The organism is Amycolatopsis sp. NPDC114478, from assembly GCF_055633805.1.
This window is the reverse complement of the sequence record NZ_JBVKDO010000007.1, coordinates 280401-335927: the sequence shown is the minus strand read 5'-3', so window position 1 is coordinate 335927 and position 55527 is coordinate 280401. Positions and strand designations below refer to the sequence as shown.

The window sequence follows — 55527 nt, the reverse complement described above, 5'->3', positions numbered from 1 at the left end:
GAGCAGCGCTACAACTGAGCCACCTTCGGCTCATCGCCTGCTTCACGTGATGCCTGATAGCGAATACCAGGCAGTCACCGTGCCCCCGGGGTTCCCGAGCACCAGTCCGGCTCGGGCTCGGACGTTTGACGGCGTCCGAGAGGCCCCCCGGGGGTTCCTTCATGCGCTCATTTGTGCAGGTCAGGCCGCCGATCGCGGCCGAACGACCGTCCGGCGATCCGACCGCCGGGTTTGCCGATCGCGGTACACCGTTCTGTCCCCCGGACGGCTGAAGGTCGCTAGCCTGGAAGCATGCTCAGGCCCGACTACCCGATCACCACGGATCGGCTGCTCCTGCGCCCGTTCACGCCCGACGACCTCGACGCGCTGAACTCCTTCCAGTCCCGCGCCGACGTCGCCCGCTACCTGTACTGGGGTCCGCGCAGCCGCGCCGAATCGGCCGCGGCGCTCGCGAAACGGGTGCACAGCTCGACGTTGACGAAGGAGGGGCAGTTCCTCGCCGTGGCGGTGGAGCTGGCCTCGACCGGGCAGCTGATCGGCGACCTGAACCTGGAGTGGCTCAGCAGCGAGCACCGGCAGGGCGAGATCGGGTTCGTCTTCCACCCGGACCACCACGGCAAGGGCCTGGCGGCCGAGGCGACGACCGAGCTGCTGCGGCTCGGCTTCGAGGATCTGGGGCTGCACCGCATCATCGGCCGCTGCGACGGCCGCAACGAGGCGTCGGCCGCGCTGATGGAACGCCTCGGGATGCGCCGCGAGGCGCACCTGAAGGAGAACGAGATCGTCAAGGGCGAGTGGACCGACGAGTTCATCTACGCGATGCTCGAGGACGAGTGGAAGGACCGCGACTGAGTGGCCGCCTTCACGCCGAGGTGACGCTCGGGTAGCGGCCCGCGGGCGGTTTGGCAGCATGGGGGCGTGCTCTTCGACAAGATCGTCCGCCCGGCGCTGTACCGGCTGTCCTACCACGACCCCGAGCTGGTGCACGAGCGCACGGTCCGCGTCCTGGCCCGGCTCGGGAAGGTCGCACCCGCTCTCGGCGGCGCCTTCCGCGTCGACGACCCCGTGACTGTGCTGGGCCTGCGGTTCCCCAACCGCGTCGGCCTCGCCGCCGGGATGGACAAGAACGGCCGCGCGCTGCCCGCGTGGGCCGCGCTCGGCTTCGGGTTCGTCGAAGTCGGCACCGTGACGCGGCTGGCGCAGCCGGGCAACCCGAAACCGCGGCTGTTCAGCCTCCCCGCCAGTGACGCCGTCATCAACCGCATGGGCTTCAACAACGACGGCGCCGAAGCCCTCGCCGCCAAGCTCGCGCGCGACGGGAAACCCGGCGTGCCGCTCGGGATCAGCATCGGCAAGTCGAAGGTCACTCCCCTCGGCGAGGCCGTCGAGGACTACCGCTTCTCCCTGCATGCGCTGCACCCGTACGCGGACTACTTCGCGATCAACGTCAGCTCGCCGAACACGCCGGGGCTGCGGCAGCTGCAGGACCGCGCCGCGCTCGCCGAGCTGCTCGGCGAGCTGCGCGCGACGTCCGTCGAGCTCGCCGGCGGCCGCACCCCGACGCCGGTGCTGGTGAAGGTCGCGCCGGACCTGACCGACGACGCCCTCGCCGAACTCCTGGAAGTCGCGCTCGAGCACGGCGTCGCCGGCATCATCGCCACCAACACCACGCTGTCGCGCGACGGCATCGCGCCGTCGGAAAGCAGCCTGGCCGGACAGGGGGGAGGCCTGTCCGGCCGGCCGCTGACCGCCCGCGCGGCGGAGGTCGTGCGGTTCGTGCGCGACCACACCGGCGGGAGCCTGCCGATCATCGGCGTCGGCGGGATCATGGGCCCGGACGACGCCGTCCGGCTGGTGGACGCCGGGGCGTCGCTCGTGCAGCTCTACACCGGGTTCGCGCTGCACGGCCCGGGCCTGGTGCGCCGGGTCAGCCGGGGGCTCGCAGCCCGGCCGTCGAGGTGAACCGGACGTACCCGCGCCAGGACTCGTAGCGGTCCAGGGCGGCTCCCTCGGCCGTCAGGCACCGGACGGCCAGGGGCGCGGTGCCGTCGTCCAGCACGACGCGGTCGAGCACGAAGGGCTCCTTCAGCGTGGCGGCGAACCGCTCGAACGCCGCCGGGGACAGGCGCCAGCGTTCGCCGTCGAGGGTGGTACTTCCCTCGAGGACGCCGGGCTGCGGTGGTTCGGTGTCCAGCAGGACCATCCGGTAGCCCTCGGTGGTCCGGACCGGTCCGGTGAACCGCGCGCCGAGCTCGGTGAGCCGGTCGTTGAGCGGCTGGCCGCGCAGGTGCGCGCCGAACACGACGACGTCCTCGCCCGGTTCCGGGTAGGGCGTCATGGGCTCGTCGGTGCAGACGGTCGCGAGGTCCAGACCGATCTGGTCCTCGAACGCCCGCGTCAGGAACGTGACGCCGAAGGGGCGCTTGTCCCCCGGCAGCACCGGAACGGTGACCGCCGCCAGGTCGAGGAGGTTCGCGAAGGCGGTGCACTCGGCCAGGCGATGCTGCACGGCGGCCGGGTCGGCCAGGGCTTCGGCCAGGTCCGGGTGATCCGGCACGGTGGGCAGCAGGAGCGCGTCCTCGAAATCGTGCTCACCGAGGACGACCGGCTCCAAGATGGCGCCGGCCGCGGTCAGCCGCTTCACCACGCCGTCGAGCGCCATCGCCGCGGCGGCGTTCAGGGGCAGGTTCTTCGGGTACGCGATGCGCGGGTGCTCGCCCGCGCCGAGGCGGACGTCGGCGGGCCAGGTGCGCGTCGGCGAGACGCCGTCCGGGCCCGTCATCAGGGCGAGCGCGCGGCGGGCGTCGACCAGGCCGGTCGCGTACACGGAGACGGCGTCGGCGGAGCGGACGCCGGTCATCGGCAGCAGGCCGCGGGTGGGCTTGAGCGCGACGACGGCGTTCAACGCGGCCGGGACCGCGCCCGCCGTGCTCAGGGCGAGGTCGACGATCCCCAGCGCGACGGCGACCGCCGCGCCGCGGCCGCCGACCTTGGTGCGGTCCCAGGCCGAGGCGACGGTTCCCGCGCCGGTCTTGCCGAGCACGACGGCCCCGGCCGCGGTGAGCCGGGAAACGATCGTGGCGCTGGCATCGGGGACCGAACGGCCGGACGGCTGCCCGGCGACGTCGATCAGCTCCGGCACGGCGAAGACCGTGCCCGCGAGCGGCAGGTCCTCCCCCGCCTTGACGCGCTCGTCGACGGCCTTCGCGTCGACGAGGACGTCCTCGACCGCGCGCAGGGTGGACCAGAGGTCGGGGCGGTCGGCTTCGGTGATGCGCTCGAAAGCCGCGATGACGCGGTGGGAAGCGGTGGGCGGGGTGGCGGGGACGGGGTCCGGATCCGGCGGGAGCGTGTTCACGGGGCGTCCTTTCCTCGGCGGTCGAGAAAGTCCACTGTGTACGGTCGGCGCCGGCGAACCTCAGTCCACGGCGGGCCTCCCGGCTAGTGACACCTCTACCTGCATGACAGAAACGTTAGGTGGCTCACGTTTCCGTCGCCACCAGTTTCCGATTACGTGCGGGTTTCGGAGCCGGGAGGTGAACAGGGCGCGACGCCGGGGTGAAACGCACGATCACGCACGCCGGGTGACGAAGATCCGGTTCGGCCGCTCGGCGGCACCCGAACGGCCGAGTTTGAGTTCCCGGGCGGCGCAACGACGGCGGAATTCGCGTGATCGGCTGTGTTTCGGCTCAGGAAAGCTCGCGCAGCGCCATCGCAAGGCCGGCGAGGCGGTCGGTGGCGTCGGTGAGGGCCTGTTTGGACGTGACGAGGCCGTCGCTCGAGGCGGCGACCGTGTGGCCGGCCGCGGCGACCAGGCCGCGGTAGCCCTCGAGACCGTCGTCGAGCTGTTCGCGGAGCTTGCCGACGGCCGCGTCCAAGGCCGCCTGCTCACGGGCCGGCGCGGAGTTGCGGCCGCGTTCGATCGCCTGGATGCGGCCGGCGAGGCCGCGCAGGGCGGCCGCGGCTTCGGCCGCGGTCTGCCGGGCGTCCGCGACGGACACTTCGGACACCGGCGTCGTGCCCACCGAGGACGGTACGGAGAGCTGCCGCAGCAGTTCGCCCAGCGACGCTTCGCACTCCGCCAGCCGTTCCATCGGCTCGCGGGCGGCGGATCCGGCGGGCGGCAGCGGCGGCGGTCCCGCCGGGGCGGACGGGAGCGGGGTGTTCTTGAGTTCGCGGAGCTTGAGTCCGCTTCGGACGCTGAACGTCCCGAAGACGACGGCGCCGGCGAACGCCATGATCGCCTGCGGCATCATCGGGGCGCCGGTGGCGCTCATCCAGCCCATCCCGGCCGCCACGGTGAGGACGCCGCACAGGATCGTCAGCATGATCCACAGCGTCATCGCGCGCGACGTCCGGCGCTTGCGGCGTTCCAGCTTCGCGGCCGGGTGGTTCCAGCGGTCCCACTTCGCGCGGGCTTCGGCGAACGCGGGCACCTGGTTGGCCATCGACGACCAGCCGGCCGTCATGTCCGGGCGGCGCACCGGCGGCCGCTGCAGCGGGTTCGGCCGGGCCCGCGGGGCTGCGGGCTTCCCGCCGGCCTGGTCGGCCGGCGGGAAGTACTTCTGCACCTTCTGGAGCTTCTCCTGGGCGCGCACGGCGTAGTCGGGCAGCTTCTCGATGTGCTTCTCCAGCTTCGCGCTGAACTCGCTGAAGTCGCGTCGTCTGCCCTGCTGCCCCATGCTCGCCCCCTTCGACTGCCGGCCGGCGTCAGGCCGGGTTCTTGCCGTGCTCGGCCTGCACGCGCGCCTGGATCTCGCGCTGGATGTCGGCCGAGCTGCTGGCCGGCTGCTGGGCCGCCTTGCCGCCGTCGGTCACCTGGGCGACCGAGTCACCGTGCATCGAGGCCCGGATCTGCTGCAGCCGCGACTGGCCGGCCAGCTGCGTGGTGGAGGCCTGGACCTCCATCATGCGCCCCTGGACCGAGTTCTGCGCCAGCTCCGCCGAGCCCAGCGCCGTGGTGTAGCGCTTCTCGATCTTGTCGCGGACCTCTTCCAGCGACGGCGTGTTGCCCGGCGCGGCCAGCTGGCTCATCTGGTTCAGCGAAGCGGAGACCTGCTCCTGCATCTTCGCCTGCTCCAGCTGCGAGAGCAGCTTCGTACGCTCGGCCAGCTTCTGCTGCAGCATCTGCGAGTTGCGCTCCACGGCCTTCTTGGCCTGGGCCGCGGCCTGCAGCGACTGGTCGTGCAGCGTCTTCAGGTCCTCGATGTTCTGCTCGGCCGTGACGAGCTGCGTCGCGAAGCTCTCCGCGGCGTTCTCGAACTCGGTCGCCTTCTGCTCGTCACCCTTGGAGCGGGCCTCGTCCGCGAGGACGAGCGCCTGCCGGGTCGAGGCCTGCAGCTTCTCGACGTCGCCGAGCTGCCGGTTGAGCTTCATCTCCAGCTGCCGCTGGTTGCCGATCACGGAGGCGGCCTGCTGCGTCAGCGCCTGGTGGTTGCGCTGCGCCTCCTCGATGGCCTGCTGGATCTGTACCTTCGGGTCGGCGTGCTCGTCGATCTTCGACGAGAACGCCGCCATCATGTACTTCCAGAACTTCACGAACGGGTTGGCCATCTCCTCCGCCTGCCTTCTTGCGTCCCACGGGCCTAGGTCCTCGGGGTGGGGCGTCACTCCCCTGCACATGCAACGCACCGACCCCGGCGTTGGGTTCCATCGTGTCAGGTCGGCCACGTCCGTTCCAGGCGACCCCGGGGGATTTCAGGGTTCGCCCCTGATCACCCCCGGAGTCGGCGGCCCGCCTTCCGGCGATCGAACCACGCCGTGACCACGCTTCACGCACCGTCACCCGCGAGGGGCCGAGGCGTACAAGCGCGGACGCGACGCTCAAGTAACGCGAACGGCCCCGGGCAGGTTGCCCGGGGCCGTCGTCTTGCGCTCTTCGCTCCTAAGCGGCGATCGTGGAAGCCAGCTTGGGCTGCCCGATCGTCGTCCGCAACGTCGTGTTCATCCTCGGCGCCGGGGAAACCCGCAGGTCGGCGAGGTCGTTCCCGATCAGCTCGGACATCAGGCGACCGCCTTCGATGCCGGCCGCCGCGGTCTCGGCGCCCCTCTTCTCCCGGGGCGCGCCTTCCACGATCCGCTCGTCGACCGGTGCGACCTCGACGTTGTCGAGGGCCGAAACGTCCGCCGCCACGTGGTGCAGCAGCTCGCCGAGCGGAAGGTCCAGGGCCTGGCAGATGGACGCGAGCAGCTCGCTCGACGCCTCCTTCTGGCCCCGCTCCACCTCCGAGAGGTAGCCGAGGCTGACCCTGGCGGCGCGGGAGATGTCGCGCAGCGTACGACGCTGGTTGGTGCGGGCATGACGGAGCCGATCACCGATCGCCTCACGCAACAGCACGGTCATCACGCGCCTCCCTTCCGAACAAGTACCCCCTACGTTACCCAGAGCGGCGCCCCGGGCGCAGGAGTTGGTGTGTCCGTACGCCAAGGGCGAACGCGTGTTTCACGCCAAATGTTCCCCGAGCAGGGCAAACGCCGCCCGGACCGATTCGGTCCTGATCAAGTCGCGGCCGCCGGACAAGGCCAGCGTACGGACTGTGACAACCGAGGCTTCGCCTCGGGTCGGGGGCTCCGCCACCCGAGCCCCCGAAAGACGCGGTGTGCGTGTTCCCGGCCCGGCAAGCCCGACGTACACCGTGCCCGGAGCCACGCCGTCCTGGGGCGAGGGCCCGGCCACACCGGTCAGCCCGAGGCCCCAGGTCGCCCCGCAGCGGTCGCGCGCGCCCTCGGCCAGCTGGGCGGCGACCTCCGGGTGCACGGCGCCGTGCTCGGCCAGCAGGCCCGCGTCGACCCCGGCCAGCGCGGTCTTCAGCTCGGTGGCGTAGACGACCAGGCCGCCGCGCAGGACCGCGCTCGCGCCGGGCACCGTCGCGAGGGTCGCGCAGACCAGACCAGCGGTCAGCGACTCGGCGGCCGCGACGGTCTCACCCCGCGCGGTCAGGGCCGCGACCAGGGCCTTTTCGTCCACTCTCAGCTCCCGGTGACGCGGCGCCCGGCCGCGCGCAGCCGCAGGGCCCGGACCAGGTAGTCGACGCCGGTCACCACGGTCAGCACCAGGGCCAGGCCCATCAGCGCCCAGCGGACCGGGTCCGCGCCCGCGGGCAGCGGCAGCAGGTACGCCACGATCGCGGCGATCTGGGCCATCGTCTTGGCCTTGCCGCCGCGGCTGGCCGGGATCACGCCGTGGCGGATCACCCAGAACCGCAGCAGCGTGACGCCGATCTCGCGGACGGCGATGACGATCGTGACCCACCAGCCCAGCTCGCCGAGGACGCTCAGCCCCACCAGCGCGGCGCCGGTCAGCGCCTTGTCCGCGATCGGGTCGGCGATCTTGCCGAAGTCGGTGATCAGGCCGTACTTGCGGGCCACCCAGCCGTCGAGCTGGTCGGTGAAGGAGGCGACGGCGAACAGGCCGGTCGCGATCGCGCGCCAGGTGGTGTCGTGGCCGTCGCCGGTGAACAGCGCGACGACGAACAGCGGGACCAGGACCAGCCGGGAGAGCGTCAGCAGGTTGGCGACGTTGAGCGTGGGGACGGGGGTCGCCACCGGGACCTGGGCGGGGCCGTCGTGGGCCGTGCCCTCGTCGGCGGCGTCGCTGGGGAGCGCACTCACCGGTCGGCGTCCGGTACCGCGCGGACGATCAGGTCCACGCCCGCCGAGTCGACGACCTCGCAACGCAGGAAGTCACCGACCTCGGTCTTCTCCGGCGCGTCGAGGATGACGCACTCGCCGTCGACCTCGGGCGCCTGGTGCGCGGCGCGGCCGGTGAGCTCGCCGTCGTCGTCCAGCTCGACGAGGACGTCGACGAAGGTGCCGATCCGGTCCTCGGCGCGCTGCGCGGTCAGCTCCTCGACCAGCGCGGAGATCCGGGTGACCCGCTTCGCCACTTCGTCGGCGTCGAGCTTGCCGTCGAAGCCCTCGGCTTCGGTGCCGTCCTCGTCCGAGTAGCCGAAGACGCCGACCGCGTCGAGGCGCGCGCCGGTCAGGAAGCGTTCCAGCTCGGAGAGGTCGTGCTCGGTCTCGCCGGGGAAGCCGACGATGACGTTGGTGCGGATGCCCGCCTCGGGCGCGTACTCGCGGATCTGCTCGCACAGCGCCAGGAACGAGTCGGTCGAGCCGAACCGGCGCATCCGGCGCAGCACCTGCTCGCTGGAGTGCTGGAAGGACAGGTCGAAGTACTCGGCGACACCCGGCGTGGTCGCGATGGCCTTGACCAGCTGCGGGCGCGTCTCGGCCGGCTGCAGGTAGGAGACGCGGACGCGCTCGATGCCGTCGATCTCCGCCAGCCGCGGCAGCAGCCGCTCCAGCGCGGTGGCGCCGTCGCGGCCGAAGTCCTTGCCGTAGGACGTCGAGTTCTCGCTGACCAGGAACAGCTCCTTGACGCCGTGCTCGGCCAGCCACATCGCCTCGGCGACGACCTCGTCCGGCTGCCGCGAGACGAACGAGCCGCGGAACGACGGGATCGCGCAGAACGAGCAGCGCCGGTCGCAGCCGGAGGCGATCTTCAGCGCGGCCACCGGCGAGTCGTCGAGCCGCGTGCGCAGCACCCGCGGGCCCCAGCCGTGCTGCGCGTGGCCCGGGACCTCGACGTTCTCCGCGGCGGCGGGCCGCTGGACCGGGCTGATCGGCAGCAGCTTGCGCCGGTCGCCGGGGGTGTGCGAGGCGACCTTGCGGCCCGCGACGACGTCGTCGAGCCGGTCGGAGAGCTCGGCGTAGTGGTCGAAGCCCAGCACCGCGTCGGCCTCGGGGAGGCTGTCGGCGAGCTCGTTGCCGTAGCGCTCGGCCATGCAGCCGACCGCGACGACCTTCTTGCCGGTGTCCGAGGCCGCCAGCAGCGTGTCGACGGAGTCCTTCTTGGCCGACTCGACGAAGCCGCAGGTGTTGACCACCACGACGTCGGAGTCCTCCGGATCGGCCGCCAGCTCCCAGCCGCCGGCCGCCAGCCGGCCCGCCAGCTCCTCCGAGTCGACCTCGTTGCGGGCGCAGCCCAGGGTCAGCAGGGAGACGCGTCGGGTGGCGGCGGAGTCAGTGGCAGGAGAAGGCACGACGTTCAGGGTAGCCGCCGGTCCCGGGCGGGCCGACGACGGCGTAGCCCGGTCGTGTCGGCGCCCCGGCGCGGCGATGTGGCAATGTTGACGATCGTGCCGTCCGCCTCCCCCGCCGTCCGCCGCGCGCGGATCGCCGACGTCCGCAAGATCAAGGGCCTGGTCGACTCCGACGCCGGGCGCGTCCTCCTGGAGAAGGACCTGGTCACGCTGTACGAAGCGGTCCAGGAGTTCTGGGTCGCCGAGGTGGACGGCGAGGTCGTCGGCGCGGCCGCGCTGCACGTGCTCTGGGAGGACATCGCCGAGCTGCGGACCGTGGTGGTCGACAAGGCCGTCCGCGGCCAGGGCGTCGGCCGGGTGCTGGTCGCCCGGCTGATCGACGAGGCCCGTGAGCTGGGTCTCAGGCGGCTGTTCGTGCTGACGTTCGAGACGAGCTTCTTCCAGGGCCACGGGTTCGTCGAGATCCAGGGCACGCCGGTGTCGCACGAGGTGTTCGAGGAGATGCGGCGCTCGCACGACACCGGTGTCGCCGAGTTCCTCGACCTCCCCTACGTCAAGCCGAACACCCTGGGCAATTCGCGAATGCTGCTGGAACTCTGAGCACCCCTAAGTCTGAAGGTTTCCCCTTAACCTCGTTACCGGCGGTGACGCGCGCCACCGCGGTGTCCCACGATGATCAGGTCAATTCCCCACCTGATCAGCAAGGAACGCACAAGATGCGCACGACTCTGCGGAACCTGGGGGCCACCATCGCGGTGGCCGCGACTGTCGGCGGGAGCGCCCTGCTGGGCGCCGGCACGGCGGCGGCGGTCGACATCCCGACCGTGACCGACCAGTACCTGTTCCACACGTCGCTCTCGAGCTTCGAGACGATCCGGGGCCAGGCCCCCTACAACGGCCAGCTCGACTGGTCCTCCGACGGCTGCTCGTGGGCTCCGGACAACCCGTTCGGCTGGAAGTTCCTCCCGGGCTGCCACCGCCACGACTTCGGGTACCGCAACTACAAGAAGCAGGGCCGCTTCACCGAGGCGAACCGGTTGAAGATCGACGACAACCTGTACTCCGACCTCAAGAGCGCCTGCGGGTCCAACATCGCCTGCAAGGGCGCGGCGTGGACGTACTACGAGGCCGTCCGCAAGTTCGGCGGCTGAGCCCGGCGGCCCGGGCCGCGCAACCGGCCCGGGCCCGTCAGGATGGGTGCATGGACATCGACCACCTGCTCAGCACGACCCGCGCGGTCCGCCGGAAGCTCGACCTCGACCGGCCGGTCGAACCCGAGGTCATCGAGGAGTGCCTGAACCTGGCACTGCAGGCGCCGACGCCCGGCAACGTCCAGGCCTGGCGCTGGCTCGTGGTGCGCGACCAGGACGTGAAGAACCGGCTCGGCGCGATCTTCCGCGAGGTCGGCGAGGCCTACCTGGCGGAACGGGCGAGTGCCGCGCCTTCGCGGGCGCTGGCCTCCGGGCGGCACTTGATCGACGTGATCGAGCGCGTCCCGGTGTTCGTGATCCCGGTCGTGGCCGGCCGCCCGGCCGGGGACAACGCGGTCGACGCGGCCTTCTACGGCGGCATCTTCCCGGCGGTGTGGAGTTTCCAGCTGGCGCTGCGCTCGCGCGGGCTGGGTTCGACGCTCACGACGTACCACCTGGCGCGGGAGGCCGAAGCCGCGGAGATCCTCGGCATCCCGGACGGCCACACGCAGGTCGGGCTGCTGCCGGTGGCGTACACGACGGTGCCGGACTTCAAGCCGGCGCCGCGCACACCGCTGTCCGAAGTGGCCTACCTCGACCACTGGGGCACGCCCCTCAGCTGACCCGGACGGTCGCCTCCAGGCCGTCCTCACTCACCGACACCAGCTCGACGCGGCTGGCGGCGAACGAGGTCGCCTGCGGGCCGGTCCGGGGGCCGCTGTGCAGCTCGGCCGTCGTGCTCTCGCCGCGGCCCGGCTCGCGCAACACGAACGCCAGCGTCGCCTCGCCCTGCCAGAAGCACGTCATGTTCGGACGGCAGCGGGAGTCCGAGACCATCCGCGTGTAGCGGACCGTCAGGTCCTTCCCCCGGACCGCGGCCTCCTGGCCGACGCGCAGGGTGACGTCACCGCGGGGCGCGGTGCTGACGGTCGACGGCGCCGGCGGCCGGGCCGGCACCGGCTGCCCGGCCGCGACCGAGCTCCCGGCGCCCACCGCGACGACGGCGATGGCGAACAGTCCGGCGGCGATGCGCTGCGGGTCCATGCGCTCAGGACGGAACGGACCCGGCGGCGGGTTGCACTACTCGTCGTCCGCGTCGGACGGCGACGGGTCGCCACCGCGGATCAGGTACAGGACCGAGTCCAGCTCCTCCGGCTTGATCAGCACGTCACGGGCCTTCGAGCCCTCCGACGGCCCGACGATCCCCCGGCTCTCCAGCAGGTCCATCAGGCGCCCCGCCTTGGCGAACCCGACCCGCAGCTTGCGCTGCAGCATCGACGTCGAGCCGAACTGGGACGTCACGATCAGCTCGGCCGCCTGCAGCAGGACGTCGAGGTCGTCGCCGATGTCCGGGTCGATCTCCTTCTTCTCGCCGGCCTTCTGCGCGGTGACGCCGTCCTGGTAGTCCGGCTGCGCCTGCTCCTTGGCGTAGTTGACGACCGCCGCGATCTCTTCGTCGCCGACGAACGCGCCCTGGATGCGGACCGGTTTCCCGGCGCCCATCGGCAGGTAGAGCGCGTCACCCATGCCGATCAGCTTCTCCGCGCCCGGCTGGTCGAGGATGACGCGAGAGTCGGTCAGCGACGACGTCGCGAAGGCCAGCCGCGAGGGCACGTTCGTCTTGATCAGGCCGGTCACGACGTCGACCGACGGCCGCTGCGTGGCCAGGACCAGGTGGATGCCCGCGGCGCGGGCCTTCTGGGTGATCCGGACGATCGCGTCCTCGACGTCGCGCGGGGCGGTCATCATCAGGTCGGCGAGCTCGTCGACGATCGCCATGATGTACGGGTACGGCCGGTACTCGCGCTCGGACCCCGGCGGCGCGGTGATCTCGCCGGACTTGACCTTCTTGTTGTAGTCGTCGATGTGCCGGACCTTGTTGACCTGCATGTCCTGGTAGCGCTGTTCCATCTCCTCCACCAGCCAGGCCAGCGCGGCGGCGGCCTTCTTGGGCTGGGTGATGATGGGCGTGATCAGGTGCGGGATGCCCTCGTACGGCGTCAGCTCGACCATCTTCGGGTCGATCAGGATCATCCGGCACTCGTCCGGCGTCGCGCGGGCGAGCAGCGACACCAGCATCGAGTTGACGAAGCTCGACTTACCGGAACCGGTGGACCCGGCGACCAGCAGGTGGGGCATCTTCGTCAGGTTCGCGGTGACGAAGTGGCCCTCGATGTCCTTGCCGAGGCCGATCACCATCGGGTGGTTGTCCTTGACCGTGGACGGCGCGCGCAGGACGTCACCCAGGCGGACCATCTCGCGGTCGGAGTTCGGCACCTCGATGCCGACCGCGGACTTGCCCGGGATCGGCGCCAGCAGCCGGACGTTGTCGGTCGCGACGGCGTAGGCGATGTTCTTGGTCAGCGCGGTGATCTTCTCGACCTTCACACCCGGGCCGAGCTCGACCTCGTAGCGCGTGACCGTCGGGCCGCGGGTGAAGCCGGTGACCTGCGCGTCGACGTTGAACTGCTCCAGCACGCCGGTGATCGCCTCGATCATGGCGTCGTTGGCCTTGCTGCGGGACTTCGGCGCGTCGCCGAGCTTCAGCAGGTCGGGCGGCGGGAGCTGGTAGTCGCCCTCGACGGTCCGGGTGACGGCCAGCGGCGGTTCCGGTGCCTTCTTCGGCTTCTTCTCGGGCACCTCGGCCGGCTTGGGCACGGGCTTCGGGGGCTTGATCGGCGTCGGCACCTCGGCCAGGGCGGCGTCGATGTCGAGCTGCTCGGGGTTGGCGTCGGCGGCCTGCCGGCGGCGCGACGGCTTGCGCAGGCGCGCCGACTTCGGGTCCGCCTCGGTGACGGTCTCCTCGTCGGTCGCGAAGCCGGACTTCTGCTGCTCGGCCTCGGCGAGCTCGTCCTCGTCGAGGCCCCAGTTGCGCAGGCGGTGCGGGATCTCGCGGACGGGGGTGCCGGTGAAGACGAGCACGCCGAAGACCAGCGCGAGGATGAGCAGGGGCACGGCGACCCAGGTCGTGACGCCCATGGTGAGCAGGCCGCCGGAGAAGGCGCCGATGATGCCGCCGGCGTACATGCGGCCGTCGTTGGTCGCCGGGAGCGCGGTGAAGATGTGCAGCATCCCGAGCACGGACAGGACGACCATGATCGTGCCGATGACCATCCGCGGCCGGGTCTCCGCGTGCGGTTCGGACCGCATCAGCGCGACGGCGACGACCACGAGGACCAGCGGCAGTGTCACGGCCCCGGCGCCGAGGACGGTCCGGGTGGCGATCTCGACCCCGGCCCCGATCGGCCCGGCGGCCCGCCACCAGACCCCGACGGCCGCGACGATGGCCAGGGCGATCAGGCCCAGGGCGACGCCGTCGCGGCGGTGTTCGGGCTCCAGCTCGCGGGTGCGGCCGACCGTCCTGGCCAGCGTGCCGATGCCCTTGGCCAGCAGGTTCCAGGTGCCGCGGACGCCCTTGCCGAAGATCCCCGGCGTCTTGCGGCGCGAGCGGGGAGCCGGCTTGCGGGCGGCTGGGCGGGACTTCGCGGGTGTACGCGGCTTACGCGCCGCTGCTCCCTTCGCGCCGCTACTCGTGCTTCGCTTCCTCGTCGCCGACCCAGCCATGCCGTCAACGGTAACCGGCCGTCGGCGTTCGTCCCATGCGCCACTCTCGGCCCAGGGTGAACTTCTGCCTCACACCGGGCCTTGAGCGGCCATCCGGGTGAACCAGATCGGCGCCCGCCACCGCGTGAACCGATTCGGCCAGTGCGCATCCGGGTGAATCCGGCGTCTGCCATGCTCTGCCCCATGGTCGCGCTGCACTCCGACAACACCTCCCGCCGGGCCCCCGCCATCTGGCGGACCATGCTGAACATCGACCGCGGGCTGGTGAACCTCGTCGGGCGGCTCACCGTGTCCGGTCGGATCCCAGCGCAGCTGCGCGGCAAGCCGCTGCTGATGACCGCGAACCACATCGGCGTCTTCGACGCGTTCGTGCTGATGGCGGCGTGCAAGCGGATCGGCATCAACCCGCGGTTCATGCTGGCCGGCGGCATCCTCGACGCCCCGGTCATCGGCCCGGCGCTGCGGGTCAGCGGGCACCTGCGGGTCGACCGGAAGGTCGCCGCGACGGCCGTCGGGCAGTTCGCGGAGGCCGTCGAGGCGCTGAAGACCACGCGCGAGCCGATCATCGTCTACCCCGAGGGCCGGATCAGCCACGACCCGGGCCTGTGGCCGGAGCGCGGCAAGACCGGCGCGGCCCGGCTGGCCCTCGCGTCGGGCGTGCCGGTGATCCCGATCAGCCAGTGGGGCGCGCACGAGGCCGTCTACTGGGGCACCGAGACCGTCAACGGCCCGGCCGACCTCGTCCCGCTCGCCCGGTCCGGGCTCAGCGCTCCCCTGCGCCGGCCGAAGTTCCGGGTGCACTTCGGCGACCCGGTCGACCTGTCGGACGTCGAGCCGGAGCGGCCCGGCGCCGGCGTGCGCGCGCACGCGAAGATCATGCAGGCGATCACCGACGGCCTCGTCCCGCTGCGCGCGGGCGAGCTGGACCGGCCGAAGTTCCACGACCCGACGCGCCCGACCGACACGGTCAGCCCCTGGAAGCCGAAGTCCGGATCCTGAGACCCGCGCGCGGGTCCCCTAGAGTCGGTGAGCGTGAGCACTCGGATACTCGTCGTCTACTACAGCTCGACCGGCAACACCGCCGCCCTCGCGGAGTCCCTCGCCGCCGGCGCCCGGGAAACCGGGGCCGACGTGCGGGTGCGGACCGTACCCGAAACCGTGCCGCCCGAGGCGATCGCGAAGAACCCGCGCTGGCAGGCGTGGCTCGACTCGGGGCCGCACCACGAGCTCGCCACGCTCGACGACCTCGTGTGGGCGGACGGGCTCGCCGTCGGCAGCCCGACCCGGTTCGGCAGCCCGGCGGCCCAGCTGAAGTCCTTTTTGGACAGCACGGGTGGGTTGTGGGCGCAGGGAAAGCTGGCCGACAAGGTCGCGACGTCGTTCACGACGGCGTCCACCCGGCACGGCGGCCTCGAGTCGACGCTGCTGGCGATCAACAACGTCTTCTACCACTGGGGCGCGATCGTCGTCCCGCTCGGCTACACCGACCCGCACCTGATGGAGTCCGGCAACCCGTACGGCGGCTCGTTCGTCTCCCGCAAGTCGGCGGCGCCGGACGACCTCGCGCTCGGCGCGCTGCGCGTCCAGGGGCGCCGGCTCGCGACGATCACGACGCACGTCGCCACCGGGCTGAAGCAGTCCGAGTAACCGGAAAAAGCGCTTTGGCAGTGACGCGGCGGGCCCTACAGTCGCGGTGGTGACCACCGAGCTGCCCGTCCTCGCGCCACCCCGGGTGGCCCACCGCGGCCGCGGGACGACCCTCGTCCTGCTCGCCGCGCTGTTCTTCAGCACGTCGGGCACGCTGGGCAAGTCCGCGATGTCCGCCGGGTTCAGCCCGGAGCAGGTGGCGGCGATGCGGATCGGCGTCGCCGGGCTCGTGCTGCTCGCCGGGGTGGCGCTGGTCGCGCCGCGGAAGCTGCGGGTCCGCCGGACCGAGCTCCCGGTCCTGGCCGGCTACGGCCTGCTCGGCGTCGCCGGGGTGCAGCTGCTCTACTTCGTCGCCGCGGGCCGGATCCCGGTCGGCATCGCGATCCTGCTGGAGTTCGTGTCGCCGGTGCTCATCGCGCTGTGGGTGCGGTTAGTGCGGCGGCACCGGCTGCCGCGGTCGGTGTGGGGCGGCATCGCGCTGGCCATGCTCGGGCTGTCGCTGGTCGCGCAGGTCTGGCAGGGCGTCACGCTGAACGGCGTCGGGCTGCTCGCCGGCTTCGGCGCGGCGCTGTGCTCGGCCGGGTACTTCCTGCTCGGCGAACGCGCGGTGGCCGACATCGACCCGCTGGGCCTGGTCACCTGGGGCATGGTGATCGGCGCGGTGCTCGTGAGCATCGTCGCGCCGCCGTGGACGTGGCCGGTCGAGCTGCTCGGCACCGACGTCGCGTTCGGCGCGTGGCGCCCGCCGGTGTGGTTGTTGCTCGTCCTGCTGGTGTTGGTGGCGACGGTGTTCGCGTACGTCTTCGGGATTTCGTCGCTGCGGCACCTGCCGGCGTCGGTGGCGAGCGTGCTCGGGCTGGTCGAGCCGGTGATCGTCACCGTGACGGCGTGGGCGCTGCTCGGCGAGGAGCTCACCTGGGTGCAGCTGCTCGGCTCGGCGATCCTGCTGGCCGGCGCGTACCTGGTGCAGCGGAAGTCCGAGATCCTCACGAGCTGAGTTCTTCACGATCCGGCGTCGGAATGCGAGAATTCTCCACCATGACGACGTCGGGGCTGCGGCCCGAACTCCGGCAGCGGCACGTCCGGATGATCGCCCTCGGCGGCATCATCGGCGCGAGCCTGTTCATCGGCAGCGGCGCGGTGATCCACACCGTCGGCCCGGCGGCCGTGCTGTCCTACGCGCTGGGCGGGCTGCTGGTCGTGCTCGTCATGCGGATGCTCGGCGAGATGGCGACGGCCGCGCCGGCGCTCGGCTCGTTCATGGAGTACGCGCGGGACTCCCTCGGCGGCTGGGCGGGCTTCACGATCGGCTGGCTGTACTGGTACTTCTGGGTCGGCGTGGTCGCGTTCGAGGCGGTCGCGGGCGCGAAGATCCTGCAGGGCTGGATTCCCGGGGTGCCGCAGTGGGTGTTCTCGCTGGCGCTGATGCTGCTGCTGACGGCGACGAACCTGGCGTCGGCGCGGTCGTTCGGCGAGACGGAGTTCTGGCTGGCGTCGATCAAGGTCGCGACGATCGTGGTGTTCCTGGTGCTGGGCTTGCTGTTCGTGCTGGGGCTCTGGCCGGGCGCGCACTTTTCGGTGGGCAACATCGGCCTCGACGGCTTCGTGCCGAACGGCGGTTTTTCGGTCGTCCACGGCGTGGTGATCGTCATTTTTTCCTATTTCGGCGCGGAAATCGTCACGATCGCGGCGGCGGAGTCCGACCAGCCGGAGACGGCGGTCCGCAAGGCGACGTCGACGATCGTGTGGCGCGTGATCGTGTTCTACGTGGGTTCGGTGGCCCTGCTGGTGATGATCACCCCGTGGCGCGAGATCCCGACCGAGACGAGCCCGTTCGCGGCGGCGTTCGGCCGCTTCGGCGTCCCGGCAGCGTCCACAGTGGTCAGTGCGGTGGTCCTGACGGCAGCGCTGTCGGTGCTGAATTCGGGGCTGTACACGGCATCCCGGATGTTGTTCGCCCTGCACCGCCACGCCTGGGCGCCATCGTGGATCGCCGACACGAACGCGCGAGGGGTGCCGTGGAAGGCGATCCTGGCGTCCACTTCGGTCGGGTACGTGGCGGTGGTGATGAGCTACGTGTCCCCGGACAAGATCTTCTACTTCATCATCAATTCGGCGGGCGCGGTGGCGTTGTTCGTGTACGCGATCATTTGCGGGTCACAGTTGCGGATGCGGCGGCGGTTGGAGGCTTCGGCGCCGGAGACGTTGAAGCTGCGGATGTGGGGATATCCGTGGTTGAGCTGGTTGACGCTGGTGGTGACGTTGTCGGTGGTGGCGTCGATGCTGTTCGTGGACGAGGACGCGCGGTCGCAGTTGTATCTGAGTTTGATCAGCTTGGCGGTGATCCTCGGGGTCTACGCGCTCGTCCGCCGGCGCGCCGAGCGCGCACCGGCGGAGACCGCGGACAATTGACCCGAGTGTCGCACAGCTCGGCCGCCGGCTGGTCCAGCAGCTGAAACACGGCGAATCCGTGGAAGGCGGCGGAGAACCGGACCTCACCGGGGCGACCCTCGACGCGATGCTCAAGTACCCCGCCCGAGACCGAAGTCCGCCGACGATCCCTTCGCCACCCCGCCGTGGACAGACCGCGTGTTCGGCAACGTATACGAGCGAACTGAAATACTTCCGGTGGGCGAGGAAGGGCGCACCGGCCGGGCTCAGGTCGGCCAACGCCGTCCTCATGAAGTGGGCCTCGGAGGCGAGGGAGGCAAAGGCCGTCGTCGACTACAGGTGCGCTAACCGCCGGCGATCCGGGACAGGGCCCCGAAAAACACGTCCGTGATCTTCGCCGGGTCCGGGGCCAAGAACGCCTGACCGCCCGTCGCCGCGGTCAGCTGGTCGAGTTCCGGTTTGTCCGCGTCCGGGCCTATGCCTACTCCGATCAGGGGGATCGGGCGGCGGGGGTCCTGCAGCTTGGCCAGCTCGGTCAGCAAGTCCGCGCGGGAAATGCCGTGCGGGTCGTCGTTGCGGCCGTCCGTCAGGACGATCACCAGGTTCAACCGGCCCGGCTCCCACTCGCGCCTTGCCGTGCGGTACGTGTCCAGCACGCTGTCGTACAGCCCCGTTCCGCCGTCCGGGGTTGCCTTCACCTGGGCCAGCCGGTCCAATGCTCCGCTCGACAGGTGCTGGGCCACCGAGGCCATCGGGAGCAGCTCGCGGTAGTCCTTGTCGCCGTCCAGGCGCGTCGAAAACGCCAGCATCCGCAGCTGGGTCGTCGGCTTGAACAGGTGCATTGCCTTCTCCGTCGCCTGCATCGACACCTGCATGCGGTTCAGCCCCGTCCCCGGCACCTGGGCGTTCATCGACCCCGACACGTCGACGAGCACCTGCACCCGCGCGCTCAGGTTGATCCCGGCCCACTGGTTGAGCAGCTCGTCGACGGCTCCCGCGGCCGGGATGCCCGCCGCGCGGATGCCCGGGGACGACACGCGCCGGTCGTCGGCGTGGTCTCGCAGGGCTTGACCGCCCGCCGCGCGCAGGCCCGTCTTCGCGATCGCGTCCGCGCCCGGGTCGCCGAGCACCGCCTCGCGCAGCGCGTCGACGATCGGACGCTGCTGCGGCGTGATTCCGCCCAGCTCGGCGAACGGGTAGTCCAAAGTGGGCACTGCCGTCGCGTAGACGGCGACGAGCGGCGACGTCCGGTCCTCGATGTTGTGGCGCAGCACCGAGTTCTCCGACGCGGGGAACGCCGTCACCGACGCCGTGCCGCCGCTGCCGCTCGAGCCCGGCAGCCGCGCGATCAGGTCCGTCTCCGCGCCGAGCGTGTTGGCCGAGAACCGCCGCAGCAGCGCGACGTACGCGCCCGCGGGCTCGGCCGCCGCCCGGACGCTCTCCTTCAGCCCGAGCAGCGCCAGCGCGCCGACCGCGTCGCGAGCCGGGTCGGACATCCCCGGGACGGTGCCCGGCGCGCCCAGCACGTCGGCCCACGTGGCGTCGCGCTGCGGCCAGCCGACGCCCTTGACGACGTCCTCCGCGACGGCCAGCACCACCGGGGAGCTCGCCACCGACGCCCCGCTCTCGGGGACGTCGCCCGCGCCGAGCTGGCGGGCGCGCCGCAGCGCGAGGGTCGAGTCCGGCACCCACACCTGCGGCCGCGGGCTGCCGTCGGACAGGGCGAGCCGTTCGGCGGCCGACGCCGGCTCCCTGGTCTGGACCTCGACGGAGCCGCACGAAAGGTCGAGACCACGGGCGACGAGCGAAAGCGCCGGAGCGACGTCGGCGGACGCGGTGACCAGGACCTTCGGCGGCTGCACGCACGTGGGCCGCGACCGCACCGACGAAACGGTCACCCAGGCCGCGACGCCGAGGACGACCACGAGCCCGGTGGCGACGGCGGGCACCAGCAGCCGGCGTCGCTTTCCGTCGGAGTGACGTCCCATCGCGGCCTCTCTTCCCGAGGCGGGCTGGGACCAAGGTTAGCGCCGGGCAAAGCACCGGTTCGTGGTCCGGACGGCCTAACAACGCCTCATACCGGGGAGGGAGGCGATGCCGTCCCGGAGCGGGATGTCCCGGGCCCGCGCACGCGGAACACTGGATGTCTACCGCTTGGGGGTACGCATGAAGCCGACACGAACCGAACAACGGCAGGCGCGCAGGGCACTCCTGCGTCAGATCGCCACCGTCGCCTTCGCCTTGGGCCTGGCCACGGTGACGCGCTAGAAAGCCGTCAGGGGCACCTTCACGGCCTCAAGAGCCGTGAAGATGCCCCCACGGGCGTCAGACCGGGATGACCGTCGGGACGATCATCGGGCGGCGGCGGTAGGTGTCGGCCACCCAGCGGCCGACCACCCGGCGGACCGCCTGCGCGATCCGGTGCGTGTCGGTGATGCCCTCGGACTCGGTGCGCGCCAGCTCCATCTCCACCAGCGGCACGACGGCGTCGAGCGCCTTCGGGTCGTCGGAGAAGCCGCGGCCGGACACCGTCGGGCTGCTGACCGCACGGCCCGTGCTGGAGTCCACCGCGACGCTGATCGAGATGAACCCGCCCTCGCCGAGCACCAGCCGGTCGGACAAGGTCGACTCGCCGACGTCGCCGACCGAGAGGCCGTCGACGTAGACGTGCCCGACCTCGACGCGGCCGGTGCGGGACGCCTTGCCGTCGACCAGGTCGACGACCACGCCGTCTTCGGCGATGACCACGTTCTCGGCCGCGACACCGGTGCGGATCGCCAGCTCGCCGTTCGCGCGCAGGTGCTTCCACTCGCCGTGGACCGGCATGACGTTGCTCGGGCGCACCGCGTTGTACAGGTAGAGCAGCTCCCCCGCCGACGCGTGGCCGGACACGTGCACCTTGGCGTTGCCCTGGTGGACGACGTTCGCGCCGAGCCGGGTCAGGCCGTTGACCACGCCGAACACCGCGGTCTCGTTGCCCGGGATCATCGAGCTGGCCAGCACGACGGTGTCGCCCGCGCGGATCGAGATCTGCCGGTGCTCGCCGCGCGCCATCCGCGACAGCGCCGAGAGCGGCTCGCCCTGAGAACCCGTCGAGACGAACAGGACCTTGCTCTCCGGGAGGGTGCTCGCCTGGTCGAGGTCGACCAGCAGCCCGTCCGGCACGTTGAGCAGGCCCAGCTCCGCCGCGATCCCCATGTTCCGGACCATCGACCGGCCGACGAACGCGATCCGGCGGCCGTGCCGCTGCGCGGCGTCGAGGACCTGCTGGACGCGGTGGACGTGGCTGGCGAAGCAGGCCACGATCACGCGCTGGTCGACGCGGCGGATGACGTCGTCGAGCACCGGGCCGATGTCGCGCTCGGGCATGACGAACCCGGGGACCTCGGCGTTGGTCGAGTCGACGCAGAACAGGTCGACGCCCTCGTCGCCGAGCCGGGAGAACCCGGCCAGGTCGGTGAGGCGCCCGTCCAGCGGGAGCTGGTCGAGCTTGATGTCGCCGGTGTGCAGGACCACGCCCGCCGGGGTGCGGATGGCAACGGCCAGCGCGTCCGGGATGGAGTGGTTGACCGCGAAGAACTCGAGGTTGAACACACCGACGTCGCGGCGCTCGCCCTCGCGGACCTGGATCAGCTTCGGCCGCTGCCGGTGCTCCTTGGCCTTCGCCGCGAGCAGGGCGTTCGTGAACTTCGAACCGTAGATCGGCAGGTCCGGCCGCAGGCGCAGGAGGAACGGGACGGCACCGATGTGGTCCTCGTGCCCGTGGGTGAGCACCAGTCCGTCGATGTCGTCGAGGCGGTCCTCGATCGCGCGGAAGTCGGGCAGGATCAGGTCGACGCCGGGCTGGTCGTCCTCGGGGAAGAGCACCCCGCAGTCGACGATGAGCAGCCGGCCGCCGAATTCGAAGACGGTCATGTTGCGCCCGACCTCGCCGATGCCGCCCAGCGCGACGACGCGCAGGGCTCCCTCGGGGAGTGCGGGCGGGGCGTTGGTGGGGCCTGGACCGGGGGGAAGTGAGCTCACCGAGGCAGGGTCCCAACGCTGGTGTGCGAGGTCGGCGCCACGTAGGCGGCCCTCGAGTCTGCTTGTGCCACCCGCTCACCATGCCAGTCCTGGGCCGCCGTGTCGCCCAGCGGCACGCCGCCCTGGCCGAGATCGGCGGCGATCAGGGTGGCCTGCTCGGCGGTCGGGGCGACGATCGGGAGCCGCGGCTCGCCGACGTCGAAGCCGCGCAGCCGCAGCGCCGTCTTGCTGAACGCGACCCCGCCGACCCGCGACATCGCGCGCAGCACCGGCAGCATGCCGCGGTGGTTGGTGCGCGCGGTGGACGTGTCGCCGTTCTCGTAGGCGTCGATCATGGCGCGGATCCGGCCCGCGACGACGTGACCGATCACACTCACCACGCCGGTGCCGCCGACGGAGATCCACGGCAGGTTCAGGCCGTCGTCGCCCGAGTAGTACGCGAGGTGGGTGTTGGCGATGACCTCGGAGCCGGCGATCAGGTCGCCCTTGGCGTCCTTGACCGCGACGATCCGCGGGTGCTCGGCCAGCCGCAGCAGCGTGTCGACCTCGATCGGGACGACCGAGCGCGGCGGGATGTCGTAGAGCATCACCGGCAGGCCGGTGCTGTCCGCGACCGTCGTGAAGTGCGCGTGCAGGCCGGCCTGGCTCGGCCGCGAGTAGTACGGGGTGACGACCAGCAGGCCGTGCGCGCCGGCCGCTTCGGCCTGCTTCGCCTGCTCGATGCTGTGCGCCGTGTTGTTGGTCCCCGCGCCGGCCACGATGGTCGCGCGGTCGCCGACGGCCTCGACCACGGCGCGGATCAGCTCCTGCTTCTCCGCGTCGGTCGTGGTCGGGCTCTCACCGGTGGTGCCGTTGACCACGAGGCCGTCGTTCCCCAGCTCCACGAGGTGCTCGGCCAGCTCCTGCGCCCGCTTCAGGTCCAGCGCGCCTTCGGTGTCGAAGGGGGTGACCATCGCGGTGAGCACGCGCCCGAAGGGTCTTCCCGGCGCTGCGGTAGGTGGGTTGGACATGCTCCAGACGGTACCCCGTCGCACCGACAAAACCGCGCCGACCTGGTCACGCCCGGCGAAGTGCGGAGGATTTCCGGGACCCGGCCGCTCGTCGCGGAACTTCTACTTGACCTTGGTCATGATCGGCGCGGTGATGGGGCCGCCGTCGGCCCGGCTCAGCAGGCAGTAGAACTCGCGGGTGGGCCCGTCGTTGCCGTTCTCGCCGGACGGCGTGCGCTCCCACTCGGCCTGGGTGGGGACGATCGCGCGGAAGGTCAGGTCCGGCCGTTTGGCGTCGGGGACGATCGACGACCGGAACGCGGTCGCGCACGCCGCTTCGGCGCTCGCCGTCACCGCCGGCAGCCCCGGGTAGGCCGCGATCTTGGCGTCCTCGGCGTTCCAGTTCTCGACCGACAGCAGGCCGCCGATCTCGTAGACCTCGAGCGTGTGGCTGTTGCCGCACTCGGTGTGGTTGTCCTCCTTGCTGATGACCGCGCCGTCCTGGACCGGCCCGTTGTAGCAGCGGTTGTAGTCGGTGACGTCCACGCGCAGCTGGCCGTTGACGCCGAAGGTCATGGTCGGCTGCTTCTGCTTGTCGGCGGCGGGCGTCTCGTACGCCTTGCCGGCGAAGAAGCCGCCGACCAGGGCGGCGACGACCAGCACCGCGGCGGCCGACAGCCACAGCGCGCGGAGGTTCTTCTTCGGCGGCTGGGCCGCGACCTGCGTCGGGGGGTGGCCCAGCATGGCGGTACCGCCTGGCGGGGTGGGCCGCATGCCCTGCGCCGTGGTCAGCAGGTTCTGCGCCTGCGCCGCGGTGAGCCGCGCGTCGGGGTTGGCGACGAGCAGGCCGAGGACGGCCGCGGCGAGCGGGCCCTGGCCGCGGGTCAGGTACGGGATCTCGGTCATGATCGCGTGCAGCGTCGCGGCCGTGGTCGCGCGCTCGAACGGGATCGTGCCTTCGACGGCGAAGAACAGCGTCGCGCCCAGGGACCACAAGTCGGACGCGGGCAGCGCTTCGCGGCCCTCGACGCGCTCGGGCGCCATGAACGCGGGCGACCCGACGATCATGCCGCTGGTGGTCAGGCGCGGGTCGTCGACGGCGTGGGCGATGCCGAAGTCGGTGAGCTTCACGCGGCCGTCCGGCGCGACCAGGATGTTCGCCGGCTTGACGTCGCGGTGCACGATCCCGGCGGCGTGCGCGGCCTGCAGCGCGGCCAGCACCCGCTCCCCCATCAGCGCGGCCTGCGCGGCGGGCATCGGGCCGCGCTGGCGCACGAGGTCGGCCAGCGACGGCGCTTCGACGAGCTCCATGACGATGAACGTGGTCCCGCCGTCGGTGACGACGTCGTAGACCGTGACGATGGCCGGGTCGTTGAGCCGCCCGCCGGTGCGCACCTCGCGCAGCGCGCGCTCGGAGAAGACGGCGGCGGACTCGGCGTCGGGCAGCCGCAGCTCCTTGACGGCGACCTGGCGGCCGATGACCTGGTCCTGCGCCCGCCACACGACACCCATGCCGCCGCGGCCGAGCTCGCCGAGGAGCGCGTAACGGCCCGCGACCACCCGCTGACCAGGCGTGGCAGGCGCCCGCGGTGGATACGGCCGGGTCTGTTCGTCGGTCACGGTGCTCCTTTTGGCGGCGGTCGCGCAGATGCTAGTCGGACCGCTGCGGAGCGTTCGGGGTTCCGCCGAATCGTGACTCAGCGGCGCGTTTCGCCGCGGTACGGGATCCAGCGGTAGCCCGGCGCGAAGTCGCTGAAGTCGGCGCGTTCGCCGGTGGCGGCCCAGATGTCTTCGCTGACGACGAGCCCCGGGAAGATGGTCAGGTCCTTCTCGGCCATCAGTTCGGCGTACGTGCGGAACTCGCCGGTCTCGACGCCGGCGAGGGCGTAGCGGTAGACCGGCGGGGCGGTCCGCAGCAGCCAGTAGAGCTGCCGTCCGGCCGCGGTCCTGGCGACCGGATCGGCGGCCACCGCTTCGGGCGCCACCCCGCACCACCAGCCGGCGCCGTCGGAGAAGACGCGCGAAGGCAACCCGTCGAAGTGCTGCGCGAGATCCCGGGCGTGGTTCTCGCGTTCTCCGCATTCGACGTTCAAACCGTAGCTCCGGATCATCGGCTCAGCCAGCGAAGGTCAGGTAGATCAGGACCAGGTTCAACGTGATGATAACGCCCGCGACCACCGATGCCGCTACCGTCGTGAGCCGGCGGTTGACGTCCGCGCCCATCAGCCGCCGGTCCGCGGTCAGCCGGATCAGCGGCACCAGCGCGAACGGGATCCCGAACGACAGCACCACCTGCGAGACGACCAGGGCCGCGCTCGGGTCGGTGCCGAGGGCGAGGACCACGATCGCCGGGGTGAGCGTGACGAGCCGGCGCGTGACCAGCGGGATCCGCTTGTGCAGCAAGCCTTGCATGATCATCGCGCCCGCGTACGCGCCCACCGACGTCGACGCGAGCCCCGAGGCCAGCAGGCCGATGGCGAACATCAGCGCGATGCCGGGGCCGAGCGCCAGCGAGACCGCGCCGTGCGCGCCTTCGATGCTGTCGACGCCGGCCCGGCCCTGCAGGTTCGTCGCGGCGAGCAGCAGCATGCCGAGGTTCACCGCGCCCGCGAGCAGCATCGCCAGGCCGACGTCGGCGCGGGTGGCGCGCAGGAGCCGGCGCTTCTGCGCCCCCTCCGGGCGGCCGTGGCGGTCGCGGACCAGGCCGGAGTGCAGGTAGACCGCGTGCGGCATGACGGTCGCGCCCAGCATCGCCGCGGCGATGAGGATGCTGCCCGCGCCGTCGAACTTCGGCACCAGCCCGCCGAGCGTGCCCGCCGCGGACGGCGGCTCGACGAACAGGCTGGCCAGGAAGCCGATCGCGATCACCGCCAGCAGGCCGGTGACGACGCGTTCGAACGTCCGCTGGCCGCCGCGGTCCTGGACCGCGAGCAGCGTCAGCGAGACCGCGCCGGTGATCAGGCCGCCGGCGACCAGGGGCAGGTCGAAGAGGAGGTAGAGCGCGATCGCGCCGCCGACGACCTCGGCGAGGTCGGTGGCGATGGCGACGACCTCCGCCTGCAGCCAGTAGGCCAGCCGCGCGGGCCGGGACAGCCGGGCGCGCAGGGCCTCCGGCAGCGACATCCCGCTGACCAGCCCGAGCTTCGCGGACAGGTATTGCACGAGCACGGCCATCAGGTTCGCCGCGACGATCACCCAGACCAGCAGGTAGCCGTAGCGGGCGCCGGCGCTGATGTTGGAGGCGACGTTCCCCGGGTCGACGTAGGCGATCGCGGCGACGAACGCCGGGCCGAGCAGGGCCGACCCGGCGCGCAGGCGCGAGGCGAGTCTCGGCCGGACAGCCTCGGTGACCGCCATGGCGCCTGCCTCTCAACCGGGTGTCGGGGATCCCAAATCGAAGTTTAGGCACGCCGAACTTTCGATTTCAAGGGTGACGGCGCCCACCCTCGTGCCGGGAGTACCCGCGGATCGCCCGCGGAAAAGCGTCAAGGGTGCGCGACTTCGTGGCCGGACTCGCGCAGCGCCTTGACGGCGTGGTCGAGCTCCGTCGCGCGGACCAGGATGTGGTCGGTGTCGAACGTGGACATCGAGAACAGCGCGACCCCGGCCGCGGCCAGCTCGGAGGCCAGCGCGGCGATGATGCCGGTGAGGGTGAACTCGAGCGGCCCGCGGACCGAGAGCAGCCGCCAGCCGTCCTCCGCCGTACCGCCGGCCGGCTCCCGCCCGGCCGGGCAGATGATGGACAGCTCCTCGGGCGTCCGCGTCACCGAGACGAACGCGGGTTCGCCGGGCGCGAGGAGCCCGGCGGGCACCGGGGCGTCCGCGGGCAGCCGGACGACGGCGTACTCGCCGGGCCGGACGTCGATCGCCAGTCGTTTCATCAGCCTTCGAACACCTTCGGGCTCGTCGCGATCTCCGTGCCGTCCGGCAACGTCGAGATGGTGAAGTCGGCGAACACGTTCGCCGCGGCCTTTTGCAGGTGCCGCAAGCACTCCACGGCCAGCTGCCGGATCTCGACGTCGGCGTGCTCGGTGGCCCGCATCGCGACGAAGTGGCGCCAGGCCCGGTAGTTCCCGGTGACGACGATGCGGGTTTCGGTCGCGTTCGGCAGCACCGCGCGGGCGGCCTGGCGGGCCTGCTTCCGGCGCAGGGTCGCGCTGGGGACGTCGGCGAACTTCTCCTCGAGGCCGGCGAGGAGCTCGCTGTAGGCGTCGGCGCTCGCCCGGGTCGCGGCGAGGAACTTCTCGTGCAGCACGGGGTCGTTCGCGATGACCTCCGGCTCGACGAAGGCGGCGTCGGGCTCCGGCGCGTACCGGCGCGAAAGCTGCGAGTAGGAGAAGTGGCGGTGCCGGATCAGCTCGTGGGTCAGCGAACGCGAGATCCCGGTGATGTAGAAGGTCACCGAACCGTGCTCGAGCACCGCGAGGTGCCCGACGTCGATGACGTGCTCGAGGTAGCCGGCGTTGGTGGCGGTGGCCGGGTTCGGCTTGTCCCACGCCTGGTAGCAGGCGCGGCCGGCGAACTCGGCGAGCGCCTCGCCGCCTTCGGCGTCGGTCGACCAGGGCACGTCTTCCGGCGGCAAGAACTCCGTCTTCGCGATCAGCTGCACCCGTGGTGACACGGCCACGTTCACACTCCTTCCACCGGCTCTCCCGTGAGCCTAACCGCTCGCTTGACTGACACCACGAGTGACGTCATAGTGGTGTCATGGACCTGACGCCGTACATCGCCAACCTTCGCGAGGACCTCGCGAACACGGCTGCCGCCGGGGACGAGCACACCCGGCGGGCGGCCGCGCTGCTGTCCTCCGCGCTCGAACCCGCCGTCCGCCTGACACTCATGAACGCCCTCGCCGACCTCGCCGCCGAGGTCACGGCCGCATTGCCCGGCCAGGTGGTCGACGTGCGGCTGGACGGCCGGGACGTCCGCGTGGTCGTCACCGGCTCCGCCGAGGAGCCGACGTCACACACGACACCACGTGACACCACACCGCCGCCACCGCCGATCGACGGCGGGGACATCTCGCGCATCACCCTGCGCCTGGTCGAGCAGATCAAGGGCCAGGCCGAGCGCGCGGCGGCGGCGCAGGGCGTCTCGCTGAACACGTTCGTCTCCCAGGCGGTGCAGGGGGCGCTGGGGCACGGCTCGCTCGGCGCGGGCCCCAAGCACCACGGCAAGGGCGACCGGCCCGGGTCGCACCTGCACGGCTGGGTCGAAAGCTAGAGGGGATCGAAGATGAGTGACGAAGAGACGACGCCGGCCGCGGAGCCGAGCGACGAGCTGGTGCGGATCGACGAGTTCGAGGCCGAGGGCCCGCTGGACCTGGACGTCGGTGTGACGATCGGCCGCGTGGAGGTCGTCCTGGAGGGCGACTCCGGCGCCCGGGTCGAGCTGCGGCACGACCAGGGTGAGCAGCAGCCGTGGGTGGCGGGGGTCAACAGCCTGCTGTCCTGGGTCGGCGAGCGGTTCGGCGACCAGCTGGGCGTCGACCCGTCGGGGACCAACCCGGCCGAAGCGGTGCGGCAGAGCCGGATCGAGAAGCTGGGCAACCGGCTGGTCGTCCAGGCGCCGAAGGCGTGGCAGCTGCGGAACGTGGCGCTGTCGGTGATCGTCCGCGCGCCGGCGGGGTCCCACGTGGACGTCCGGGCGGGCGCGGCGGACGTGACGGTGACCGGCTCGGCCGGGCGCGTCGACCTGCTGACGGGCTCCGGCGAGGTCAAGCTCGACCGCGCCGACGGCTCGGCGACGGTCCGCACCGGCAGCGGCGCGATCAAGCTGGGCCCGACGCTGGGCGGGTTGCAGCTGCGCAGCGGCAGCGGCCACGTCGAGGCGTCGTCGATCGCGGGATCGGCGACGCTGGCGACGGGCACGGGCGACGTGTGGCTGGGCGCGGTGTCGGGCGAGGTGATGGCCCGCACGGGCAGCGGCGACCTGTCGGTGGCCGACGCGGCTTCGGGCTCGCTGGACCTGATCACGGGATCGGGCGAGGTCCGGGTGGGCATCCGCGGCGGGACGGCGGCGGAGGTCGAGCTGACGTCGAGTGGTGGCCGGGTGTCCAGCGAGCTGGACGTGGCGGACAGCGCCCCCGAGGGCGGGGTGCAGCTGAAGGTGCGGGCCCGCACGGGCTCCGGCAACGCGGTCGTGACGCGCGCGGCCGGCTGAGGGAAGCGGGGCGTTCCCGGCGGGGGCCGGGAGCGAACCGCACGACCGGGCGGGGCTTCCCGCGGCCGTCCGGTCAAGGGGGTGGCGGGCCGTTCCTGGCGGGGATCTCCGGGAACGGCCCGTTTTCCTGTCAGCGCACCAGCTTCTTCAACGCCGGAGCCAAGTCACCGCGCGCGCCCACCGCTACGCCGGACAAGCCCAGCCACTCCGCCATGTGCTTCAACTCCGCCGCCAGCTCCGGGAGCACCCGGGCGACGTCGACGCCTTCCTCCGCGAACGCTCCCTGGACCCGCAGCACCCCCGCCGCCCGGTCGGACTTCAAGTCGACCCGGGCCACCAGCGAGCCGTCCAAGAGGAACGGGAACACGTAGTACCCGTACACCCTTTTCGGCTCCGGGACGTAGATCTCGATGCGGTAGTGGAACCCGAACAGCCGCTCGGTGCGGGCGCGCTCCCAGATCAGCGGGTCGAACGGGCACAGCAGCGCCCGGCCCGTGATCGCGCGGGGCATGCGGGCCTCGACGTGGCGGTAGGCCGCCGCTTTCCAGCCGCGGACCGCGACCGGCTCCAGGATTCCCGACTCCACCAGCTCCGCCACCGCTTGGCGGGCCGGGGCCGGGCCCAGGCGGTAGTAGTCGCGCAGATCGGTCTCGGTGGCGACGCCCAACGCGCGGGCCGAGCGCTCGATCAAGCCTCGCGCGCCGTCCTCCGCCGACACCGTGCGGGACAGGATCTCGGCCGGGACCACCCGCTCGGTCAGGTCGTAGAGCCGCTCGAACGACCGGCGCGTGCCCGTCGTCAGCTGGCCGATGCCGAACAGGTACTCGCAGACGCGCTTGACCTCCGAGCGCTCCCACCACGAGCCCGGGCCGCGGCGCTGCGCGTCCGCCTCCACTTCGCGCTCGATGCCGCCGGCGCCGATCGGGCCCAGCTCCTTAACCACCGACAGGATCTCGTCGACCAGGCCCGGGGACTTCTCGATCAGCGGCCCGTAGTGCTTCCACCAGCCGTCGCGCTTCGCGCCCGAGCGGATCAGCGGCCAGTCCTCGATCGGGAGCAGGCTCGCCTCGTGCGCCCACGTCTCCACCAGCAGCCGCGGCTGACGCGCCGAGTGGGACCACGCCGCGCCGTCCAGGACCGCGGGCTCGTACGCGCCCAGGCGGGAGAACACCGGCATGTAGTGCGCCCGGACCGCGACGTTCACCGAGTCCAGCTGCAGCAGCTGGACCCGTGACAGCACCCGTTTCAGGTGCCGCCGGGACACCGGACCGGACGGACGGGGGTCGGCGAAGCCCTGTGCGGCCAGGAAGGTCTTCCGGGCCGTCGAGACGCTGATCGTTTGCATGGTGCCGTCATGGTGCCACCCACCACCGACAAAAACGCGCACCGCTAGATTCAGCACCCATGAGCGACGCCGCCGTCCGCCCCGCCGACCTGTCCGACGCCGCGGAGATCGCCCGCATCCAGCGCGACACCTGGCACGCCGCCTACGAGGACCTGCTCGGCAAGAGCGCCCTGGCCGAGCTGGACGCCGCCGATCTCGCCGGCACCTGGGCCGAGACCATCGAGTACCCCGGCAGCCAGGTCTACGTCGCCACCGAGGGCGACTTCACCGTCGGCTTCTGCGTCGCCGGCCGCGCGCCCGACGGCGAGGTCGCCGCCGCCGACGGCAGCCTGCCCGAGGACGCGGAGACCACCGGCCTGGTCGCCACCCTGCTCGTCGAGCCGCGGTGGGGCCGGCGCGGGCACGCCGGACGGCTACTCGCGACGGCCGCCGCGGGCCTCCGGGCCGACGGCGCCACCCGCGGCATCGCCTGGGTCGCCCAGGGCGACCACGCCTCCCTCGGCTTCTACCGCCGCGCCGGCTGGAACCCCGACGGCACGGTCCGCACCCTCGACACCGGCGACCGCATGGTCCGCGAGGTCCGGCTCACCGGCACCCTCGACCTCGCCCTCACCTGAGCCGGCGTCCCGGAAGATCACCCAGCGCATCACGGCGTACATGAACACGCCCTCGCACGCGCCCGCGAGCAGCCGTGACACGTGGTATTCGACGCCCAGCGCCGTCAAGCCCGCGCCCACACCCAGCAAAAACGCCGCGTAATTGACAACAATCGCGCCGATGTAAAGCACGAGCTGCATTCCGACGGCCGCGTGGGAATGGAAGTTGAACGTCCGGTTCAGCACGAAGCTCAGCCCGAACGCGCAGACGTACGCCAGCGTGATCGAAAGCCACACCGGCCAGCCGGCGACGCCGTGGAAGATCGTCAGCAACCCCAGGTCCACGCCGAACGTCAGACCGTTGATGACGCAGAAGCCCAGAAACGTCGGCGCCACGATCCGCGACAGACCCAGCGGGAGGACGCGCACGATCGCCTGGCAGAGGGCGCCGAACCGGTCGGCGGGCGTTCGGGATTGCTCGGCGGCCACCCGGTCAGGGTTCCAGCGGCAGGTGGCCGGAAGACGTCACGCAGGTGATCTTCTGGTGCGGACCACCCGCCGAAGAGGGGGGTTAACCCCCGTGCGCGGAGATTTCGAACTGATAACTTGGAACACACGAGCGAACGCGCGGAGGTGACACGATGAGCTGGATCCTGCTGACGCTGGGCGTCGCGTTCGGTTCGGCCATCGTGCCGCTGATCAACGCCGAGGTGTTCCTGATCGGGCTGTGCGCGAGCCAGCCGGGGCTGCACTGGCTGTGGCTCGGGGCTGCGGTGGCCGTCGGGCAGATCGCCGGGAAGACGCTGTACTTCCTGGCCGCCCGCGGGACGATCAAGCTGCCCAAGCCGCTGCACGACCGCCTGCACCGCGAGCGCCCGCTGACCGAGCGACGCGTCCGCTGGCAGCTGCGCACCAAGCGCATGCGCGGCTGGGTCGAGGCGCTGCGCGAGCGTTGCCACCGGCACCCGCACTGGATGGCGGGCACCTACGGGGTCAGCTCCCTGGTGGGCCTGCCCCCGTTCATGGCGACGAGCGTGCTGGCCGGGATGGTCCGCATGCGGCTCGCGACCTTCCTGACGACCGGGCTGGCCGGCAGGTGGATCCGCTTCAGTTTGATCGCCGCTTCACCTGCCGTTTTCGCGGGGTGGCTGCACCACTGAGACCAGGGCGGACCACGCGGCGGGGGAGACCGTGAGCTGGCCCAGGTGACGGGCTTTCGTGTCCCGCACCCCGACGGTCTCGGCGAGAAGCACCTCGACGCATTCGTCTTTCGCGGTGTAACTCGATTTGCGCCAAGTGTGCACGCTGCCCCCTTATCTCGCCGCCTCCCGAAGCAGGACTTGCGAGGCGTCTTCGGCCAATGCCTTGCCCAGCAAAAGCTTTACCAGCTTCCGGTAGCCGGCGGTAGCGTCCAACTCGTTGACGAAGGCGCTCGCGTGGTGATGCTCCAGCAGGACTATCGACGAGTCGGTGGCAAAGTCATAGAGAGCGAACATGCCGACCTTGCCGGGGTGGTACCCGACCTCGCGCGGCACGATCCGGAGCGAAATGTTGGGCCGGGTGGCCAAGGCGAGCAGGTGGTCGATCTGGTCGGACATGATGTCCTCGTCCCCGACCACCTCGCGGATCGCCAGCTCGGAAATGATGGCTTGCAGGCGCACCGGCTCGCGCCGGGAAAGAATCCGCTGCCGTTCCAAGCGAACCACCAGCCGTGCATCGGCTTCGGCCGGCTTGATTTCGGAGGCGGTCAGCAATGCCCGGGCGTAGTCGGGGGTCTGGAGCAGGCCCGGAATGACGAGCGGGGACCAGTTGGTGATCAGGCTGGCCGTGCGCTCGCATTGGATCACCGCCGTGAGGGCCGCGGGCAGATCCACCGGGTTGGAGTCCAGCCAGTTGGGTTCCTTGGCATGCGTTGCCACGTAGAGGATCCGCTGCGTCGTCGCCCGGTCGACACGCAGGTAGCCGAGGATGCGAGCCACCTCCTCCACCGGCGGCACCCGCATCCCCAGCTCCCACTGGGACAACAACCGCGGGTCGATCTCCAGCGCCCGCGCCAGCTCACGCAAGCCGAACTTCCGCGCTTCGCGCACTTCGCGCAGCGACGCGGACAACGCCCGCAACCCCGGTGACGATGAAGTCGGTTTCATGCGGGCGATAGTACGAATGCCCGGCATTTCCCGAATGAACGACAACTGTCAGCGAAATGCCACACCGCGAATTCAGCGGTCGGCGGCCTCCAGCTCGACGGCCTTCTTCATCGTCTCGCGAGCGCGCCGGCGGTCGCCCGCGATGTCGTACGCGTACGCCAGCTTGTACCAGGTCCGCCAGTTCTCCTGGTCCGCCTCGACCTCCGCGCGGCGCTCGGCGAACCACGCGTCGGCCGCGTCGCGGTCCACGCGGCCCGAAGGCCGGCGCGGGAGGTCCGAGACGTCCGGGAGCGCGCCCTCGGCGTCCAAGCGACGTGAGAGACGCTGGATCTGCACCCCGTTGCGCCAGGTCATCACGATGATCCACACGCCGAGCAGGGGCAGCAGGAACACGCCCACGCCCAGCGCGACGCCTACGCCCGTTCCCGTCTTGAACAGGGCGAACGCCCGGTCCGCGAGCAGGAACAGGTAGACGACCAGCGCCGCCGTCAGCAGCAGCGCGACGTTGCGAGCCTTCACAGGTCGAGGACGTTTTCCAGGCCGACCGTCAGGCCGGGGCGTTTCACCACTTCGCGCACGCCGAGCAGCACGCCCGGCATGAACGACGTCCGGTCGAGGGAGTCGTGGCGGATGGTCAGGGTCTCCCCCTCGCCGCCGAACAGGATCTCCTCGTGCGCCACCAGGCCCGGCAAGCGGACCGAGTGCACGCGGACCTCCTCGACCGTCGCGCCGCGGGCGCCGTCCAGCTCGGACGTCGTCGCGTCCGGACCCGGCGTGACGCCCGCCTCCGCGCGCGCCGCGGCGATCATCCGGGCGGTGTGCGCGGCGGTGCCGGAGGGCGCGTCGGCCTTGCGGTTGTGGTGCAGCTCGATGATCTCCGCCGACGCGTAGAACTTCGCCGCCTGGGCCGCGAACCGCATGGCCAGAACCGCGCCGAGGGCGAAGTTCGGCGCGATCAGCACACCCAGCGACGGCTTCGGCGCCAACAGCGCGCGCAGATCGGCCAAGCGGGACTCGCTGAAGCCCGTCGTGCCGACGACCGCGTGGATGTCGTGCTCGACCAGGTACTCCAGGTTGCCCATGACGGCGTCGGGGTGGGTGAAGTCGACGACGACCTGCGCACCGGCCAGCGCCGCGAAGTCGTCGCCCGCGTCCAGCGCGGCCACCAGCTTCAGGTCTCCGGCGCCCTCGACGGCGTTCACCACCGTCGCGCCCATCCGGCCGCGCGCACCGAGCACACCGACGTTGATGGTCATGAAGCGATCACCTCGTGCAGGTCGTCAGGAAGGTCGTCGGCGTGAGCGTACGGCCCGACGACCGCCGCCGCCGAGACCCCGCCCGGCCGCGCGAACAAAGTGCGAGCGAGCGCACACACGTCTTCGGTGGTGACGGCGTCGATGCGGGCGATCGTGTCGTCGACGCCCAGGTACCGGCCGTAGTTGAGCTCGTTCTTGCCGATCCGCGACATCCGCGACGACGTGTCCTCCAGGCCCAGCACGATCCCGCCGCGCAGCTGGCCCTTGGCGCGGGCCACCTCGGCGTCGGTCAGGCCGTCGACGCCGACCTTGTCGAGCACCTCGCGGATGACGCCGGCGACGTCGCCGAGCTTCTCCGGCTGGCAGCCCGCGTACACGGCCATGTGGCCGGTGTCGGCGTAGCTCGCGACCGACGAGTACACCTGGTAGGCCAGCCCGCGCTGCTCGCGGATCTCCTGGAACAACCGCGACGACATGCCACCGCCGAGCGCCGCGTTGAGGACCGACAGCGCGAAGCGCCGGTCGTCGTGGCGCGACAGCGACCGCAGGCCCAGCATGACGTGGGCCTGCTCGGTGTCGTCGGTGTGCAGGGCGAGCTTCGGCAGGGTCTTGATCCGGGCGCGGCCTTCGCGCGGCGCGATCGGCGTCGCGGCCCCGTTCAGGCGGTCCTTCAGGGCTTTGCGGACCAGCCGGAGCACCTGGTCGTGGTCGATGTTGCCGGCCACGGACAGGACCATCCGCGGCAGCGTGTAGCGGCGCTTGTAGAAGTTCCGCAGCGCGGCCGGCGACATCTCGATGATCGACTTCTCGGTGCCCAGCACCGGGCGGCCGAGCGGGTGGTCGCCGAGGATCGCGGACACGAACGTCTCGTGCAGGAGGTCCTCGGGGTCGTCGTCGCGCATCGAGATCTCTTCGAGGACGACGCTGCGTTCCATGTCCATGTCGCGGTCGGTGCAGAGCGCCTCGAACACGACGTCGGTGACCAGGTCCACGGCGAGCGGGAGGTCGGCGTCGAGCACCTGCGCGTAGTAGCAGGTGTGCTCCTTCGCCGTGAAGGCGTTGAACTCGCCGCCGACGGCGTCGACCTCTTCCGCGATCTGCTTGGCGTCGCGGTGCTTCGTGCCCTTGAACAGCAGGTGCTCGAGGTAGTGCGCGGCGCCGGCGACGGCGCCCGGCTCGTCGCGGGAGCCGATGCCGACCCACAGCCCGACCGTGGCCGAGCGGGACGCCGGGACGTGCTCGGTGATCACGCGCAGGCCGCCGGGGAGGACGCTGCGCTTGACGACCGCACCGTCCGGAGTGGACTCGAGCGTACGGGTGGTGCCGACGGGCTGCTCGTGCCCGGAAACCTGCCGTGCCATGGGTTCCTTACTCACGATGCCGCGAAGGCCTCCCCACCGGAATCGGCGAGGAGGCCTTCGACGGAACTGTCTCGAACCGGACGAGCCGGGTCTTACTTGGCGTCGGCCTTCTCGGCGTCGGCGGGCTTGTCGCCGGCCGGAGCCTCGGCAGCGTCGTCTTCCTTGACCACGATCAGGCTGATCTTGCCGCGGTTGTCGATGTCGGCGATCTCGACGCGGAGCTTGTCGCCCACGTTCACGACGTCCTCGACCTTGGCGATCCGCTTGCCGTTGCCCAGCTTGGAGATGTGCACCAGGCCGTCCTTGCCCGGCAGCAGCGAGACGAACGCGCCGAACGCGGCCGTCTTCACCACGGTGCCGAGGAAGCGCTCGCCGACCTTGGGCAGCTGCGGGTTGGCGATGGCGTTGATCAGGTCGATCGCCGCTTCCGCCGACGGGCCGTCCGAAGCGCCCACGTAGATCGTGCCGTCGTCCTCGATGGAGATGTCGGCACCGGTCTGCTCGGTGATCGAGTTGATCATCTTGCCCTTCGGGCCGATGACCTCGCCGATCTTGTCAACCGGGATCTTCACGCTGGTGACCCGCGGCGAGTACGGGCTCATCTCGTCCGGGCTGTCGATCGCCTCGGCGATGACCTCCAGGATGGTGGTGCGAGCGTCCTTCGCCTGCTTCAGCGCGGCCGCGAGCACCTCCGACGGGATGCCGTCGAGCTTCGTGTCCAGCTGCAGCGCGGTGATGATGTCCTTGGTGCCGGCGACCTTGAAGTCCATGTCGCCCAGGGCGTCCTCGGCACCGAGGATGTCGGTCAGCGCCACGTAACGCGTCTCGCCGTCGACCTCGTCGGAGACCAGGCCCATCGCGATGCCCGCGACCGGCGCCTTCAGCGGCACGCCGGCGTTGTACAGGCTCATCGTGGACGCGCAGACCGAGCCCATCGAGGTCGAGCCGTTGGAGCCCAGCGCCTCGGAGACCTGGCGGATCGCGTAGGGGAACTCGTCCCGCTTCGGCAGCACCGGCACCAGGGCGCGCTCGGCGAGCATGCCGTGGCCGATTTCGCGGCGCTTCGGCGAACCGACGCGGCCGGTCTCACCGGTGGAGAAGGGCGGGAAGTTGTAGTGGTGCATGTAGCGCTTGTGCGTCTCCGGGGACAGCGAGTCGATCTGCTGCTCCAGGCGAAGCATGTTCAGCGTGGTGACGCCCAGGATCTGGGTTTCGCCGCGCTCGAACAGCGCCGAACCGTGCGCCCGCGGGATCACGGCGACCTCGGCCGCGAGCGACCGGATGTCGGTGAGGCCACGGCCGTCCATGCGGATCTTCTCCGTCAGGACGCGCTGGCGCATGATCTTCTTCGTCAGGGCCTTGAACGCCCCGCCGATCTCCTTGTCGCGGCCTTCGAAGGCTTCGCCCTCACCGAGGCCGACCTTCTCCAGCACGGCGGCCTTGACCTCGTCGGTCGCGGCGTCGCGGTCCTGCTTGCCGGCGATCTGCAGCGCGCGGGCCAGGTCGTCGGTCGCGATGGCGGCGACGGCCTCGTAGACGTCCTGCTGGTAGGCCGGGTAGACCGGGAACTCGCCGGTCGGCTTCGCGGCGGCGTCGGCGAGGCGCTGCTGCGCCTCGCAGAGGACCTTGATGAACGGCTTCGAGGCCTCGAGGCCCTCGGCGACCGCGACCTCGTCCGGCGCCTTGCCGCCGTCGGCGATCAGGTCGAGCGTGTTCTCGGTGCCCTCGGCCTCGACCATCATGATCGCGACGTCGTCACCGACGATGCGGCCCGCGACGACCATGTTGAAGGTCGCCTTCTCCAGCTGCGACCAGGTCGGGAACGCGACCCACTGGCCCTCGATCAGCGCGACGCGGACGCCGCCGACCGGGCCGGAGAACGGCAGGCCGGCGATCTGGGTCGACGCCGAAGCGGCGTTGATGGCCAGCACGTCGTACGGGTCGTCCGGGTTGAGGCTCTGGACGGTGATGACGACCTGGATCTCGTTGCGGAGACCGTCGGCGAACGACGGGCGCAGCGGCCGGTCGATCAGGCGGCAGGTCAGGATCGCGTCGGTCGACGGGCGGCCCTCGCGGCGGAAGAACGCGCCGGGGATGCGGCCCGCGGCGTACATGCGCTCTTCGACGTCCACGGTCAGCGGGAAGAAGTCGAAGTGCTCCTTCGGGTGCTTCGACGCGGTCGTCGCCGAGAGCAGCATGGTCTCTTCGTCGAGGTACGCGACCACGGCGCCGGCGGCCTGCTTGGCCAGGCGGCCCGTCTCGAAGCGGACGGTGCGGGAACCGAACTTGCCGTTGTCGATCACGGCTTCGGTCTCGTGCACGGTGACTCCGGTGGAGTCGGTCATAGGGTGTTTCTCCTCTTTAGTTCCATCGCATCCGGCGCGAGTCTCCCACCCTGGGACCCGTTTCGCCTGAGGACGCTCGAGGAATGAGGCCGGTCTTCGATCGAAGCCCCCGGGACTCTTCCCGGGAACCACTACCGAGGACCGGCGGACGGACCCTCGTGCGCGCTCGCGCCGTTCTTTCTCTTTTGGACCGAGGGGGAGCGACCGTCGTGGTCACTCCCCCTCGGTTTGAAGCTATCGGCGCAGGCCGAGGCGCTGGATCAGCGCACGGTAACGCTCGATGTCCACCTTCATCACGTAGTTCAGCAACCGGCGGCGACGGCCGACCAGCAGCAGGAGCCCGCGACGGGAGTGGTGGTCGTGCTTGTGAGCCTTGAGGTGCTCGGTGAGGCCGACGATCCGCTTGGTCAGCAGCGCGACCTGGGCCTCGGGGGATCCCGTGTCCGAGTCGTGCACGCCGTACTCGGCCAGGATCGACTTCTTCTCTTCGGTGGACAGCGCCACTTGTGTTGCTCCTCGAAATAATCAGTGCCGTGCGGCCCCGGGCGTGGATGCACGCCGGGAAGACGGTCACGGCCGCCACGGACTGCAGCCGGACCCGAACGTCGAGGTTACCAGCCCGCTGAACAGCGTCTTCAGGCGCCGTCCAGCTCGAAGGCGCGGGCCACCCGGTAGCGGTGGCCACCCGGTTCGCGCTCGCTGGTCATCAGCGCCACCGTGCCCGCCGTCCAGCGACGGCTGGTGAAGCGGGCCAGCCTTTCGGTCCAACGCGCGGCGGGCCCCGGTTCTTCCCGGGGGAACCTCGCGAGCGTCAGGTGGGGCGTGTACGGCCTCGCCTCGGCGTCGGCCCCCGCGGCGTGCGCGAGGGGCGTCAGCTCCGATCCGGCGACAGTCAACCACAGCACCCCGGGGAAGGTCGCGGCCTTTTCCAGCCGGACGTCGACGGCCGGGCGCCCGGCCAGCCGGTCGGCCAGCCAGGCCGCGCGGGAGTCCACGTCGTCGGGCCCGTAGTAGGCGAGGGTGACGTGCCAGCGCTCGGGCGGCTCCCAGCGCAGGCCGTCGCCGGTTTCGCCGAGGGCTTCGGCGACCTGCTCGACGACGTCGTCCGGCGGGACCAGCGCGCTGAACAGGACCGGCATCAGGAGCCGTTGCCGGCCCGGCGCAGCAGGTCGGCGATGGCCGGGAAGTCGTCGTCGAGGCGCTTGGCGGCCTCGCCGAGGTCCTCGTCTTCGGCCACGTCACGCAGGTAGGCGAGGACGCGGCGGTCTTCGTTGATCACCGGGATGTTGTCGCGGCCGACCGTCGGGCGGGAGTCGCGGACGTCCTCCATCGCGGCCAGCATCGCGTCGCGGTTGCCGGCGGCGACCTCGGGCACCAGGATCTTGCGCTCGAGCATGATCATCCTGGCCAGCACGACCGGGTTGCCGATCTTGGCCCGCCGCCCGCTCATCACCTGGCTGAGCATCGGGGCGCTGATCCCGAGGACCTCGGCCAGGAACGCCTGCGAAACGTCGAACGCGACCACGAGCCGGCGCACGCGGTCGCCGAGCGGTTCCCCGTACCACTCGCGCTGCAACGCGATGTTGCGCTGGACGATCTTGTGGTCCTCCACCAGTCCCAATCCCCTAACCCCGCTTGCGCACACCGTCCGTGAGCATTTTGCCATCGCTGTCGCGTGCGTGAACGCGATTTCCCCTTATTCGCCCCCGGTAGGGGTGTCCGAGGGCACTTCCAGTGCCTTTCTCGTCTCGATCACGTCGTCGTCGATCTGCGTCACCAGCCCGGCCGAGTCGGCGAACCGGACCTGGTCGCGCAGCCGTGTCACGAAGTCGATCGCCACGTGCTGGCCGTAGAAGTCCTCGTCGACGTCGAGGACGAACGCCTCGACCGTCCGCTCGCGGCCGGAGAACGTCGGGTTCGTGCCCACCGAGACCGCGGCGCGCAGCCGGCGCGACGGGTCGGCCGAGCGGGTGAACCAGGCGCTGTAGACGCCGTCGGCCGGGACGGCGGCGAAGCGCGGCGTCGACAGGTTCGCCGTCGGGTAGCCGAGCTCGTGGCCGCGGCCGTCGCCGCGTACGACGATCCCTTCCAGGCGGTGCGGGCGACCGAGCGCCTCGGCCGCGGCGACGACGTCCCCGGCGTCGATGCACGACCGGACGTAGGTGCTGGAGAAGGTGATCGCCGACTGGTCCTCTTCGGACAGTTCCTTGCCCTGCAGTTCGGCGCCGTAGGCGGCGAAGCCGAACCGGCGGCCGAGGGTGCGCAGCAGGGCGACGTCGCCGGCGGCCTTGGCGCCGAAGGTGAAGTTGTCGCCGACGACCACCGCGGCCGCGTGCAGCCGGTCGACGAGCACCTCGTGCACGAACTCCTCCGGCTGCAGCCGGGACAGCTCCAGGGTGAAGGGCAGCACGCAGAAGACGTCGATGCCGAGGCCCTCGACGATTTCCGCCTTGCGCCGCAACGTGGTCAGCTGCGCCGGGTGGCTGCCGGGGCGCAGGACCTCCGACGGGTGCGGGTCGAACGTCAGCATGACGCTCGGCAGCCCGCGTTCGGCCGCCGCGGCGACGGTCCGGCTGACCAGCTCCTGGTGCCCGCGGTGCACACCGTCGAACACGCCGATGGTGACCACGCACCGGCCCCAGCCGCCGGGGAGGTCCCCCAGCCCACGCCACCGCAGCACGTCAGACTCCCGTCTCTCAAGAGCCACCCTAGGCGGGCAGCAGCACCACCACTGCGCGGGACACGCCTTCTTCGTCGGCGGCCAGCGCGAGCACCCGGCCGTCGGGGCCGAAGAGCCCGTAGGTCCCTTCGAGACCGGCCGCCGGGATGCGCTGGCCGTGCCGGACCGCCTTCGCCGTGGCGGCGTCGAGGTCGCGGCGGGGGAAGGCCGCGGCGACCGCGGCGTCGAGGTCCAGGCTCAGTTCGGGCTGCTCCTCGAGCTGGTCGAGGGTCCGGGCCTTCGCCAGGGTGAACGGGCCGACCGTGGTGCGCCGCAGCGCCTTCAGGTGGCCGCCGGCGCCGAGGTCCGCGCCGAGGTCGCGGGCGAGCGCGCGGACGTAGGTGCCGGACGAGCACTCGACGACGGCGTCGACCTCGACGCGGTCGTCCTCGTGGCGGATGGCCAGGACGTCGAAGCGGTAGACGGTCACCGGGCGGGCCGGGATCACGACGTCCTCGCCGGCGCGGACGCGGGCGTAGGCGCGCTTGCCGTCGATCTTGACCGCGCTGACCGCGCTCGGCACCTGCTGGATGTCGCCGGTCAGCTTGGCGACGCCTTCGGCGATCTCGTCGTCGGTGATCTTTTCGGTGTCCCCGGTAGTGAGGACCTCGCCCTCGGCGTCGTCGGTCGTGGTGCTGCTGCCGAGGCTGAGGGTGGCGAGGTAGGTCTTGCGGTCCAGCGCGAGGTGGCCGAGCAGCTTGGTCGCGCGCTCGATGCCGAGCACCAGCACGCCGGTCGCCATCGGGTCGAGCGTGCCGGCGTGCCCGACCTTGCGGGTGCCCATGATCCGGCGGGCGCGGGCGACGACGTCGTGCGACGTCATGCCGGCGGGCTTGTCGACGATCAGGAGACCGGGCGGCGGGGTGGGACGGCGGGGCGGTTTGGGGCTCGACACGCGGGAAACCCTAGCGGCCGCCGATCGTGGGTCGATCAGGCCGCCGCGACCCGCCAGGATGGGAGCGTGACGGAGATCGAAGTCCGGGCCGCCCGGCCCGCCGAACTGGCCGCCGTCGCCGGGCTCCGGTGGCGCTGGGTGGCCGAGCAGGACGGCCTGCCCGGCGACGGCCGCGCGGGGTTCGTGCACGAGTTCGCCGCGTGGGCGCGGGAGAACTCGGCCACCCACCACTGCCTCGTCGTGGTCCGCGACGGGCGGGTGCTCGGGATGGCGTTCCTGGCGGTCACCCCGCGCGTGCCGACCCCGACGGCGTTCACGAGGGCGTGCGGAGACGTGCAGAGCGTGTACGTCGTGCCGGAAGCCCGTCGCGGCGGGCTCGGCGGGATGCTGATCGAAGCCGTCCTGCGGCTGGCCGGGGAGCTGGGGCTGGAGCGCGTCACCGTGCACTCCTCCGGGCAGGCCGTGCCCGCCTACGAGCGGCGCGGGTTCGCGGTCGCGCCGCAGCTGCTGCAGGCGTCGGTCACGCGGCCACGATCGGTGTCTCCGGCAGGGCGGCGTCCCAGCGGCGGCGGGTGATCCGGACCGGCAGCTCCTCGCCGCGGGCTTCGGCGAGGAACAGGTGGGCGCGGGTGCGGCGCCACCACACGAGCATCCGGACCGTGCCCAGCGCGAGGATCGCGACGATGGCCAGCAGCGAGATGCGGAAGCTGCCGCCGGTCCACTGCAGCAGCACGCCGACGAGCAGGGCGGCGATGGTCGTCGCCACGAAACCGCCGACGTTGACCACGCCGGTCGCGGTGCCGACGCGGCTGAGCGGGTTGTAGTCGCGAGCGAGCGCGAAGCCGATCATCGACGCCGGGCCGCCCAGGGCGAGGAACGCGAACGCGGGCACCAGCACCGGCACGGGCACCGCGCCCGGCCAGCTCAGCAGCACCGCCCAGACCAGCGCGGCCCCGCCGATGTAGCCGCCGACCAGCGGCATCCGCAGCGACGGGTGCCGGCCGATCACGCCGCCGAGCAGCGGGCCGCCGGCCATCGAGCCGAAGACGAACACGGTGAGCAGCGCGCTGGCCGTGGCCTTCGACTGCCCCTGGCCCTGCACCAGCCACGGGACGCCCCAGAGCAGCGTCAGGGCGTTGGGGGCGAACATCGTGCTGAAGTGGACCCAGAAGCCCAGGCGCGTCCCCGGCGTCCGCCAGGCCTCGGCGACCTGGTGGGCGAGCTGGCGCGGGCGGACTTCTTCGCGGACGGGCTCCGGGGTGCCGGCCGGGACGTCGCGGACCCGGAGCGTCACGACCAGGGTGTAGAGGACGGTGATGGCGCCGACGGCGAGGAAGGTCGGGGTCCAGCCGGCGCTGTCGAGCACCAGCGAGAGCGGGACGGTGGCGGCGAGGTTGCCGATGTAGCCGACGGCCGCGGTGAACGACGTCAGCAGCGCGTACTGGCGGCCCGGGAAGTGGGCGGCGACCAGGCGCAGGACGCTGACGAAGGTGAGCGCGTCGCCGAGGCCGAGGACGCCGCGGGCGAGCAGGCCGAGGCCGTAGGAGTGGGCGACGCCGAGGAGGAGCTGACCGGCGCCGAGGATCAGGACAGCGGCGGTGAGGACGCGGCGGGGGCCGTAGCGGTCGACCAGGACGCCGGTCGGGATCTGCATCGCGGCGTAGACGCCGACCTGCAGGACGGTGAACGTCCCGAGCGCGGCCGCGCCGACGCCGAAGCGCTCGGCCGCCTGCAGCCCGGCGACGCCGAAGGAGGTGCGGTGGAAGACCGCGAGGAGGTAGACGGTGACGGCGGTGAGCCAGATGAGCCAGGACCGGGCGGTGGCGCGGCCGGTGGCGGGCGGCACAAGTTCCTCCAGGGATTTGGGCGTTTCGTGGCGGACGCCTGCACTGCCGTCCCTACTACTTGTAGCGCCTAAGCAACGACGAAACATAGCTGTTATCCCGGTGGCGTTCACCACATGGTTCTATGTGAATCTCCTTCATGTTCGGGGGTGGTGTGGTGACCGGGCTCCACGGGGCGCACGCGGTGATCACGGGCGGGTCCAGCGGGATCGGCTTGGCGACGGCGGCGGCCCTGGGCGCGCGCGGCGCGTCGGTGTCCCTGGTGGCGCGGGACGAATCCCGGCTGCGGAAGGCTTCGGTGTCGTTGAAGTCACGCGGGTACGCGGTGCGGACGGCGGTGGCCGACGTCTCTTCGCAGGGGGAAGTGGCAGCGGCGTTCTCTTCGTTGGTGGACGCGGCGGGGCCGTGCGACGTGCTGGTGACGTCCGCGGGGCAGGCGCGTCCGGGAGAGTTTCTTTCGCTGGACGACGAGGTGTTCCGGCGGATGGTGGAGGTCGACTACTTCGGGACGTTGCACGCGGTCCGCGAGGTGGCGCCATCGATGGTCCGGCGGCGGACGGGGTCGATCGTGGCGATCTCCTCGGCGGCGGCGGTGCTGGGGATCTACGGGTACACGGCGTACGCGCCGGCGAAGTTCGCGGTGCGGGGGTTGATGGAGGCGCTGCGGGACGAGCTGAACCCGGCCGGGGTGCATGTGGCGTGCGTGTATCCGCCGGATGTGGACACGCCGCAGCTGGCGGAGGAGAACCGGTGGAAGCCTCTCGAGACGGCCGCGATCAGCGGGACGATCCGGCCGATGGCGGCGGAGGCGGTGGCTTCGGCGATCGTGCGGGCGGTGGAGCGGGAGCGGTACGCCGTTTACCCGGACCGGTCGGTGGCTTTGCTGGCGGCGTTGGGTCCGCTGGCGGCGCCGTTCTTGAGGCGGATGGTGGACCGGCGGATACGCCACGCCCGGCGGGCCCGGGCTTGAGCGGTCTGCTCGGCGCGCGAGTAGTGCGGCGGCTGCCGGGCCGGCGGGTCCGGCACGCCCGCAGCGCGCGGGCTTGGGCGGGTTCTCGGCGCGCGGGTAGGTACGGCGGCTGCCGGGCCGGCGGCTGCCGGGCCCGCCGGGCGCGCCGGGCGCGCCGAGCCGAGGGGTTCGGCGAGCCGGATCGCGCCGGTTACCGGCCGCGGCGGCCGCTGAACCGGCCGGCGCTGCGACCGGTTAGACCGGCGGTGTCACGCCGGCAACCGCCCCAATCCGCCCCGCCCCAGGCCCTGCCCCGGCCCCGCTGTCACGCCGGGCGGATCGCGCCCGTCACCGCCCAGTTGCCCGACCTCCAGCGGACCAGCACGAACACCAGCCGGAGCACCATGAACAGCGACAGGCCGGTCCAAATCCCCGTCAACCCCCAGCCGAAGCCCAACGAGGCCCAGATCAGCGGGAGGAAGCCGAGCGCCGCGCTGCCCAATGTCGCGTTGCGCAAGAATGCCGCGTCGCCCGCTCCCAGCAGCACTCCGTCCAACGCGAACACCACCCCCGCGATCGGCTGCAGCGCCACGAAGAACCACCACGCGTGCGGGATCTCGGCCAGCACCCCCGGGTCGGACGTGAACGCGTGCGGCAGCACCCACGACAACGCCGCGAACAGCACGCACAGGAAACACCCCAGCAGCAGCCCGTACCCGGTGATCTGCGTCGCCACCCCGCGCGCCTGCCTCGCCGAGTTCGCGCCCAGGGCCGCCCCCACCAGGGACTGCGCCGCGATCGCCACCGAGTCCAGCACCAGCGCCAAGAACGTCCACAACTGCAGCACCACCTGGTGCGCGCCCACCGCTTCCGTCGAGGTGCGGGCCGCCACCGCCGCCGCCGAAATGAAGCACGCCTGGAACGCCAAGCTGCGCAACACCAGGTCGCGGCCCAGGCCCAGCTGGGCGCGCATCACCTTGAAGTCCGGGCGCAGCCCCACCTTCTCGCGCACCAGCGCCACGACGAACAGCGACGCCGAGATCACCTGCGCCACGACGTTCGCGATCGCCGAGCCCTCCAGGCCGAGGTCCGCGCCGTAGACGAGCACCGGGCACAGCACCGCCGAAATCCCGTTGCCCGCCAGCACGTACCGCAACGGCTTCGCGGCGTCCTGCACCCCGCGCATCCAGCCGTTGCCCGCCATCGTGACCAGGATCAGCGGCGCCCCGAACCACGCGATCCGCACCCACGAGACGGCCGCGGCGGCGACCTCGTCGCTGCCCGACAGCGCTCGCGCGATCGGCCACGCGAGCAGCTGCCCCGCCACCAGCACGAAGAGCCCGACCAGCACCGCCAGCCACGTCGCCTGGACGCCTTCGCGGACCGCGTCGGCCCGGCGGCCCGCGCCGTGCAGCCGGGCGGTGCGGGACGTCGTGCCGTACGACAGGAACGTCAGCTGGCTCGACACCTGGGCCAGCACGACGCCGCCGAGCGCGAGCCCGGCCAGCGGCAGCGCGCCCAGGTGGCCGACCACCGCGGTGTCGACCAGCACGTACAACGGCTCGGCGGCCAGCACCCCCAGCGCGGGCACGGCCAGGCCGAGCACGCGCTTCGCCGGGATCCGCTCCGTCTCCTCCACGTTCACCACGAACCGGACTCTAACCGCCCCCACCGACAGTTCTGACCGGCGGGAACGCGGGAACTTTCCCGGCTCGCCGTCCGACTGCGGCGGGGGTGAGCCGCGAGCTGGCGGGCTGGGCTGGGCAGGCCGGGCGGAGCGGGGCACGGCAGGCAGACAGGGCGGCCGGGCCCAGGCGGCCCGGGCCCCAGGCGAAGCGGGGCAGGGCGAGGCGGGGCGGGGCCGGGCCAAGCCAGGGCAGGCCAAGCTGGGCCAGGCCAGGCCAGGCCAGGCCAGGCGGAGCGGGGCCAGAGGGCTAGGCGGGGCGGCCCAGCGGAGCGGGCGGCGGGCAGGCGAGGCGAGGCCAAGCGGGGCGGGCACAGCAAACCGGGACAGTTAGGCAAAGCCTGCGAGGCGAGCGGCTACAGCAGCGGCGCCCGCTCCAGCGCCTCCCGCAACCCGGCGAGGACGTCCGGGGCGGTTCCCGCGATCGTGCAGCCCGCGGCCTGCCGGTGCCCGCCGCCGCCGAACTCCGCTGCCACCGCCGACACGTCGATTCCGATCGAGCGCAACGAAATCTGCCACTGCGCCGGGTTCGTCACGTCCTGCTTGAGCACCGCCGCGACGGCCGCCTCGCGCACCGAGCGGACCACGTCGATCACCGACTCGACCTCTTCGCCGCGGACCGTCCGTGCCTCGTCGACCCCCACCACCGCGTGCACGAAACCCCGCCCTTGCGCGGCTTCCGGCTCCAGAGCAGCCTCGCTCAGCACCGACGACAGCATCGGAAGCCAGCTGAACGGCCGCTCGTCGACGATCCGCCGCACCACCTTCTCCGGGTCGACGCCCGCCTCCAGCAGCCGCGCGGCCATCCGGTGCGTCTCCGGGCTCGCCCGGCGGAACCCGCTCGTGTCGGTGACGATCCCGGCGTAGATCCCGCGCGCGATCGGCTCGTCGAGCTCGACGCCCATCGCGTCCAGGATCCGGAAGACGAGGATCGCGCTGGCCTCGGCCGTCTCGTCGACGACGTTGCAGCCGCCGTAGAACGTGTTGGTCGCGTGGTGGTCGATCACCAGCACCGAGCCGGCGAGTTCGACGCGCCCGGCGAGCCGGCCCAGCCGCTTCGGCACCGGCGTGTCGACGCAGACCAGGAGCGCTTCGCTGTCCGGCAGGTCGTCCGGGTGGGTGAGCAGGCCGTCCTCGTCCAGCCACCGCAGCGTCTCCGGGGCCTCGTCGGGCTCGCCGAACGACACGCGGACGCGGGCACCGCGCTGGTGCAACGCCCGGCCGAGGGCGAGCGCGCTGCCGAGGGCGTCCGCGTCCGGGCGGACGTGGCCGAGCACCGTCACGTCGGTCGCCGACGCGAGCAACGCGGCCGCGTCCCGGATGTCCTGCGCCAAAGTAGGGGTCACGGTGCGTCACGCTACGCTCTGCGGGATGCCTGAGTACGTGATCCTGGTCCACCCGTCAGCCAACCGGGTCTACGCCGCCTCCTCCCCCGCGCTGCTGCGCGCCGAGCTGGCGGTGTTCGGCGCGGCGCTGCCGGCCGAGCTGTCCGGGATCGAGGAGATCGAGCTCGGCGGCGTCGGGTACGTGCGCTTCACCAGCTCGGTGCCGCTCGGCGGCCGCGACCTCGGCCTGCTGTCGAACCTTTCGTCGCTGTACGCGCTGTTCGAGCTGGGTGACGGCGTCCTGCGCCCGGTCACGGTGACGCCGCTGGCGAAGGCCGACTCGGACCTGCTGACCATCCAGAAGTACCCGGGCAAGACGAACGAGTCGTTCACGAAGCTGCTGCTGAACGTCACGCTGCTGGCGACCGCCGACCCGTTCTCCGACCGGCCGAAGTACCTGCTCGACCCGCTGTGCGGCCGCGGAACCACGCTGAACCAGGCGATGATGTACGGCCTGCACGCCACCGGCCTGGACGTCGACGCCAAGGACTTCGAGGCCTACGAGGCGTTCATCAAGACGTGGCTGCGGAACAAGCGCGTCAAGCACACCGCCGACTCGGGTCAGCTGCGGCGCAACAAGGTCCGCCTCGGGCGCCGCCTCGACATCGAGTACGCGCTGGACAAGGAAGCGTACAAAGCGGGCGACACCCGCAAGCTCACCTACTTCCAGGCCGACACGCTGACCACCGACGAGGTGCTGCGGGCGAACTCGTGCGACGTGATCGTCACCGACGCGCCGTACGGCGTCCAGCACGGCAGCCACCGCGAGGCCGGTCTGCAGCGCAGCCCGCGCGACCTGCTCGCGGCGGCCGTCCCGGTGTGGACGCGCGTGCTGCGGCCCGGCGGGGCGCTCGGCATCTCGTGGAACACCACCGTGCTGCCCCGCGAGGAGCTCGTCGCGGTGCTGCGCAAGGCCGGGCTCGACGTCCGCGAAGGCGGGCCGTGGGACGAGTTCGCCCACCGGGTCGACCAGGCCATCCTGCGTGACCTGGTCGTCGCGGTGAAACCCGCCTCCTGAGTCGACAAGGCGCTACTGGGTGAGCTCGCCCTTCACCGGCGCCTGCCCGTTGTCCTCGGGCGCGCCGGGAGCCGGCGGCGGCGCGCTCAGGCCGCGCTTCACCGAGTCCAAGATGGACAGTCCCTGGCCGACGAGCCCGGCAGCCATCTCGCCGAGGCCGTCGGCGCCGTTGAGGATGTTGACGTTCGCGCCGGACAGGCCGCGGCCCGCCTCCTTCACGATCTGCGGCAGCTGGTCGATGAGCATCCGGTCGAGCGCGACCCGGTTGTTCGACGCGGCCGCCTCGGCCTGCACGCGCATCTTCTCCGCGTCCGCCAGCGCCAGGATGCGGATCCGCTCGGCCTCCGCGTCGGCCGGCTTGATCACCTCGGCGACCAGCTGCTGCTGGCGCAGCTCGGCCTCGCGCTGCGCCAGCTCGGTGCGCGCGTCGATGACCTCCTGCTGGGCCTTCGCCTGCGCGAGCGGGCCGGCCTGCGCCGCCTCGGCCTGGGCCGCCTCGACCTCGGCGCGGTACTGCGCCTGCACGATCGACGTCTGCCGGGCGTACTCCGCCTGCGTCCGCTGGGACTTCTGCTCGGCTTCGGCCGCCGCCTGGTTCGCCACCGCCTGGGCGATTTGCGCGTCCCGCTGGATGGCGGCGTTGTGCGGCGCGGCCATCGCGGCGATGTAGCCGAGCTTCATGTCGTCGATGGACTGGATCTGCAGCGCGTCGACGGTGAGCCCGATCTTCGCCATCTCCACCGCCGAGCCGTCCAGCACCTCGGTGGCGAGCTTCTGCCGCTCGGTGATGATCTCCTCGACCGTCATCGACCCGATGATCGAGCGCAGGTGGCCGGCGAAGATGCGGCCGGTCAGCACGGACATCTGGTCCTGGTCGGAGAGGAAGCGCTGGCCGGCGTTGACGATGCTCTCGGTGTCGTTGCCGACCTTGAACGCGATCACCGCTCGCACGGTCAGGGCGATGGCCTGTTTCGTGACGCACACTTCGGTCACTTCGGCTTCGTTCATGGAAAGCGTAAGGAACCGGACTTTCCGGAAAATCGGCATGACGAACGCGCCGTGGCCGGTGACGACCCGGAACGGCGAGGCGCCCTGACTGTGCTTGCCCCCGGAGATCAGCATCGCCTCGTTGGGCGCGGGAACGCGATACCCGAACATGGCTGTCCTTCTTCGCACACTAGAGAGTGGGTTCCGAGGCGTCCCACGCCACGACGTCGACCGTGCGCCGGCCCCGGGTTTCCACGACCAGGACGGTCGTGCCCTTCGGCAGCTCCGTGTCGGACCAGGCAAGGAAGGTTTCCAGGCCGCCCCTGATCCTGATCAGCACCTCCCCGGGGCCCCGCTGCCCGCGGGTGCCGACCAGGAGGACTCCGGTGCGCCCGGCCGGGGAGAGATCGGAGTGCACGGTGCCGACCTCCCTCGGTGGCCGCCTCGACGCGGGGGATTGCCCCCGCTGTCCCCCATTGTGCTCCCGGCGGGCGCGGGCCGTGGGCACTGTGAGGTTCCGATCAGGAGGCAACCTTCGCGGCTATACTCCGGAGCGTGACCGTCGAGCAACGCCCCCTGCGCGCGGACGCCCGGCGCAACCGGGAGGCGCTGGTGGCGGCCGCGCGCGAGGTGTTCGGCGCCAAGGGGGTCGACGCCCCGCTCGACGAGATCGCGCGCCGCGCCGAAGTCGCGATCGGCACGCTGTACAACCGGTTCCCGACCCGGGCCGACCTGGTCGAGGCCGCGTTCCTGCCGACGCTGGAAGAAGCGCGGGCTGTCACCGAAGAAGCCCTCGCGTGCGACGACCCCTGGGACGGTTTCGTGCTCTTCCTCGAACGGTCGGTGCTGATGCAGGTCTCCGACCGCGGCTTCACCGAAGTGTGCTCGCGGGCGTTCGACCCCGCGTCGGGCCTGGAGAAAGCCAAGCAGGCCAACGGGTCCCGGATGAACCGGATCATCTCGCGAGCCCAGGACGCGGGCGCGTTGCGGACGGACTTCCGCGCGGAAGACCTGGCGATCGTGTTCGCCGCGGCGACGGCGACCCCGGACTGGCGCCGCGCGCTCGGCATGGTCCTCGACGGGCTGCGCGCGCGATGACCTGGCTCGCGGACACCCGCACCTCGTACGACACGGTGGCGTCGAGCTACGCCGAGTTCGTCGCCGACGCGCTGGAGAAGCAGCCGTACATGCGGGCGGCGCTGGCGCTGTTCGCGTCCGAGGTCGACGGCCCGGCGGTGGACGTCGGCTGCGGCCCGGGCCACTTCACGGCCCACCTGGCGTCGCTGGGCGTCGAGGCGTCCGGCATCGACCTTTCGCCGGCGATGATCGACCTGGCCCGGCAGGCGCACCCGGAACTGCGGTTCGACGTCGGCTCGATGACGGACCTGGCGCTGCCCGACGCGTCGATGGCGGGGGTGCTGGCGTTCTGGTCGCTGATCCACGTCCCGGATGAGGCGGTCCCGGTCGCCCTGGGGCATTTCCGGCGCGTGCTGCGACCCGGCGGCCTGCTGGTCATCGGTCACCACGTGGGAGTGGGGACGCGGTTGAAGACCCAGGGCTACGGCGGCCACCCGATGCGGGTCCACGTCCACCTGCGGCAACCGTGGTGGCTGGCGCGGAGGGTGCGGGAGGCCGGGTTCACGATCGAGGCCGACTGGGCGCTCAACCCGGAAAACGAAGTGTCACAAGCGATTCTCTTCGCGCGCGCCACGGAGGGCTGAAGCACGCGGCAGCGCCTCAGCCCTCGTGGTCACCGCGACGCGGCGAGTGCAGCGGTCAGATGCATTCCCAGCGGCTGCAGTTCTGGGTGATCCCGGACGCGAACATGCTGGACGGGTAGTTGTAGACGTAACCGTGTGACTGGTAGGTGATCCCGGTGTCCGTCGAACCGAAGTACCCGGTGTAGCAACTGGTCTGCCCCTGGGAGACTTCGGCGTTCCCGCCGTCGGCGCGCGCGCAGGTCAGGCGGCCGGCCCGGCTGCCGTCCAGGTAGACGTCGATGAAGGCGTTGGCCCACTGGCCCGCGCCGAGTGCCTTGTCGAGCTTGATCTGCGCCCAGTACTGGTTGCACGCGTTGACGTAGGTGTAGACCTTGCCGATCGCGGCGCCGTTGGTGTGGTTGACGATGTCGGCCGACCGCAGCACCCAGCCCGCGGTCGCGCAGTCGCCCGGGGCCGCGGACGCGGTGGAACCCGACAGCAGCATCCCGCCCAGAGCCGCCGCGAGACAGAGCCAGACGTGCAGGATCCTCTTCATGGGGCACAGTCCTTTCGTTGCCGGCATTCCGGCGTACCACGCTTGGCGGCACCCGGCGGTTTAGCCGGTCAGGACAAGCGTTGCCCCACGAACTTCAGGACGTCCGGCAGGATCCCGCGCCAGTAGTCGTCCTTGTGGCCGCCCGGAGAAAACTTTGCCACCGCGGGCGAAACCGCCGTTGCCAGGCGGCGATTCGCGCTCAGGAACGGGTCCGACTCGCCGCACCACACGCCCAGCGCGGCCGGGCGCAGTTCTTCCGTGTGCAGCAACGGTTCTTCCGCTCGCCAGTTGGCTTCGTCCGCGAACACCTTGCGGGACCGCGCGTCCGGCCAACCGGCGAACAGGGCCGCGCTCGCCGTCGCGACCGCCTTCACGTCCGGGTGCGCGCGGGCGAAGCGCAACGCTCCGAAGCCGCCCATGGAAATGCCGAACACCGCCGATGCCGAACGGAGATCGTGGGCCGTCAGCCAGGCCGGGACTTCGTCGGTCAGCATGCGCTGCGGGTCGTCTTTCCCGCCCACGTCGACCCAGTAGTGGTCGCCGTCGAGGGCGGCCACCGCGAACGGTGGGGTGCCCGCGCGAACTACCTGCGTCAACGCTTCGGGGACGCCCAAGTCGACGAACGTCCGCGCTCGCGCGCCGCGGCCGTGCAACGCCAGGCACACCGGCAGGCCCGAGGACGGGACGCCTTCGGGCGTGATCAGGACCAGGTCGACGTCCGTGTCGCGGGCGGTGGAGCGCACGCGCTGCACCGTCACCGGGTCACGCGGTGCCGACGGACGGGCCGGGGCCGGCACCGGGGATGGACCTGGCGCCGGCTCGGGCGACGAGCAGCCCGCCAGCAGCGTCAACGCGCTGCCGGCGAGCAGGCCGCGGCGGGAGAGCACGGGTCAGCCCCGGCTCTCCTCCTCCGCGAGCTCGTCGTCGTCTTCGGTGTCTTCGCGCGGTGCCTTGTACGGGTCGACGTCGCCCGCGTGCTGGGCGCCGGTCGCGCGGCGCGCGACCTCCGCGTCGGCCTCGCGGGCCTTCGCGAGGAGGTCCTCGATCCGCTTCGACTCCTCGGGGATGGTGTCCGCGACGAACGTCAGCGTCGGCGTGTAGCGGACCCCGGTGCCCTGGCCGACCTTCGTGCGCAGCACGCCGCGCGCCGATTCGAGCGCGGCCGCCGCACCGGCGAAGTCCGGGACGGAGTCCAGCTTCTCGGCCAGCACCGTGTAGTACACCGTGGCGTCGTGCAGGTCGCCGGTGACCTTCGTGTCCGTGATGGTCACGTAGTCCAGCCGGGGGTCCTTGACCTCGTGCTCGATCGCGGACGCCACGATCTGCGAGATCCGCTTCGCGAGCTTGCGAGCCCGAGCCGGATCAGCCATGTCGTTCTCCTAGAAAAGGGTTCAATCGTCTGGACCGAGCAGCCGGCGGCGGGCGGAGAGCAGTTCGAACTCCGGCCGGCTCGCCACGTACCGCTCACACGAGTCGAGCACGTCCCGGACGTGCTCGCCACCTTCGGCGACCACGGCCACCCCGATGAGGGTCCGGCGGTGCAGGTCGGTGTGCCCGGCTTCGGCCACCGACACGGCGAAGCGCTTGCGCACCTCGGCCAGCACCGGACGGACCACGGACCGCTTCTGCTTCAGCGAATGGACGTCGCCGAGCAGGATGTCGAGCTCGAGAGCTCCGACGTACATAGGCAAGTGAGTTTGGTGTAGTAGGGACCGCCCGGGGGTCCAGGGGGCTTGCCCCCTGGCGGGGGTTTGGGGGTTCGACCCCCAAGGGACACCGTAGAGGCGGGGAGGGGCGAGCGATTTCCGCGAGCACACCCCTCCCCAACGAGCCTCTACGCGCGGGGCTTCTCGCGCTGCTCGTACGTCTCGATCAGGTCGTCGACCTTGATGTCGCCGTAGGAACCGAGCGTCAGACCGCACTCGTAGCCCTCGCGGACCTCGACCACGTCGTCCTTGAACCGCCGCAGCGAGCTGATCGGCAGGTTCTCCGCCACGACGGTGCCGTCGCGCAGGAGACGGGCCCGGGCGTTGCGCCGGATCTCGCCGGACATGACCAGGCAACCCGCGATCGTGCCGATCTTGGAGGACTTGAAGACCTCGCGGACCTCCGCGCGGCCCAGCTCGACCTCTTCGTACTCCGGCTTGAGCATGCCCTTGAGGGCCTGCTCGATCTCGTCGATCGCCTGGTAGATGACCGTGTAGTACCGGACGTCGACGCCCTCGCGGGTGGCCCGCTCGGTCGCCTTGCCCTGGGCGCGGACGTTGAACCCGAGGACGATCGCGTCGGACGCGGTCGCCAGGTCGATGTCCGACTCGGTCACGCCACCGACACCGCGGTGGACCACGTTCAGCTCGACCTCGTCGCCGACGTCCAGCTGGAGCAGCGAGGCTTCGAGGGCCTCGACCGTACCCGAGTTGTCACCCTTGATGATCAGGTTGAGGCTGTTCGTCTCCTTCAAGGCGGAGTCGAGGTCCTCGAGGCTGACCCGCTTGCGGCGCGACGCGTTGAGCGCGTTGCGCGTACGAGCGGCGCGGCGCTCGGCGATCTGCCGGGCGACGCGGTCCTCGTCGACCACCAGGAAGGTGTCGCCCGCACCCGGCACCGAGGTGAACCCGATGACCTGGACGGGACGCGACGGGAGCGCCTCGGTGACGTCGACGTTGTGCTCGTCGACCATCCGGCGGACGCGGCCGTAGGCGTCACCCGCCACGACCGAGTCACCGACGCGCAGCGTGCCGCGCTGGACCAGGACGGTGGCCACCGGGCCGCGGCCGCGGTCGAGGTGCGCCTCGATCGCGACACCCTGGGCCTCCATGTCCGGGTTGGCCCGGAGGTCCAGAGCGGCGTCGGCGGTCAGCAGGATCGCCTCGAGCAGGCCGTCGATGTTGATGTTCTGCCGCGCGGAGATCTCGACGAACATCGTGTCGCCGCCGTACTCCTCGGCGACCAGGCCGTACTCGGTCAGCTGCTGCCGGATCTTGTCCGGGTTCGCGCCTTCCTTGTCGATCTTGTTGATCGCGACCACGATCGGGGCCTTGGCGGCCTGCGCGTGGTTGATCGCCTCGACCGTCTGCGGCATCACACCGTCGTCGGCCGCCACCACGATCACCGCGATGTCGGTCGAGTTCGCACCACGGGCACGCATGGCGGTGAACGCCTCGTGACCCGGGGTGTCGATGAAGGTGATCAGACGCGGGTTGCCCTCGAGCTCGGTCTCGATCTGGTACGCACCGATGTGCTGCGTGATGCCGCCGGCCTCGCTCTCGCGGACCTTCGTCTTCCGGATCGTGTCGAGCAGGCGGGTCTTACCGTGGTCGACGTGACCCATGATGGTCACGACCGGCGGCCGGACCTGCAGATCCTCTTCGCCACCCGCGTCGTCGCCGTAGGTGATGTCGAAGGTCTCCAGCAGCTCGCGGTCTTCTTCCTCGGGGCTGACGACCTGAACCGTGTAGTTCATTTCGCCGCCGAGCAGCTCGAGGATGTCGTCCGACACGGACTGCGTCGCGGTGACCATCTCGCCGAGGTGGAAGAGCACCTGCACCAGCGAAGCCGGGTTGGCGTCGATCTTCTCGGCGAAGTCGGTCAGCGAAGCACCCCGCGGCAGCCGGATCGTCTCGCCCTGCCCCTTGGGCAGGCGGACGCCGCCGACGCTGGGCGCCTGCATGTTGTCCATGTACTCCTGGCGCTTCTGCCGCTTCGACTTGCGACCCTTGCGCGAGGGACC

57 protein-coding genes and 1 pseudogene (1 of these 58 cut by a window edge) are annotated in these 55527 nt (G+C 71.4%); 18 read left to right on the top strand and 40 right to left on the bottom strand.

Annotation, left to right across the window (positions count from 1 at the left end; genetic code table 11):
• The first annotated feature begins 291 nt into the window (after positions 1-291).
• Complete coding sequence (locus ACZ7OH_RS22070; protein WP_470282467.1) at positions 292-852, top strand: GNAT family N-acetyltransferase; 561 nt, start codon at positions 292-294, stop codon at positions 850-852.
• Positions 853-918: 66 nt separating this feature from the next.
• On the top strand, positions 919-1962 hold the full coding sequence (locus tag ACZ7OH_RS22065) for a quinone-dependent dihydroorotate dehydrogenase (protein WP_470282466.1): 1044 nt from the start codon (positions 919-921) through the stop codon (positions 1960-1962).
• Here ACZ7OH_RS22065 and ACZ7OH_RS22060 read toward each other — a convergent pair.
• The 7 genes from ACZ7OH_RS22060 to rimO form a co-directional block, all read right to left on the bottom strand.
• A complete protein-coding gene (locus tag ACZ7OH_RS22060; RefSeq protein WP_470282465.1) occupies positions 1928-3358 on the bottom strand; it encodes an allophanate hydrolase-related protein in 1431 nt (476 codons plus the stop codon). The genes ACZ7OH_RS22065 and ACZ7OH_RS22060 overlap by 35 nt on opposite strands.
• 331 nt (positions 3359-3689) lie before the next feature.
• Positions 3690-4682 (bottom strand): phage shock envelope stress response protein PspM, encoded by a 993-nt coding sequence (pspM, locus tag ACZ7OH_RS22055; RefSeq protein WP_470282464.1) that lies wholly within the window; start codon positions 4680-4682, stop codon positions 3690-3692.
• A 28-nt stretch (positions 4683-4710) separates the two neighbouring features.
• A complete protein-coding gene (locus tag ACZ7OH_RS22050) occupies positions 4711-5553 on the bottom strand; it encodes a PspA/IM30 family protein (RefSeq protein WP_470282463.1) in 843 nt (280 codons plus the stop codon).
• Between the two features lie 331 nt (positions 5554-5884).
• Positions 5885-6343 carry a helix-turn-helix domain-containing protein gene (locus ACZ7OH_RS22045; RefSeq protein ID WP_470282462.1) on the bottom strand — a complete coding sequence of 153 codons (459 nt, stop codon included), beginning with the start codon at positions 6341-6343 and terminating at the stop codon, positions 5885-5887.
• A gap of 99 nt (positions 6344-6442) precedes the next feature.
• Positions 6443-6967 (bottom strand): CinA family protein, encoded by a 525-nt coding sequence (locus tag ACZ7OH_RS22040; RefSeq protein ID WP_470282461.1) that lies wholly within the window; start codon positions 6965-6967, stop codon positions 6443-6445.
• A 2-nt stretch (positions 6968-6969) separates the two neighbouring features.
• Positions 6970-7611 carry a CDP-diacylglycerol--glycerol-3-phosphate 3-phosphatidyltransferase gene (pgsA, locus tag ACZ7OH_RS22035; protein WP_470282460.1) on the bottom strand — a complete coding sequence of 214 codons (642 nt, stop codon included), beginning with the start codon at positions 7609-7611 and terminating at the stop codon, positions 6970-6972.
• Positions 7608-9044 carry a 30S ribosomal protein S12 methylthiotransferase RimO gene (rimO, locus tag ACZ7OH_RS22030; protein WP_470282459.1) on the bottom strand — a complete coding sequence of 479 codons (1437 nt, stop codon included), beginning with the start codon at positions 9042-9044 and terminating at the stop codon, positions 7608-7610. Before rimO ends, pgsA begins: the two co-directional genes overlap by 4 nt.
• A gap of 84 nt (positions 9045-9128) precedes the next feature.
• On the opposite strand from rimO, the gene ACZ7OH_RS22025 reads away from it, so the two are divergent.
• The 3 genes from ACZ7OH_RS22025 to ACZ7OH_RS22015 all read left to right on the top strand — a co-directional run bounded on the left by ACZ7OH_RS22025 (position 9129) and on the right by ACZ7OH_RS22015 (position 10857).
• Positions 9129-9644, top strand: a complete 516-nt coding sequence (locus ACZ7OH_RS22025; protein WP_470282458.1) for an amino-acid N-acetyltransferase — start codon at positions 9129-9131, stop codon at positions 9642-9644.
• A 116-nt stretch (positions 9645-9760) separates the two neighbouring features.
• A complete protein-coding gene (locus ACZ7OH_RS22020) occupies positions 9761-10195 on the top strand; it encodes a phospholipase (protein WP_470282457.1) in 435 nt (144 codons plus the stop codon).
• Positions 10196-10245: 50 nt separating this feature from the next.
• Complete coding sequence (locus ACZ7OH_RS22015; RefSeq protein WP_470282456.1) at positions 10246-10857, top strand: nitroreductase family protein; 612 nt, start codon at positions 10246-10248, stop codon at positions 10855-10857.
• Here the strand turns inward: ACZ7OH_RS22015 and ACZ7OH_RS22010 are convergent.
• Both ACZ7OH_RS22010 and ACZ7OH_RS22005 read right to left on the bottom strand, forming a co-directional pair.
• Positions 10850-11278 (bottom strand): hypothetical protein, encoded by a 429-nt coding sequence (locus ACZ7OH_RS22010; RefSeq protein WP_470282455.1) that lies wholly within the window; start codon positions 11276-11278, stop codon positions 10850-10852. The two genes, ACZ7OH_RS22015 and ACZ7OH_RS22010, sit on opposite strands and share 8 nt — an antisense overlap.
• Positions 11279-11314: 36 nt before the next feature.
• Entirely contained in the window at positions 11315-13798 is a 2484-nt protein-coding gene (locus ACZ7OH_RS22005; protein WP_470282454.1) for a DNA translocase FtsK, read from the bottom strand.
• Between the two features lie 183 nt (positions 13799-13981).
• Here ACZ7OH_RS22005 and ACZ7OH_RS22000 point away from each other — a divergent pair, with 183 nt between their 5' ends.
• Genes ACZ7OH_RS22000 through ACZ7OH_RS21985 form a run of 4 tightly spaced genes read left to right on the top strand, consistent with a single transcriptional unit; the run spans position 13982 to position 17857 of the window.
• Positions 13982-14797 carry a lysophospholipid acyltransferase family protein gene (locus ACZ7OH_RS22000; RefSeq protein WP_470282453.1) on the top strand — a complete coding sequence of 272 codons (816 nt, stop codon included), beginning with the start codon at positions 13982-13984 and terminating at the stop codon, positions 14795-14797.
• A 33-nt stretch (positions 14798-14830) separates the two neighbouring features.
• Positions 14831-15445, top strand: coding sequence for an NAD(P)H:quinone oxidoreductase (gene wrbA / locus ACZ7OH_RS21995; RefSeq protein ID WP_470282452.1), 615 nt, complete (start codon positions 14831-14833; stop codon positions 15443-15445).
• Positions 15446-15494: 49 nt separating this feature from the next.
• Positions 15495-16442, top strand: a complete 948-nt coding sequence (locus tag ACZ7OH_RS21990) for an EamA family transporter (protein WP_470282451.1) — start codon at positions 15495-15497, stop codon at positions 16440-16442.
• Positions 16443-16483: 41 nt separating this feature from the next.
• A complete protein-coding gene (locus tag ACZ7OH_RS21985) occupies positions 16484-17857 on the top strand; it encodes an amino acid permease (RefSeq protein WP_470282450.1) in 1374 nt (457 codons plus the stop codon).
• Between the two features lie 323 nt (positions 17858-18180).
• Here the strand turns inward: ACZ7OH_RS21985 and ACZ7OH_RS21980 are convergent, their stop codons facing one another.
• The 8 genes from ACZ7OH_RS21980 to thyX all read right to left on the bottom strand — a co-directional run bounded on the left by ACZ7OH_RS21980 (position 18181) and on the right by thyX (position 27481).
• A complete protein-coding gene (locus ACZ7OH_RS21980; RefSeq protein ID WP_470282449.1) occupies positions 18181-19824 on the bottom strand; it encodes a substrate-binding domain-containing protein in 1644 nt (547 codons plus the stop codon).
• 337 nt (positions 19825-20161) lie between these two features.
• Positions 20162-21859 carry a ribonuclease J gene (locus ACZ7OH_RS21975; protein ID WP_470282448.1) on the bottom strand — a complete coding sequence of 566 codons (1698 nt, stop codon included), beginning with the start codon at positions 21857-21859 and terminating at the stop codon, positions 20162-20164.
• A complete protein-coding gene (gene dapA / locus ACZ7OH_RS21970; RefSeq protein WP_470282447.1) occupies positions 21856-22869 on the bottom strand; it encodes a 4-hydroxy-tetrahydrodipicolinate synthase in 1014 nt (337 codons plus the stop codon). The genes ACZ7OH_RS21975 and dapA overlap by 4 nt, the downstream gene beginning before the upstream one ends.
• A gap of 102 nt (positions 22870-22971) precedes the next feature.
• Positions 22972-24468: a serine/threonine-protein kinase gene (locus ACZ7OH_RS21965; RefSeq protein WP_470282446.1), complete on the bottom strand. Its 1497-nt coding sequence runs from the start codon at positions 24466-24468 to the stop codon at positions 22972-22974.
• 77 nt (positions 24469-24545) lie between these two features.
• Positions 24546-24959 carry a hypothetical protein gene (locus ACZ7OH_RS21960; RefSeq protein WP_470282445.1) on the bottom strand — a complete coding sequence of 138 codons (414 nt, stop codon included), beginning with the start codon at positions 24957-24959 and terminating at the stop codon, positions 24546-24548.
• 4 nt (positions 24960-24963) lie between these two features.
• A complete protein-coding gene (locus ACZ7OH_RS21955) occupies positions 24964-26205 on the bottom strand; it encodes an Nramp family divalent metal transporter (protein WP_470282444.1) in 1242 nt (413 codons plus the stop codon).
• A gap of 128 nt (positions 26206-26333) precedes the next feature.
• Positions 26334-26729 (bottom strand): ACT domain-containing protein, encoded by a 396-nt coding sequence (locus ACZ7OH_RS21950; RefSeq protein WP_470282443.1) that lies wholly within the window; start codon positions 26727-26729, stop codon positions 26334-26336.
• Positions 26729-27481 (bottom strand): FAD-dependent thymidylate synthase, encoded by a 753-nt coding sequence (gene thyX, locus ACZ7OH_RS21945; protein ID WP_470282442.1) that lies wholly within the window; start codon positions 27479-27481, stop codon positions 26729-26731. The genes ACZ7OH_RS21950 and thyX overlap by 1 nt, the downstream gene beginning before the upstream one ends.
• Positions 27482-27555: 74 nt before the next feature.
• On the opposite strand from thyX, the gene ACZ7OH_RS21940 reads away from it, so the two are divergent.
• The gene (locus tag ACZ7OH_RS21940; protein WP_470282441.1) at positions 27556-28071 is read left to right on the top strand and encodes a toxin-antitoxin system HicB family antitoxin; all 516 of its coding nucleotides are present in this window, start codon (positions 27556-27558) and stop codon (positions 28069-28071) included.
• Positions 28072-28083: 12 nt separating this feature from the next.
• The gene (locus ACZ7OH_RS21935; protein WP_470282440.1) at positions 28084-29010 is read left to right on the top strand and encodes a DUF4097 family beta strand repeat-containing protein; all 927 of its coding nucleotides are present in this window, start codon (positions 28084-28086) and stop codon (positions 29008-29010) included.
• Between the two features lie 130 nt (positions 29011-29140).
• On the opposite strand, the gene ACZ7OH_RS21930 is transcribed toward ACZ7OH_RS21935, so the two are convergent.
• Entirely contained in the window at positions 29141-30355 is a 1215-nt protein-coding gene (locus tag ACZ7OH_RS21930; RefSeq protein WP_470282439.1) for a winged helix-turn-helix domain-containing protein, read from the bottom strand.
• Between the two features lie 59 nt (positions 30356-30414).
• Between ACZ7OH_RS21930 and ACZ7OH_RS21925 the strand changes: the two genes are divergently transcribed.
• The gene (locus ACZ7OH_RS21925) at positions 30415-30972 is read left to right on the top strand and encodes a GNAT family N-acetyltransferase (RefSeq protein ID WP_470282438.1); all 558 of its coding nucleotides are present in this window, start codon (positions 30415-30417) and stop codon (positions 30970-30972) included.
• A 72-nt stretch (positions 30973-31044) separates the two neighbouring features.
• Here ACZ7OH_RS21925 and ACZ7OH_RS21920 read toward each other — a convergent pair.
• A pseudogene (locus ACZ7OH_RS21920) lies at positions 31045-31296 on the bottom strand (GtrA family protein); the annotation flags it as partial.
• A 296-nt stretch (positions 31297-31592) separates the two neighbouring features.
• Here ACZ7OH_RS21920 and ACZ7OH_RS21915 point away from each other — a divergent pair.
• Positions 31593-32111, top strand: a complete 519-nt coding sequence (locus ACZ7OH_RS21915; RefSeq protein ID WP_470282437.1) for a hypothetical protein — start codon at positions 31593-31595, stop codon at positions 32109-32111.
• Here ACZ7OH_RS21915 and ACZ7OH_RS21910 read toward each other — a convergent pair.
• The 11 genes from ACZ7OH_RS21910 to truB all read right to left on the bottom strand — a co-directional run bounded on the left by ACZ7OH_RS21910 (position 32076) and on the right by truB (position 41674).
• A complete protein-coding gene (locus ACZ7OH_RS21910) occupies positions 32076-32204 on the bottom strand; it encodes a DUF397 domain-containing protein (RefSeq protein WP_470282604.1) in 129 nt (42 codons plus the stop codon). The two genes, ACZ7OH_RS21915 and ACZ7OH_RS21910, sit on opposite strands and share 36 nt — an antisense overlap.
• Positions 32205-32264: 60 nt before the next feature.
• Complete coding sequence (locus ACZ7OH_RS21905; RefSeq protein WP_470282436.1) at positions 32265-33098, bottom strand: helix-turn-helix domain-containing protein; 834 nt, start codon at positions 33096-33098, stop codon at positions 32265-32267.
• A 72-nt stretch (positions 33099-33170) separates the two neighbouring features.
• Entirely contained in the window at positions 33171-33617 is a 447-nt protein-coding gene (locus ACZ7OH_RS21900; RefSeq protein WP_470282435.1) for a tetratricopeptide repeat protein, read from the bottom strand.
• On the bottom strand, positions 33614-34354 hold the full coding sequence (gene dapB, locus ACZ7OH_RS21895) for a 4-hydroxy-tetrahydrodipicolinate reductase (protein WP_470282434.1): 741 nt from the start codon (positions 34352-34354) through the stop codon (positions 33614-33616). Before dapB ends, ACZ7OH_RS21900 begins: the two co-directional genes overlap by 4 nt.
• Complete coding sequence (locus ACZ7OH_RS21890) at positions 34351-35715, bottom strand: M16 family metallopeptidase (RefSeq protein WP_470282433.1); 1365 nt, start codon at positions 35713-35715, stop codon at positions 34351-34353. Before ACZ7OH_RS21890 ends, dapB begins: the two co-directional genes overlap by 4 nt.
• Before the next feature lie 92 nt (positions 35716-35807).
• A complete protein-coding gene (locus tag ACZ7OH_RS21885; RefSeq protein WP_400905114.1) occupies positions 35808-38060 on the bottom strand; it encodes a polyribonucleotide nucleotidyltransferase in 2253 nt (750 codons plus the stop codon).
• 234 nt (positions 38061-38294) lie between these two features.
• Positions 38295-38564, bottom strand: coding sequence for a 30S ribosomal protein S15 (rpsO, locus tag ACZ7OH_RS21880; protein ID WP_003084034.1), 270 nt, complete (start codon positions 38562-38564; stop codon positions 38295-38297).
• A 131-nt stretch (positions 38565-38695) separates the two neighbouring features.
• Positions 38696-39199: an RNA 2',3'-cyclic phosphodiesterase gene (gene thpR / locus ACZ7OH_RS21875; protein WP_470282432.1), complete on the bottom strand. Its 504-nt coding sequence runs from the start codon at positions 39197-39199 to the stop codon at positions 38696-38698.
• Complete coding sequence (locus tag ACZ7OH_RS21870) at positions 39199-39672, bottom strand: helix-turn-helix domain-containing protein (RefSeq protein ID WP_086683272.1); 474 nt, start codon at positions 39670-39672, stop codon at positions 39199-39201. Before ACZ7OH_RS21870 ends, thpR begins: the two co-directional genes overlap by 1 nt.
• Before the next feature lie 84 nt (positions 39673-39756).
• Positions 39757-40740: a bifunctional riboflavin kinase/FAD synthetase gene (locus ACZ7OH_RS21865; protein WP_400905107.1), complete on the bottom strand. Its 984-nt coding sequence runs from the start codon at positions 40738-40740 to the stop codon at positions 39757-39759.
• A 28-nt stretch (positions 40741-40768) separates the two neighbouring features.
• Positions 40769-41674, bottom strand: coding sequence for a tRNA pseudouridine(55) synthase TruB (truB, locus tag ACZ7OH_RS21860; RefSeq protein ID WP_470282431.1), 906 nt, complete (start codon positions 41672-41674; stop codon positions 40769-40771).
• Between the two features lie 66 nt (positions 41675-41740).
• Between truB and ACZ7OH_RS21855 the strand changes: the two genes are divergently transcribed.
• Positions 41741-42250 (top strand): GNAT family N-acetyltransferase, encoded by a 510-nt coding sequence (locus tag ACZ7OH_RS21855; RefSeq protein WP_470282430.1) that lies wholly within the window; start codon positions 41741-41743, stop codon positions 42248-42250.
• On the opposite strand, the gene ACZ7OH_RS21850 is transcribed toward ACZ7OH_RS21855, so the two are convergent.
• A complete protein-coding gene (locus ACZ7OH_RS21850) occupies positions 42195-43520 on the bottom strand; it encodes an MFS transporter (RefSeq protein WP_470282429.1) in 1326 nt (441 codons plus the stop codon). The two genes, ACZ7OH_RS21855 and ACZ7OH_RS21850, sit on opposite strands and share 56 nt — an antisense overlap.
• 155 nt (positions 43521-43675) lie before the next feature.
• Here ACZ7OH_RS21850 and ACZ7OH_RS21845 point away from each other — a divergent pair, with 155 nt between their 5' ends.
• Entirely contained in the window at positions 43676-44488 is an 813-nt protein-coding gene (locus ACZ7OH_RS21845; protein WP_470282428.1) for an SDR family oxidoreductase, read from the top strand.
• 304 nt (positions 44489-44792) lie between these two features.
• Here ACZ7OH_RS21845 and ACZ7OH_RS21840 read toward each other — a convergent pair whose 3' ends face one another.
• Entirely contained in the window at positions 44793-46112 is a 1320-nt protein-coding gene (locus ACZ7OH_RS21840; protein WP_470282603.1) for an MATE family efflux transporter, read from the bottom strand.
• Between the two features lie 395 nt (positions 46113-46507).
• Positions 46508-47497 (bottom strand): DHH family phosphoesterase, encoded by a 990-nt coding sequence (locus tag ACZ7OH_RS21835; RefSeq protein WP_470282427.1) that lies wholly within the window; start codon positions 47495-47497, stop codon positions 46508-46510.
• Between the two features lie 25 nt (positions 47498-47522).
• Here ACZ7OH_RS21835 and ACZ7OH_RS21830 point away from each other — a divergent pair, with 25 nt between their 5' ends.
• The gene (locus ACZ7OH_RS21830) at positions 47523-48554 is read left to right on the top strand and encodes a TRM11 family SAM-dependent methyltransferase (protein ID WP_470282426.1); all 1032 of its coding nucleotides are present in this window, start codon (positions 47523-47525) and stop codon (positions 48552-48554) included.
• 12 nt (positions 48555-48566) lie between these two features.
• Here the strand turns inward: ACZ7OH_RS21830 and ACZ7OH_RS21825 are convergent, their stop codons facing one another.
• Both ACZ7OH_RS21825 and ACZ7OH_RS21820 read right to left on the bottom strand, forming a co-directional pair.
• Positions 48567-49712 (bottom strand): SPFH domain-containing protein, encoded by a 1146-nt coding sequence (locus tag ACZ7OH_RS21825; protein ID WP_470282425.1) that lies wholly within the window; start codon positions 49710-49712, stop codon positions 48567-48569.
• A 19-nt stretch (positions 49713-49731) separates the two neighbouring features.
• Complete coding sequence (locus tag ACZ7OH_RS21820) at positions 49732-49959, bottom strand: hypothetical protein (protein WP_400905089.1); 228 nt, start codon at positions 49957-49959, stop codon at positions 49732-49734.
• A gap of 137 nt (positions 49960-50096) precedes the next feature.
• Here ACZ7OH_RS21820 and ACZ7OH_RS21815 point away from each other — a divergent pair, with 137 nt between their 5' ends.
• Positions 50097-50639, top strand: coding sequence for a TetR/AcrR family transcriptional regulator (locus ACZ7OH_RS21815; RefSeq protein ID WP_400905086.1), 543 nt, complete (start codon positions 50097-50099; stop codon positions 50637-50639).
• On the top strand, positions 50636-51262 hold the full coding sequence (locus ACZ7OH_RS21810; protein ID WP_470282424.1) for a class I SAM-dependent methyltransferase: 627 nt from the start codon (positions 50636-50638) through the stop codon (positions 51260-51262). Before ACZ7OH_RS21815 ends, ACZ7OH_RS21810 begins: the two co-directional genes overlap by 4 nt.
• A 55-nt stretch (positions 51263-51317) precedes the next feature.
• On the opposite strand, the gene ACZ7OH_RS21805 is transcribed toward ACZ7OH_RS21810, so the two are convergent.
• The 5 genes from ACZ7OH_RS21805 to infB all read right to left on the bottom strand — a co-directional run.
• Entirely contained in the window at positions 51318-51797 is a 480-nt protein-coding gene (locus ACZ7OH_RS21805; protein WP_470282423.1) for a hypothetical protein, read from the bottom strand.
• A 68-nt stretch (positions 51798-51865) separates the two neighbouring features.
• Positions 51866-52684 (bottom strand): alpha/beta hydrolase, encoded by an 819-nt coding sequence (locus ACZ7OH_RS21800; RefSeq protein ID WP_470282422.1) that lies wholly within the window; start codon positions 52682-52684, stop codon positions 51866-51868.
• A 3-nt stretch (positions 52685-52687) separates the two neighbouring features.
• The gene (rbfA, locus tag ACZ7OH_RS21795; protein ID WP_470282421.1) at positions 52688-53167 is read right to left on the bottom strand and encodes a 30S ribosome-binding factor RbfA; all 480 of its coding nucleotides are present in this window, start codon (positions 53165-53167) and stop codon (positions 52688-52690) included.
• A 21-nt stretch (positions 53168-53188) separates the two neighbouring features.
• Entirely contained in the window at positions 53189-53482 is a 294-nt protein-coding gene (locus tag ACZ7OH_RS21790) for a DUF503 domain-containing protein (protein ID WP_308677854.1), read from the bottom strand.
• A 149-nt stretch (positions 53483-53631) separates the two neighbouring features.
• A protein-coding gene (infB, locus tag ACZ7OH_RS21785; protein ID WP_470282602.1) for a translation initiation factor IF-2 crosses the window boundary here: on the bottom strand, positions 53632-55527 show its 3' portion. It continues 1101 nt past the right edge of the window; 1896 of the gene's 2997 nt are visible here — the last part of the coding sequence; its start codon lies off the right edge, out of view; it ends in the stop codon at positions 53632-53634.

What these genes read in the sequence shown, in the direction of transcription:
- ACZ7OH_RS21960 (WP_470282445.1), bottom strand. Translation starts at nt 24,959, where the DNA reads ATGATCCGGAGCTACGGTTTGAACGTCGAATGCGGAGAACGCGAGAAC.
- ACZ7OH_RS21805 (WP_470282423.1), bottom strand. Translation starts at nt 51,797, where the DNA reads ATGAAGAGGATCCTGCACGTCTGGCTCTGTCTCGCGGCGGCTCTGGGC.
- ACZ7OH_RS21885 (WP_400905114.1), bottom strand. Translation starts at nt 38,060, where the DNA reads ATGACCGACTCCACCGGAGTCACCGTGCACGAGACCGAAGCCGTGATC.
- ACZ7OH_RS21930 (WP_470282439.1), bottom strand. Translation starts at nt 30,355, where the DNA reads ATGCAAACGATCAGCGTCTCGACGGCCCGGAAGACCTTCCTGGCCGCA.
- ACZ7OH_RS21790 (WP_308677854.1), bottom strand. Translation starts at nt 53,482, where the DNA reads ATGTACGTCGGAGCTCTCGAGCTCGACATCCTGCTCGGCGACGTCCAT.
- ACZ7OH_RS22005 (WP_470282454.1), bottom strand. Translation starts at nt 13,798, where the DNA reads ATGGCTGGGTCGGCGACGAGGAAGCGAAGCACGAGTAGCGGCGCGAAG.
- ACZ7OH_RS22015 (WP_470282456.1), top strand. Translation starts at nt 10,246, where the DNA reads ATGGACATCGACCACCTGCTCAGCACGACCCGCGCGGTCCGCCGGAAG.
- ACZ7OH_RS21985 (WP_470282450.1), top strand. Translation starts at nt 16,484, where the DNA reads ATGACGACGTCGGGGCTGCGGCCCGAACTCCGGCAGCGGCACGTCCGG.
- ACZ7OH_RS21830 (WP_470282426.1), top strand. Translation starts at nt 47,523, where the DNA reads ATGCCTGAGTACGTGATCCTGGTCCACCCGTCAGCCAACCGGGTCTAC.
- ACZ7OH_RS22070 (WP_470282467.1), top strand. Translation starts at nt 292, where the DNA reads ATGCTCAGGCCCGACTACCCGATCACCACGGATCGGCTGCTCCTGCGC.
- ACZ7OH_RS21825 (WP_470282425.1), bottom strand. Translation starts at nt 49,712, where the DNA reads ATGTTCGGGTATCGCGTTCCCGCGCCCAACGAGGCGATGCTGATCTCC.
- rbfA (WP_470282421.1), bottom strand. Translation starts at nt 53,167, where the DNA reads ATGGCTGATCCGGCTCGGGCTCGCAAGCTCGCGAAGCGGATCTCGCAG.
- dapA (WP_470282447.1), bottom strand. Translation starts at nt 22,869, where the DNA reads ATGTCCAACCCACCTACCGCAGCGCCGGGAAGACCCTTCGGGCGCGTG.
- thpR (WP_470282432.1), bottom strand. Translation starts at nt 39,199, where the DNA reads ATGCCGGTCCTGTTCAGCGCGCTGGTCCCGCCGGACGACGTCGTCGAG.
- ACZ7OH_RS22025 (WP_470282458.1), top strand. Translation starts at nt 9,129, where the DNA reads ATGTTGACGATCGTGCCGTCCGCCTCCCCCGCCGTCCGCCGCGCGCGG.
- ACZ7OH_RS22020 (WP_470282457.1), top strand. Translation starts at nt 9,761, where the DNA reads ATGCGCACGACTCTGCGGAACCTGGGGGCCACCATCGCGGTGGCCGCG.
- ACZ7OH_RS21935 (WP_470282440.1), top strand. Translation starts at nt 28,084, where the DNA reads ATGAGTGACGAAGAGACGACGCCGGCCGCGGAGCCGAGCGACGAGCTG.
- dapB (WP_470282434.1), bottom strand. Translation starts at nt 34,354, where the DNA reads ATGACCATCAACGTCGGTGTGCTCGGTGCGCGCGGCCGGATGGGCGCG.
- ACZ7OH_RS22010 (WP_470282455.1), bottom strand. Translation starts at nt 11,278, where the DNA reads ATGGACCCGCAGCGCATCGCCGCCGGACTGTTCGCCATCGCCGTCGTC.
- ACZ7OH_RS22000 (WP_470282453.1), top strand. Translation starts at nt 13,982, where the DNA reads ATGGTCGCGCTGCACTCCGACAACACCTCCCGCCGGGCCCCCGCCATC.
- ACZ7OH_RS21955 (WP_470282444.1), bottom strand. Translation starts at nt 26,205, where the DNA reads ATGGCGGTCACCGAGGCTGTCCGGCCGAGACTCGCCTCGCGCCTGCGC.
- ACZ7OH_RS21915 (WP_470282437.1), top strand. Translation starts at nt 31,593, where the DNA reads ATGAGCTGGATCCTGCTGACGCTGGGCGTCGCGTTCGGTTCGGCCATC.
- ACZ7OH_RS22050 (WP_470282463.1), bottom strand. Translation starts at nt 5,553, where the DNA reads ATGGCCAACCCGTTCGTGAAGTTCTGGAAGTACATGATGGCGGCGTTC.
- ACZ7OH_RS21890 (WP_470282433.1), bottom strand. Translation starts at nt 35,715, where the DNA reads ATGGCACGGCAGGTTTCCGGGCACGAGCAGCCCGTCGGCACCACCCGT.
- ACZ7OH_RS21950 (WP_470282443.1), bottom strand. Translation starts at nt 26,729, where the DNA reads ATGAAACGACTGGCGATCGACGTCCGGCCCGGCGAGTACGCCGTCGTC.
- ACZ7OH_RS22045 (WP_470282462.1), bottom strand. Translation starts at nt 6,343, where the DNA reads ATGACCGTGCTGTTGCGTGAGGCGATCGGTGATCGGCTCCGTCATGCC.
- pspM (WP_470282464.1), bottom strand. Translation starts at nt 4,682, where the DNA reads ATGGGGCAGCAGGGCAGACGACGCGACTTCAGCGAGTTCAGCGCGAAG.
- ACZ7OH_RS21810 (WP_470282424.1), top strand. Translation starts at nt 50,636, where the DNA reads ATGACCTGGCTCGCGGACACCCGCACCTCGTACGACACGGTGGCGTCG.
- ACZ7OH_RS21905 (WP_470282436.1), bottom strand. Translation starts at nt 33,098, where the DNA reads ATGAAACCGACTTCATCGTCACCGGGGTTGCGGGCGTTGTCCGCGTCG.
- ACZ7OH_RS21925 (WP_470282438.1), top strand. Translation starts at nt 30,415, where the DNA reads ATGAGCGACGCCGCCGTCCGCCCCGCCGACCTGTCCGACGCCGCGGAG.
- ACZ7OH_RS21940 (WP_470282441.1), top strand. Translation starts at nt 27,556, where the DNA reads ATGGACCTGACGCCGTACATCGCCAACCTTCGCGAGGACCTCGCGAAC.
- ACZ7OH_RS21980 (WP_470282449.1), bottom strand. Translation starts at nt 19,824, where the DNA reads ATGGGACGTCACTCCGACGGAAAGCGACGCCGGCTGCTGGTGCCCGCC.